This is a genomic window from Achromobacter anxifer, from assembly GCF_903652925.1.
GTDB lineage: Bacteria > Pseudomonadota > Gammaproteobacteria > Burkholderiales > Burkholderiaceae_B > Achromobacter > Achromobacter anxifer.
The window spans coordinates 226109-282329 of record NZ_CAHLAR010000008.1 but is presented as its reverse complement, the minus strand read 5'-3'; the positions used below and the strand labels follow the sequence as shown (position 1 = coordinate 282329).

Annotated in this window: 53 protein-coding genes (2 of these 53 cut by a window edge); 38 read left to right on the top strand and 15 right to left on the bottom strand. The window is 68.9% G+C overall.

Going from position 1 to position 56221, the window contains the following annotated elements:
* Both HWY37_RS24570 and HWY37_RS24565 read left to right on the top strand, forming a co-directional pair.
* A protein-coding gene (locus HWY37_RS24570) for an NAD(+) synthase (protein ID WP_176090053.1) crosses the window boundary here: on the top strand, nt 1-81 show its 3' end. The gene continues 1977 nt to the left of window position 1, outside the view; only the last 81 of its 2058 coding nucleotides appear in the window; its start codon lies off the left edge, out of view; it ends in the stop codon at nt 79-81.
* 129 nt (nt 82-210) lie between these two features.
* Nucleotides 211-549 carry a P-II family nitrogen regulator gene (locus HWY37_RS24565; RefSeq protein WP_013393295.1) on the top strand — a complete coding sequence of 113 codons (339 nt, stop codon included), beginning with the start codon at nt 211-213 and terminating at the stop codon, nt 547-549.
* Between the two features lie 222 nt (nt 550-771).
* On the opposite strand, the gene gspF is transcribed toward HWY37_RS24565, so the two are convergent.
* Nucleotides 772-1977 (bottom strand): type II secretion system inner membrane protein GspF, encoded by a 1206-nt coding sequence (gspF, locus tag HWY37_RS24560; RefSeq protein WP_175211294.1) that lies wholly within the window; start codon nt 1975-1977, stop codon nt 772-774.
* Between the two features lie 176 nt (nt 1978-2153).
* On the opposite strand from gspF, the gene gspD reads away from it, so the two are divergent.
* Nucleotides 2154-4517: a type II secretion system secretin GspD gene (gspD, locus tag HWY37_RS24555; protein WP_176090052.1), complete on the top strand. Its 2364-nt coding sequence runs from the start codon at nt 2154-2156 to the stop codon at nt 4515-4517.
* Complete coding sequence (gene gspE / locus HWY37_RS24550; RefSeq protein ID WP_175211290.1) at nt 4514-5941, top strand: type II secretion system ATPase GspE; 1428 nt, start codon at nt 4514-4516, stop codon at nt 5939-5941. Before gspD ends, gspE begins: the two co-directional genes overlap by 4 nt.
* 41 nt (nt 5942-5982) lie before the next feature.
* Here gspE and gspN read toward each other — a convergent pair whose 3' ends face one another.
* Genes gspN through gspG form a run of 8 tightly spaced genes read right to left on the bottom strand, consistent with a single transcriptional unit; the run spans nt 5983 to nt 11150 of the window.
* On the bottom strand, nt 5983-6735 hold the full coding sequence (gene gspN / locus HWY37_RS24545) for a type II secretion system protein N (protein ID WP_175211288.1): 753 nt from the start codon (nt 6733-6735) through the stop codon (nt 5983-5985).
* A gap of 1 nt (nt 6736) precedes the next feature.
* Nucleotides 6737-7324 (bottom strand): type II secretion system protein GspM, encoded by a 588-nt coding sequence (gspM, locus tag HWY37_RS24540; protein ID WP_175211287.1) that lies wholly within the window; start codon nt 7322-7324, stop codon nt 6737-6739.
* Nucleotides 7321-8331 carry a type II secretion system protein GspL gene (gene gspL, locus HWY37_RS24535; RefSeq protein WP_176090051.1) on the bottom strand — a complete coding sequence of 337 codons (1011 nt, stop codon included), beginning with the start codon at nt 8329-8331 and terminating at the stop codon, nt 7321-7323. The genes gspM and gspL overlap by 4 nt, the downstream gene beginning before the upstream one ends.
* Nucleotides 8310-9269: a type II secretion system minor pseudopilin GspK gene (gene gspK, locus HWY37_RS24530; protein ID WP_176090050.1), complete on the bottom strand. Its 960-nt coding sequence runs from the start codon at nt 9267-9269 to the stop codon at nt 8310-8312. The genes gspL and gspK overlap by 22 nt, the downstream gene beginning before the upstream one ends.
* The gene (locus tag HWY37_RS24525) at nt 9266-9871 is read right to left on the bottom strand and encodes a PulJ/GspJ family protein (protein ID WP_176090049.1); all 606 of its coding nucleotides are present in this window, start codon (nt 9869-9871) and stop codon (nt 9266-9268) included. Before HWY37_RS24525 ends, gspK begins: the two co-directional genes overlap by 4 nt.
* Before the next feature lie 2 nt (nt 9872-9873).
* Nucleotides 9874-10275, bottom strand: coding sequence for a type II secretion system minor pseudopilin GspI (gspI, locus tag HWY37_RS24520; RefSeq protein WP_175211832.1), 402 nt, complete (start codon nt 10273-10275; stop codon nt 9874-9876).
* Nucleotides 10262-10750, bottom strand: a complete 489-nt coding sequence (gspH, locus tag HWY37_RS24515; protein ID WP_175211830.1) for a type II secretion system minor pseudopilin GspH — start codon at nt 10748-10750, stop codon at nt 10262-10264. Before gspH ends, gspI begins: the two co-directional genes overlap by 14 nt.
* Nucleotides 10722-11150 carry a type II secretion system major pseudopilin GspG gene (gene gspG, locus HWY37_RS24510; protein WP_063642578.1) on the bottom strand — a complete coding sequence of 143 codons (429 nt, stop codon included), beginning with the start codon at nt 11148-11150 and terminating at the stop codon, nt 10722-10724. Before gspG ends, gspH begins: the two co-directional genes overlap by 29 nt.
* 169 nt (nt 11151-11319) lie before the next feature.
* Between gspG and HWY37_RS24505 the strand changes: the two genes are divergently transcribed.
* Nucleotides 11320-11850: a DedA family protein gene (locus HWY37_RS24505; protein ID WP_175211828.1), complete on the top strand. Its 531-nt coding sequence runs from the start codon at nt 11320-11322 to the stop codon at nt 11848-11850.
* A 13-nt stretch (nt 11851-11863) separates the two neighbouring features.
* On the opposite strand, the gene HWY37_RS24500 is transcribed toward HWY37_RS24505, so the two are convergent.
* Nucleotides 11864-12307 carry a type II secretion system protein N gene (locus HWY37_RS24500; RefSeq protein ID WP_176090048.1) on the bottom strand — a complete coding sequence of 148 codons (444 nt, stop codon included), beginning with the start codon at nt 12305-12307 and terminating at the stop codon, nt 11864-11866.
* 195 nt (nt 12308-12502) lie between these two features.
* Here HWY37_RS24500 and HWY37_RS24495 point away from each other — a divergent pair, with 195 nt between their 5' ends.
* The 4 genes from HWY37_RS24495 to HWY37_RS24480 all read left to right on the top strand — a co-directional run bounded on the left by HWY37_RS24495 (nt 12503) and on the right by HWY37_RS24480 (nt 19099).
* Nucleotides 12503-14446, top strand: a complete 1944-nt coding sequence (locus HWY37_RS24495; RefSeq protein ID WP_175211333.1) for a PhoX family protein — start codon at nt 12503-12505, stop codon at nt 14444-14446.
* Nucleotides 14447-14678: 232 nt separating this feature from the next.
* Nucleotides 14679-16691: an alkaline phosphatase family protein gene (locus HWY37_RS24490; RefSeq protein WP_175211335.1), complete on the top strand. Its 2013-nt coding sequence runs from the start codon at nt 14679-14681 to the stop codon at nt 16689-16691.
* Nucleotides 16692-16709: 18 nt separating this feature from the next.
* Nucleotides 16710-16892: a hypothetical protein gene (locus HWY37_RS24485; RefSeq protein WP_175211337.1), complete on the top strand. Its 183-nt coding sequence runs from the start codon at nt 16710-16712 to the stop codon at nt 16890-16892.
* 35 nt (nt 16893-16927) lie between these two features.
* Nucleotides 16928-19099, top strand: coding sequence for a phosphocholine-specific phospholipase C (locus HWY37_RS24480; protein ID WP_176090047.1), 2172 nt, complete (start codon nt 16928-16930; stop codon nt 19097-19099).
* Between the two features lie 3 nt (nt 19100-19102).
* Here the strand turns inward: HWY37_RS24480 and HWY37_RS24475 are convergent, their stop codons facing one another.
* The gene (locus tag HWY37_RS24475) at nt 19103-20005 is read right to left on the bottom strand and encodes a LysR family transcriptional regulator (protein WP_176090046.1); all 903 of its coding nucleotides are present in this window, start codon (nt 20003-20005) and stop codon (nt 19103-19105) included.
* 93 nt (nt 20006-20098) lie between these two features.
* Between HWY37_RS24475 and ggt the strand changes: the two genes are divergently transcribed.
* The 5 genes from ggt to HWY37_RS24450 all read left to right on the top strand — a co-directional run bounded on the left by ggt (nt 20099) and on the right by HWY37_RS24450 (nt 27095).
* Nucleotides 20099-21727, top strand: a complete 1629-nt coding sequence (gene ggt, locus HWY37_RS24470; protein WP_175211343.1) for a gamma-glutamyltransferase — start codon at nt 20099-20101, stop codon at nt 21725-21727.
* 36 nt (nt 21728-21763) lie between these two features.
* Complete coding sequence (locus tag HWY37_RS24465) at nt 21764-23275, top strand: ABC transporter substrate-binding protein (protein ID WP_176090045.1); 1512 nt, start codon at nt 21764-21766, stop codon at nt 23273-23275.
* Nucleotides 23276-23401: 126 nt separating this feature from the next.
* On the top strand, nt 23402-24346 hold the full coding sequence (locus HWY37_RS24460) for an ABC transporter permease (RefSeq protein WP_175211347.1): 945 nt from the start codon (nt 23402-23404) through the stop codon (nt 24344-24346).
* A complete protein-coding gene (locus HWY37_RS24455; RefSeq protein WP_176090044.1) occupies nt 24343-25221 on the top strand; it encodes an ABC transporter permease in 879 nt (292 codons plus the stop codon). The genes HWY37_RS24460 and HWY37_RS24455 overlap by 4 nt, the downstream gene beginning before the upstream one ends.
* Nucleotides 25222-25235: 14 nt before the next feature.
* Nucleotides 25236-27095 (top strand): dipeptide ABC transporter ATP-binding protein, encoded by a 1860-nt coding sequence (locus HWY37_RS24450; protein WP_176090071.1) that lies wholly within the window; start codon nt 25236-25238, stop codon nt 27093-27095.
* Between the two features lie 62 nt (nt 27096-27157).
* On the opposite strand, the gene HWY37_RS24445 is transcribed toward HWY37_RS24450, so the two are convergent.
* Nucleotides 27158-27802 carry a LysE family translocator gene (locus tag HWY37_RS24445; protein ID WP_176090043.1) on the bottom strand — a complete coding sequence of 215 codons (645 nt, stop codon included), beginning with the start codon at nt 27800-27802 and terminating at the stop codon, nt 27158-27160.
* Between the two features lie 150 nt (nt 27803-27952).
* Here HWY37_RS24445 and HWY37_RS24440 point away from each other — a divergent pair, with 150 nt between their 5' ends.
* Nucleotides 27953-28489: a YaeQ family protein gene (locus tag HWY37_RS24440; RefSeq protein WP_175209546.1), complete on the top strand. Its 537-nt coding sequence runs from the start codon at nt 27953-27955 to the stop codon at nt 28487-28489.
* A gap of 19 nt (nt 28490-28508) precedes the next feature.
* Here the strand turns inward: HWY37_RS24440 and HWY37_RS24435 are convergent, their stop codons facing one another.
* Both HWY37_RS24435 and HWY37_RS24430 read right to left on the bottom strand, forming a co-directional pair.
* Nucleotides 28509-29627, bottom strand: a complete 1119-nt coding sequence (locus tag HWY37_RS24435; protein WP_176090042.1) for a hypothetical protein — start codon at nt 29625-29627, stop codon at nt 28509-28511.
* On the bottom strand, nt 29620-30261 hold the full coding sequence (locus HWY37_RS24430; protein ID WP_176090041.1) for a hypothetical protein: 642 nt from the start codon (nt 30259-30261) through the stop codon (nt 29620-29622). The genes HWY37_RS24435 and HWY37_RS24430 overlap by 8 nt, the downstream gene beginning before the upstream one ends.
* Before the next feature lie 115 nt (nt 30262-30376).
* Here HWY37_RS24430 and HWY37_RS24425 point away from each other — a divergent pair, with 115 nt between their 5' ends.
* From HWY37_RS24425 to HWY37_RS24360, 14 genes are all read left to right on the top strand, one after another.
* Nucleotides 30377-32089: a GGDEF domain-containing protein gene (locus HWY37_RS24425; RefSeq protein ID WP_176090040.1), complete on the top strand. Its 1713-nt coding sequence runs from the start codon at nt 30377-30379 to the stop codon at nt 32087-32089.
* A gap of 62 nt (nt 32090-32151) precedes the next feature.
* Nucleotides 32152-32949 (top strand): GntR family transcriptional regulator, encoded by a 798-nt coding sequence (locus HWY37_RS24420; RefSeq protein ID WP_176090039.1) that lies wholly within the window; start codon nt 32152-32154, stop codon nt 32947-32949.
* Nucleotides 32950-32966: 17 nt separating this feature from the next.
* Complete coding sequence (locus HWY37_RS24415) at nt 32967-34172, top strand: ABC transporter substrate-binding protein (protein ID WP_175209551.1); 1206 nt, start codon at nt 32967-32969, stop codon at nt 34170-34172.
* A gap of 2 nt (nt 34173-34174) precedes the next feature.
* Nucleotides 34175-35047, top strand: coding sequence for a branched-chain amino acid ABC transporter permease (locus tag HWY37_RS24410; RefSeq protein ID WP_175209552.1), 873 nt, complete (start codon nt 34175-34177; stop codon nt 35045-35047).
* Between the two features lie 2 nt (nt 35048-35049).
* Entirely contained in the window at nt 35050-36021 is a 972-nt protein-coding gene (locus tag HWY37_RS24405; RefSeq protein ID WP_176090038.1) for a branched-chain amino acid ABC transporter permease, read from the top strand.
* Nucleotides 36014-36769 (top strand): ABC transporter ATP-binding protein, encoded by a 756-nt coding sequence (locus HWY37_RS24400; protein ID WP_175209554.1) that lies wholly within the window; start codon nt 36014-36016, stop codon nt 36767-36769. The genes HWY37_RS24405 and HWY37_RS24400 overlap by 8 nt, the downstream gene beginning before the upstream one ends.
* Nucleotides 36766-37476: an ABC transporter ATP-binding protein gene (locus HWY37_RS24395; RefSeq protein ID WP_175209555.1), complete on the top strand. Its 711-nt coding sequence runs from the start codon at nt 36766-36768 to the stop codon at nt 37474-37476. The genes HWY37_RS24400 and HWY37_RS24395 overlap by 4 nt, the downstream gene beginning before the upstream one ends.
* A gap of 2 nt (nt 37477-37478) precedes the next feature.
* Nucleotides 37479-38747: a 3-isopropylmalate dehydratase large subunit gene (locus HWY37_RS24390; RefSeq protein WP_176090037.1), complete on the top strand. Its 1269-nt coding sequence runs from the start codon at nt 37479-37481 to the stop codon at nt 38745-38747.
* Nucleotides 38744-39244 (top strand): LeuD/DmdB family oxidoreductase small subunit, encoded by a 501-nt coding sequence (locus HWY37_RS24385; RefSeq protein WP_176090036.1) that lies wholly within the window; start codon nt 38744-38746, stop codon nt 39242-39244. The genes HWY37_RS24390 and HWY37_RS24385 overlap by 4 nt, the downstream gene beginning before the upstream one ends.
* Before the next feature lie 10 nt (nt 39245-39254).
* On the top strand, nt 39255-40925 hold the full coding sequence (locus tag HWY37_RS24380) for a hydantoinase B/oxoprolinase family protein (protein ID WP_176090035.1): 1671 nt from the start codon (nt 39255-39257) through the stop codon (nt 40923-40925).
* Nucleotides 40922-42967 carry a hydantoinase/oxoprolinase family protein gene (locus tag HWY37_RS24375; RefSeq protein WP_176090034.1) on the top strand — a complete coding sequence of 682 codons (2046 nt, stop codon included), beginning with the start codon at nt 40922-40924 and terminating at the stop codon, nt 42965-42967. The genes HWY37_RS24380 and HWY37_RS24375 overlap by 4 nt, the downstream gene beginning before the upstream one ends.
* Nucleotides 42968-42992: 25 nt before the next feature.
* The gene (locus HWY37_RS24370; RefSeq protein WP_175209560.1) at nt 42993-43601 is read left to right on the top strand and encodes a cysteine hydrolase family protein; all 609 of its coding nucleotides are present in this window, start codon (nt 42993-42995) and stop codon (nt 43599-43601) included.
* Nucleotides 43598-44995, top strand: a complete 1398-nt coding sequence (locus HWY37_RS24365) for an FAD-dependent oxidoreductase (RefSeq protein ID WP_246302392.1) — start codon at nt 43598-43600, stop codon at nt 44993-44995. Before HWY37_RS24370 ends, HWY37_RS24365 begins: the two co-directional genes overlap by 4 nt.
* Nucleotides 44996-45008: 13 nt before the next feature.
* The gene (locus HWY37_RS24360; RefSeq protein WP_175209561.1) at nt 45009-45872 is read left to right on the top strand and encodes an isocitrate lyase/PEP mutase family protein; all 864 of its coding nucleotides are present in this window, start codon (nt 45009-45011) and stop codon (nt 45870-45872) included.
* 10 nt (nt 45873-45882) lie between these two features.
* On the opposite strand, the gene HWY37_RS24355 is transcribed toward HWY37_RS24360, so the two are convergent.
* Entirely contained in the window at nt 45883-46503 is a 621-nt protein-coding gene (locus tag HWY37_RS24355) for a chorismate--pyruvate lyase family protein (protein WP_175209562.1), read from the bottom strand.
* Between the two features lie 277 nt (nt 46504-46780).
* On the opposite strand from HWY37_RS24355, the gene HWY37_RS24350 reads away from it, so the two are divergent.
* The 9 genes from HWY37_RS24350 to HWY37_RS24310 form a co-directional block, all read left to right on the top strand.
* The gene (locus tag HWY37_RS24350; protein WP_175209563.1) at nt 46781-47665 is read left to right on the top strand and encodes a nitrilase family protein; all 885 of its coding nucleotides are present in this window, start codon (nt 46781-46783) and stop codon (nt 47663-47665) included.
* 38 nt (nt 47666-47703) lie between these two features.
* A complete protein-coding gene (locus tag HWY37_RS24345) occupies nt 47704-48870 on the top strand; it encodes a substrate-binding protein (protein WP_176090033.1) in 1167 nt (388 codons plus the stop codon).
* 71 nt (nt 48871-48941) lie between these two features.
* The gene (locus HWY37_RS24340; RefSeq protein ID WP_176090032.1) at nt 48942-49775 is read left to right on the top strand and encodes a branched-chain amino acid ABC transporter permease; all 834 of its coding nucleotides are present in this window, start codon (nt 48942-48944) and stop codon (nt 49773-49775) included.
* A complete protein-coding gene (locus HWY37_RS24335) occupies nt 49768-51594 on the top strand; it encodes a branched-chain amino acid ABC transporter ATP-binding protein/permease (protein WP_176090031.1) in 1827 nt (608 codons plus the stop codon). The genes HWY37_RS24340 and HWY37_RS24335 overlap by 8 nt, the downstream gene beginning before the upstream one ends.
* Nucleotides 51591-52307, top strand: a complete 717-nt coding sequence (locus HWY37_RS24330; RefSeq protein ID WP_176090030.1) for an ABC transporter ATP-binding protein — start codon at nt 51591-51593, stop codon at nt 52305-52307. The genes HWY37_RS24335 and HWY37_RS24330 overlap by 4 nt, the downstream gene beginning before the upstream one ends.
* Before the next feature lie 61 nt (nt 52308-52368).
* Nucleotides 52369-53532 carry a transporter substrate-binding domain-containing protein gene (locus HWY37_RS24325; protein ID WP_175209568.1) on the top strand — a complete coding sequence of 388 codons (1164 nt, stop codon included), beginning with the start codon at nt 52369-52371 and terminating at the stop codon, nt 53530-53532.
* Between the two features lie 2 nt (nt 53533-53534).
* Nucleotides 53535-54170 carry an ANTAR domain-containing response regulator gene (locus HWY37_RS24320; protein WP_175209569.1) on the top strand — a complete coding sequence of 212 codons (636 nt, stop codon included), beginning with the start codon at nt 53535-53537 and terminating at the stop codon, nt 54168-54170.
* A 34-nt stretch (nt 54171-54204) separates the two neighbouring features.
* Nucleotides 54205-55704, top strand: coding sequence for a M81 family metallopeptidase (locus HWY37_RS24315; protein WP_176090029.1), 1500 nt, complete (start codon nt 54205-54207; stop codon nt 55702-55704).
* Nucleotides 55705-55741: 37 nt separating this feature from the next.
* On the top strand, nt 55742-56221 hold the 5' portion of the coding sequence (locus HWY37_RS24310) for a pseudouridine synthase (protein WP_176090028.1). 252 nt of this gene lie beyond the right edge of the window; the window shows 480 of its 732 coding nt (coding positions 1-480); its start codon is at nt 55742-55744; the stop codon falls past the right edge of the window.

Genomic DNA, 56221 nt, shown 5'->3' with positions numbered 1-56221 from the left:
CGCGGCGACTGGCGCGCGCCCAGCGATTCCGAATCGGTGGTGTGGCTGCGCGACGCCGAGCGCATTCCGGACGAAGCCTGACCGGGATTTCCCGCCAAGGGGGAACCCGGTATTTGGGCCCTCTGGCGGGTGTTATTCTCTTACCCAACGCGCCCGGCCGCCTTGCCGCGACCGGGCGCCGCAACAGATCGAAACCCCAGGACGACCAACGTGAAACAAGTCACCGCCATCATCAAACCCTTCAAGCTCGACGAAGTCCGCGAAGCGCTGGCCGAAGTCGGCGTCAGCGGCTTGACCGTTACCGAAGTGAAGGGTTTCGGCCGCCAGAAAGGCCACACCGAGCTCTACCGCGGCGCCGAATACGTGGTCGACTTCCTGCCCAAGATCCGCGTTGAAGTCGTTCTGCCCGACAGCCAGGTCGAAGCCGCCATCGAGGCCGTCGTCAAGGCCGCCCGCACCGGCAAGATCGGCGACGGCAAGATCTTCGTGACCCCGGTCGAACAGGCCATCCGCATCCGCACGGGCGAAAGCGACGAAGAGGCGCTGTGATCGGCGCCTGTTGAATCTACTCCCGCCGCGGGGCCGCCCTGATACGGGGCAGGCCCTGCGGGCGGCAGCAAGCGCACGAAGTGCGCGCCGCGTGGGGGTCCATGCCCGCCGCCGGGCCGCCCCAAGGCGGGCAGCCCCCTCGGGGGGCAGCAAGCGCACGAAGTGCGCGCCGCGTGGGGGTCCATTTCTCCGCCGGGCCGTCCCAAGGCGGAGCAGCCCTCTCTATCGAATCAGCTGATTCATCTCCAGGATCGGGCTCATCACCGCTAGCACGATCAGCAGCACGAACCCACCCATCAGTAGTATCAGCGCCGGCTCCAGCAGCGCGGTCATGGCCATGGCGCGCCGTTCCAGGTCGCGCGACAGGTTCTGCGCGCCGCGGTCCAGCAGTTCGGGCAGGCGGCCGGTTTTTTCGCCGCTGGCGATCAGGTGCACCAGCAGCGACGGGAATACCTTTTGTGCGCCCAGCGAGGCCGACAGCGATGCGCCTTCGCGCACGCGGGCGGAGGCTTCGTCCACCGCCTGGCGCAGCACGTCGTTGCCCAGCGTGCGCCGCGCCGCTTCCAGCGCCGTCAGCAGGGCCACGCCGCTGCCTGAGAGAATCGCCAGCGTGGAAGCGAAGCGCGCCGCGTTCACGCCCAGCACGAAGCGTCCCGCCAGCGGCAGCCGCAGCACGCGCGCATGCCAGGCGCGCCTTGCGGCCGGCGCGCGCAGCGCGTAGCGCCACAGTGCGATCGCCAGCGCCAGCGCCACGCCGGTGACCAGGCCCCACTCGCGCACATAGTCCGACAAGGCCAGCATGATCCGCGTCAGCATCGGCAGTTCCTGCTTGGCCTGGCTGAATGCGGACACCACCTGCGGCACCACATAGCCCAGCAGGAAGATCACGATGATTACCGACACGCAGGCCACGACTGCGGGATAGATGAATGCCGTCAGCACCTTGCTGCGCAAGGCGTTGCGCTCCTCGATGTAGTCGGCCAGCTTCTCCATCACTTGCGCCAGGTCGCCGGACTCCTCGCCGGCGCCAATCAGCGCGCGGTAGATCTCCGGGAAATCGCGCGGCCGCGCGGCCAGCGCGGCGGACAGCTTGTGGCCGGCGCGCACGTCGTCGCGCACGCTGCCCAGCGTCGCGGCGATGTGCTTTTTCTCGGCTTGTTCCAGCGTGGCGCTCAAGGCCGCGTCCAGCGGCAGGCTGGCAGCCAGCAGGCTGGCCAGCTGACGAGTCAGCCAGGCCAGGTCTGCATCCGACAGGCGCGTGCGCAGCGCGGCGCCGAGTCCTTCGGCGCGCGCCGCCAGCGAGGTGGACAGCGGCAGCAGGCCGCGGCCGCGCAGCTGGTTGCGGGCGCCGCGTTCGCTGTCGGCGTCGATCGTGCCGCGCACGATCTTGCCCAACGCGTCGGTGGCTTCGTATCGGAAGGAAGGCATCGGCAAGGCAAGGGCCCCACGCATGTCGAAAACGCGCAAAGCCCCGAATTTAAAGGGTTTCCAGGCCGATACGATGCCTGCGGATTATGACCGTAGTGTTGCACTGTCACCCCGTATACTCCGACGCGCTTTCACGTTTTTTCACACGATTTCACGTTTCAGGCACCTATCCCGTCATGCGTCACATTGCGCAATTCAGCCTTGCGGTACTGCTCGCCGCAAGCCAGCTCGGACCCGCGGCTAGCACGGTTCACGCTCAACAGGCCGACAATCGCGTCAGCCTGAATTTCGTCGAAACCGACATCCCCGCGGTGCTGCGCGCGCTGTCGCTGTTCACGCAGCGCAACTTCCTGGTGGACCCGCGCGTCAAGGGCAAGCTCACCCTGGTGTCGGACCGCCCGGTGGATAGCGCGCAAGCCCTGTCGATGCTGACGGGCGCGCTGCGCATGCAGGGCTTTGCCATCGTCGACGTCGACGGCGTGACACGTGTGGTGCCGGAGGCCGACGCCAAGCTGCAAGGCAGCGCGGTGGCGGGCAATCCGCGTCCGCAGCAGGCGCCGGCCGGCGGCGCGGGGCGCGCGCCGGTGCCCGTGTCGGCCTTCGCCAAGGGCAGCGGCAACAGCGGCGAAATGCTGACCCGCGTGTTCCCGCTGAAGTACGAGAACGCCGCCAACCTGGTGCCGGTGCTGCGCCCCATGGTGCCGCCGAACAACCCGATCAACGCCTATCCCGGCAACAACACGCTGGTGGTCACGGACTACGCCGACAACCTGGAGCGGATCGCGCAGGTCATCGCGCGCATCGACGTCCCAAGTTCGATCGACACCGACGTGGTTCCGGTGCGCTCGGCCATCGCGAGCGACCTCGCCATCCTGGCCTCGCAGCTGCTGGACACGCAAAGCAGCGACCCCACGCAGCGCATCGCCGTGGTGGCCGATCCGCGCAGCAACAGCGTGCTGGTGCGCTCGGGCAGCCCGGCGCGCACGCGGCTGGCGCGCGACCTGATCATGAAGCTGGACGCGCAGCAGAACCGCGCCGGCAACCTGCACGTGGTCTACATGCGCAATGCGCAGGCCACTCGCATCGCCGAGGTATTGGGCGGACTGCTGACCGGCCAGGCGAATTCCGCGCCTGGAGCCACGGGCGGCGCCAGCGGCGCAGGCGGCGCTGCGGGCGCGCAGGCTGCAGCGCGCGCGCAGAGCGTCTCGACCAGCGCCGGCATGGCGGGGCAGGGCATGGCCGGCTCCGCCAAGGGCGGCATGTCGGGCGACCAGGAACGCATCACGCGCGAGGACAACAGCTCGCAGGCGGTGTCGTATTCGGCAGGCGGCGCCACCATCCAGGCGGACCCGGCCACCAACTCGCTCATCATCTCGGCGCCGGAGCCGCTGTACCGCAGCCTGCGCGAGGTCATCGACCAGCTCGACCAGCGTCGCGCGCAGGTGCTGGTGGAAAGCCTGATCGTGGAAGTCAGCGAGGCCAAGGCGGCGGAGTTCGGCATCCAGTGGATGACGGGCGCAGGCAACATCAACAGCAACGGCACCAGCTTCATCGGCGGCACCAACCTTGGCGGCAGCGGCATCACCGGCAAGGGGCCGACCACCATCGACGCGCTGGGCGGCGGCCTGAGCGTGGGCGTGGTCAAGGGCACCGTCGACGTGCTGGGCAACAAGGTGATCAACCTGGGTGTGCTGGCGCGCGCGATGGAGAACACCGGCGAAGCCAACATCCTGTCCACGCCCAATCTGCTGACCCTGGACAACCAGTCGGCCAGCATCCTGGTGGGCAAGACTGTGCCCTTCGTGACGGGGCAATACGTGACCTCGGGCAGCAACGGCAGCACCAACCCGTTCCAGACCATCGAGCGCGAAGACGTGGGCCTGAAGCTCAACATCCGTCCGCAGATTTCCGAAGGCGGCTCGGTCAAGCTGGACATCTACCAGGAAGTCAGCAGCATCGACGAAAGCCGTTCCAATGCCACCACGGGCATCGTGACCAACAAGCGCGCCATCGACACCAGCGTGCTGATCGACGATGGTCAGATCATCGTGCTGGGCGGCCTGCTGGAGGACAACGTGACGCTCACCACCAACAGCGTGCCTCTCTTGGGCTCGCTGCCCGTGATCGGTTCGCTGTTCCGCTACGATTCGCGCAAGCGCACCAAGACCAACCTGATGGTGTTCCTGCGCCCCTACGTGGTGCGCGACGCGAACCGCAGCGCCAGCGTCACCATGGACCGCTACGACTACATGCGCCGCGCCCAGGGCGTGGTGCAGCCGGGCCAGCACTGGGCGCTGCCCGACATGCAGGCGCCGATGCTGCCGGCGCCGGGCTCCGCGCCGTCGGTGTCCAACAATGCCTATGACCTGCGGCCCGAGCACCAGGACGAGACGCTGCGCCGTCCGGCGCCCGTGACGGCGCAGTCCTTCGCGGTGCGGCAGTATCCGGGCATGGCGCAGACGAGCGGCGGGTCCGACGCGATCCGCGTGTCGCAGAGGCTGATGCACAGCGTGGCCGTGGACCCCGACACACTGCTATGAGCGCGCATCCCCTGCCTTATGCCTGGGCCCGCGCGCAGCGCGCGGTGCTGTCGCTGCGCGGCGGTCAGGCGCGCCTGACCGTCAGCCCGCGCACGCCGGAATGGGCCGTTCGCGAGATCCGCCGCTGCCACGGCGACATCGAGCTGGCGCAGATCGAGGACGAGGCGCTGGAAACCTTGCTGACGGCGGCCTACAGCCATTCCGAGGACGCCGCTTCGGTCATGGGCGTGGCCGAGAACGAGATCGACCTGGACCGCCTGATGCAGGACATGCCCGAGGTGGCGGACCTGCTGGAGGCCCAGGACGACGCGCCCGTCATCCGCATGATCAACGCGCTGTTCGCCCAGGCCGCGCGCGACGGCGCCAGCGATATCCATATCGAACCCTTCGAGACCCACTCGGTGGTGCGCTACCGCGTGGACGGCACCTTGCGCGACGTGGTGTCGCCGCGCAAGGCGCTGCACGCCGCGCTGATCTCGCGCATCAAGATCATGGCGCACCTGGACATCGCCGAAAAACGCCTGCCGCAGGACGGCCGCATCGCGCTGCGGGTGGGCGGACGGCCGATAGACGTGCGTGTCTCCACCTTGCCCACCGGCCACGGCGAGCGCGCCGTGCTGCGCCTGCTGGACAAGGAGGCAGGCCGCCTGCAGCTGGAGAAGCTGGGCATGGCCCCTGGCGTGCTGGGGCAGCTGGACCGCCTGATCCGTCAGCCGCACGGCATCGTGCTGGTGACCGGCCCGACGGGCAGCGGCAAGACCACCACACTGTACGCGGCGTTGAGCCGCCTGGACGCCTCCACCAGCAACATCCTGACAGTCGAGGATCCGATCGAATACGACCTGGCCGGCATCAGCCAGACGCAGGTCAACGCCAAGATCGACATGAGCTTCGCGCTGGCCCTGCGCGCCATCCTGCGGCAGGACCCCGACGTCATCATGATCGGCGAAATCCGCGACCTGGAAACCGCGCAGATCGCGGTGCAGGCTTCGCTCACGGGCCATTTGGTGCTGGCCACGCTGCACACCAACGACTCGGTGTCGGCCGTGACGCGGCTCACCGACATGGGCGTGGAGCCTTTCCTGCTGGCTTCGTCGCTGCTGGGCGTGTTGGCGCAGCGCCTGGTGCGCAAGCTGTGCCCGGCCTGCAAGAAACCGGCCATGCAGGACGGCGCGCGGGTGTTCCATCCGGTAGGCTGCGACGCCTGCAACCACACCGGCTACAGCGGCCGGTCGGGCATCCACGAACTGTTCACGGTGGACGACGAGGCGCGCCGGCTGATCCACGAAGGGCGCGACGAACGCGAGCTGCGGCGCGCGGCGGCGGCGGCCGGCATGCGCACCATGCGCGAGGACGGACAGCGCTGGGTAGATGGCGGGCAGACCTCGCCGGAAGAAATCCTGCGGGTGACGCGCGACGCCTAGGCCGGAAGCCGCGCATCCCCTTGCGGGGGGCGTGGCGCGGGCTAGGTCCCGAACGTCACGACATCCCCCGAGCGCCTGCCCAGCGCCGAGAGCAATCCATCCAGCGCCGCGCGATCGGCTTCGCGGGCGGACTGCGCGTAGGTGGCCTGGCCCTGGAAGCTCAGGCCGCCGCGGCCGCCGGCGCTGCCTTTGCCGGTCACGTCCAGGAGGCCGCTTTCCGTGCTCAGGGCCAGCGTGGCGCCGGACTTTCCGCCTTGCACCCGCAGCAGATAGCTGCCCACCGGGGCGACCGGGGCTAGCGCGGTGCTGGCGTTGCGCCAGCGCAGTTCGGCCAGGGGGCCGGCGGGCAGGGCGCCGCCCAGGCGCAGCGGCTGCCAGTTGATCTCCAGCGTGCCCTGGGGCGCGATGGTGTTCCAGGGCGCGCCCAGGGCGGCCAGCACGGAGGCCGGCGCGCGCAGCGATTGCGCCGGCACGGCCAAGCCGTTCCAGCCGGGGCGCGCGCGCAAGGGGCCTTGCAGCCAGGGGTGGGAGATTTCCAGCGATAGCGTGTCCCAGCGCCACTGCCATTGCACGGGCTGCGGCAGCATGCGACGGGCTTCGGGCGGGCCGAGGGCGATCCAGGCGCTGCCGCGCCACAGGGTGCCGCTGGCGTCGGCCAGCGTGACCGGCGATTTCTCCGGCAGGAAGGCAAGCAGCCAGCGCGCGGGCAGGGCGGCGGCGCCCGCGGCGGCGGCGCAGAGCGTGCCGGCCAGCAGCAGCGCGAGGGAACGTTTGGAAGGGCGCAGGCCTGGCATGTCAGCTCCGTTGCGCCGCTTGCGGCGCCGCCAGGGTGATCTTGCCGTTGACCAGTCCGGGCAGCGGCCGTCCGTTGACGTTGGCGGCGCGGCTCAGGTCCACCTGTTTGACGGCCAGGCTCCAGTCGCGCGCCGCGCCGTCCAGCCATCGCAGCAGCGCCGAGGACGGCGCCTGCTTCAGCGTCAGTCGCAGCTCGGCGCCGCTCTCGGCGGCGTCCAGGGTCCACTGGTCCGCGGGCAAACCGGCGCGTTCCAGCGAGGCCGCGATGTCGGCTTGCTCGGGCATGGCGCCGGCAGGGGCGGCGGACTTGCGCCGCAGCGCAGTGGCTTGCGCGGTCAGGTCGGCGACCGTCGCGGCCTGGCCGCGCAGAGCGGGCAGCTCGGATTGCAGCTTGCGCAACGCGTTCAAGGGCGGTTCGATCAGGCTGACGTAGACCAGCGCCGTGCCCAGCAGCAGTCCGGCCGCGGCGACCAGCCGCCGTTCGCGCGGCGCCAGCGCCTGATAGCGTTGACCGGCGCGCGCCAGCGCCGGGCCCAGGGTCTTGGCCAGGGATTGCCTGGCGGCATGCAGGGATTGCGGGAGTTTCATGGTTGAGCGCGCAGGATGCGCCAGGTGTTGTCGTTGTCGCCGCGTTCGAGCTTCAGGCCCAGGGCAGCGGCTTGCTGGATCAGCGCCGGCGTTTCGGCGACGCGCTGCGACTGTTCGCCCGCGTCGGCCAGTTGCAGGGTCAGCGCCTGGTCGGCATAGCCCAGACGCGCCACCTTGTCGGCGGCGAAGGGCAGGGCCTGGGCTGCGGCGCGGGCCAACGGCAGGAAGTCGGCGGCATTGGCGGCGCCGCGGTTCGCCTGCAGCGCGTCCAGCCCTTGTTGCGCCTGTCGCGGCGGGTCCAGCACCACGGGTAGGTCGGGAAAGGCCGCCAGCACCTGCGTGCGCATGCCGTTGCGCAAGGCGTCCGCCTCGGATTGCAGCTGCGAGGCATACAGGTTCAGGCCGGCGATCCAGACCAAGGCCGCGGCCGCAGCCCAGCGCCAGACCGGGCGCCAGGCCGAGACGCGGGCCGGCGCGAGTTGGGGCATGGCCAGAGACCAGGATGGCGTGGGCGCCTGCCAGCGCGGGTCGCCGGGATCGCGCAGCGGCGCCGCGATGTCGGCGCCCAGGGTCTGCGGCGCGATCAGCGCGTGCGCCCGCAAGCCCTGAGCGTTCAGCAGGCTCCAGGCGCGGCGCACGGGTTCGCGCGCGGCCCAGGCCAGCGGCACCGAGCCGTCGGCGCCGCGCGGGCCGTGGCCGATGGCCAGGGAGTCCAGGTCGCTGAGCACCAGCGGCTCCAGCGCGCTGTGGACCGCGGCGGCGTAGCGGGCGCGCGCGACGGCCGGGATCTGCACGCTGGTCGCGATCACGTCGGACGGATGCAGCACGGCTTCGCAGGCGGCCTGGGGATAGGCATGGCCCATGGCCTGCAGCGTCAGTTCGCCCTGGCGCGCGCAGCGGCCGCGCCGGTCGAACCAGGCGTAGGGCAGGGGTGAGTCGGCGCTGAGCTCGTCCAGGGGCGGCAGCGCGATGCGCAAGGTGTTCTTCAAGGGATTTCTCTCGTCCATATCGTGTCGGGAGCGGCCGGCGGCGAGCTGCGCAGCAGCGCCTGCATCGAGATCCGCGCGCGCTCGTAGGCCACGGCGCCGCTGGCCAGGAACCAGCCGCTGGTGGTGACCACGGCGGGCGGCGGCGCCTTGACGCCGGCGCCGGCCAGGCGGTTGGCGAAGTCGCCGGAATTGTTGAACCAGTTGCCGCGGTCGCGCTCGCCGGCCATGGAGCGCGCCTGGCTCAGCGACAGGCCGGGTGCCAGCGCCGCCAGCACCTCGGCAGGGGCGGTATTGACGTTGACGCTGGTGGCCACGGGCAGCACCGTCATCGTGCGGCGCAATTCATTGCGCACCGCCGGGTCCAACGCCAGCAAGACGGCCACTTCGTCCACCCCGCGCGGCAGGGGCGCGCGCGCCTGGGGCGCGGACTGCCGCTGCGGCGCGGAGGGGGCCGAGGGCGCGTCGGCCGGCGGCGCCGGCGGCTGCGCGGCCGCCATCACCTCGGCGATGCGCGGGGCCAGCGTGTCCGGCAGCTGCAAGGCGCCCAGCAACCGGCGCAGCACCAGTTCCTGCTCCGGCTGCGGCACGCCGTTAGTGGCCAGGTTGTACAGGTTGTACTTGCCTTGCTCGTCCTGCACCCGGCCCGAGAAGACGGCGACTCGATCGTCGCCGGGCCGCTCGATGCGCGTGTCCAGTACCGGCGTGGCCCAGATCTGGTCGCCGCGCGTGGTGGGTTCGCGCCGGCCGTGGTCGCGCACGATCAGCCGGGCCCAGTCGATGCCGCCCGCCAGCATGGCGCGGGCCTGGACCCGCGCCATTTCGTTTTCCACGCGCCGCGTGCTGGCGGTCTGGCGCTGGAACAGGCCGGTGGTCAGGGCGGCGACGATGGCGACGATGATGAGCGCGCTGACGACGGCGGCGCCGCGTTCGCTCCGGGAGCGGCGGGGCGCGTTCATGGCAGCTCCAGCACGCGGGTGTAGCGCTGCGGCGCGTTGGCTGCGCCGCGTTCCAGCACGATTTCCAGGCCGGCGGGCGCGGCGGACAGGCTGGCGTCGGCGTCGACCCAGCCGGCGCCCGGCACCCAGGCGCGCAGCTTCAGGGTCCGCGTGCCGGGCAGCAGCAGGACGCCCTCGCTGGCGGCGGGCAGCGGACTGCGCGCCGCCGGCGGTCCGCTGGCGCGCCACAGGCCGTCCTTGCGCACCTGCCATTGCACGCGCTGCCACAGGCCATTGCCGTCCGGGTCGGGACGCAGGATCTCGAAGACCGGGCCGCCGCTGGCGCGGCGCAGCAGGCGCAGGCCGCTGGTATAGGCCACGGCGTCCAGGCCGGCGGGCTCGAAGGCCGGGCCGCTGTAGGACAGTTCGACATCGCGCGCCATCTGGCCCAGCGTGCGGACGATGGCGTCGATGTCCTCGGCCTGCTCCTCGATCCGTTCGCGCGCGCCGGACACGTTGGCCAGGCCGCGCCAGGCCATCAGGCTGACGAGCGCCATCAGCGCCAGGGCCACCAGCACTTCGATCAGCGTGAAGCCGGCCTGGCTTCGGAGAGGGCGGCGCATGGCTATCGCAGGCTGGACAGAAGGCCGTCCAGCTGCAGCAGCACGGCGCCCGCTTGCGGGGCGCCGGCGTCGCGCACCTTGATGGAGACCTGGCGGAAGCTGCGGTTCATTGAATTCGTAAACTCCAGTTCGCATTGCAGCGCGCGGCCGCCTTGCGGACAGGCCTCGCTGCGCGTGCCGGCGCGCGGCAGGGCCGGCTCCAGCCGCAGCTGCGCCAGCGCGTTCTGCGCGGCCAGCAGCGCCAGCGTCTTGTCCTGCAGCGCGCGGTTGTTCTCGGCCATGACGCCGGTGGCGCGCAGCGCGGCGCCCATGGCGACGGCGATGATGGCCAGGGCCACCAGCACCTCGATCAGCGTGAACCCGCGTTCGCGACCGGGCCGGCGCGGCGGTTCAGCGGATCTCATAGCGGCCCGCGGCATCGCGCAGCAGGGTGACGCGGGAATCTCCCGCGCGCAGCGTCAGCGTGACGGGCGCGGCGACCCATTCCGTGTTGAACACCAGCGGCCGGTCCGGGTCGAGCCGCAGCTCGACCGGAGCGGCCGTCCAGGATTGCGGGCGCAGCACTTCGTCGCGTTCCATCCTGTCCAGGGGCAGGGGCCGGTCTTCCTCGGCGCTCAGGCCCGGCAGCCGTCCCTGGCGCTCGAAGGACCAGCCCTGGCCGCTGGCGAGCCAGCGGATGGGGCGGCCGTCGCTGCGGGCCTCGCTCTGCGCCACGGTGAAGGCGTCGGCCAGGCGCTGGGCGTCGCCGCGCAGGCGGTTGTCGCCGCGGCCGACGGACAGGCTCACCATGCTGGCCGCGATCGCCACGATCACCAGCACCACCAGGACTTCGACCAGCGTGAAGCCGCGTTCAGAGTTCCCAGGAACCGATGTCGGCATCGCCGTTTTCTCCCCCGGGCTTGTTGTCGGCGCCGAACGAGAACACATCGATATCGCCTTTGACGCCTGGGCTCAGGTATTGGTAGGGATGGCCCCAGGGATCGTTGGGCAGCTTGTCCAGGTAGCCGCGCCAGTTGTTGACGCCTTCGGGCTTTTGCACCAGCGCGCGCAGGCCCTGGGCCGTGGTCGGGTAGCGGCCGTTGTCCAGGCGGTACAGCTTCAGCGCCTGCATGATGCCCGCGATGTCCTGGCGCGCGGCCACCTGGCGGGCCTGGTCGGGGCGGTCCAGCACGCGGGGGACGATCAGCGCCGCAAGTATCCCCATGATCACAATCACCACCATGATCTCGATGAGGGTGAAACCCTGCTGGCGGGCAAGCCCGCGCGGTAGCTGACGCACTTTACGACTCCGGTCTTACATAAGTAGAAGCGGAGGATTGTGGACATGAAATATGACAGCAATACTCACGCCGCCGGCAAACACGCGGGGCTGGGACCAAGGCGCGAGGAACCCGGGCGCGCCGCCATGCTATGGTCGCCGGCAGGCCGTTTCCTTTCCCGCCGCTCACATGCTTTCCTTCTTCGGCTCCTTCATCGACCAGTTGCTGGACTACGCCCGCGCCCACGAGGACTGGCTGCCGGCCGTCGGCTTCGTCTTCGCCTTCCTGAAGTCGCTGCCGCTGGTGGCCCTGTTCGTGCCGGGCACCGCGCTGCTGGTGTCGGTCGGGGCGTTGCTGGGGGCGGGGGTGGGCCAAGGCGTCTACGTCTGGCTGGCGATATCCATAGGCGCGGCGCTGGGCGACTGGGTCGCGTACGTGACGGGGATAAGGGCCGGCCCCGCGCTGTTGCAATGGGCGCCGCTGCGCCGCAGGCCGGCGCTGATCATACGCACGGCGGCGTTCGTCGACCGCTGGGGCGTCCTGAGCGTGGTGCTGTGCCGCTTCTTTGGGCCGCTGCGCGCGACCGTGCCCATGCTGACCGGCATGTTCGGCATGCGCGCCGTGCCGTTCCAGATCGCCAACTGGGGGTCGGCCTTTGTCTGGGCCGGGGCCTTGTTGCTACCCGGCTGGGCGGGCATTGCGCTATTCAACGGCGGCTGAACCGCCGCGAACCTCACTTTTCGCGCGAGATGCCCGCGGGCGCGGGCGGAGCGGCCGGAGCCGGCAGGCGGCTCGGGCGCCCGGCCTGTTCCACCGTCACCGAGTCCGCCGCGACCTCGCGCAGCACGATGCCCGTAGCCACCTCGCCGCCCGCGCGCCAGGCCTGCGGCGGGCCGCCGTCGACGCTCAGCACGGCGGCGCCGTCGGGGCCGGCGGCGATCACGCCCAGCACGGTGATCTGCGTGCGCATCGCTTCGTCCTTGCCGAACCACAGGGCCACCGGCGTGTTGTCGGCCGCGCGCGGCGCGGCGGCCGACACCGCCGGGGGCAGGGGGCCGGGCTTGGGCGCCAGCAGGACCGAGGCCCACACGCCCACGCCGGCGGCCAGGGCCAGCACGGCAAGGATGCGGAACACGGCGGGCGCGGCGGGCAAGTTCGGGCGCAGGGACAGAGGCATGGAACGCGGATGCGGGACGGGTTGCGACGCGGCCGACTATAGCGGGCTTTCATGACAGGCTCGCGATCAGTATGCGGGTGTCTTTCAATTGCCACACCCGCCGCTGTCATCGTGCTTACATGACCCGTGTCTAGCATGCGCTCAGGTCCGGCTTGCAAGGCCGGGCATCCATCCTACCCAACAGGGACTACCCGCATGCAAGACCAGAACCAAGCCAATCGCCGCCGACTCCTGAAAATGCTGGGAGGCGCGCCGATGCTGCCGATCGGCGGCATCAGCCTGACCGCGCTGCTAGCCGGCTGTAATTCCAGCGACGATGACGACGACAGCGCGCCGCCCGTCGCGCCGGTCACGTTCAAGTCGGCCTCGTTCACGTCCATGGCCGCGCCCTCGCTGTCGCAGCCGGCGCTGATGGCGCGCACCACCGTGGGCTCGGCGCTGGAACTGGTGTTCAGCGACGGCTCCAAGCGCAGCGTCGAGCTGGGCTACGAGCCGTTCTTCATGACGGGCGACGCCGTGCCGGACGGCAAGGGCGGCACCGTGGTCGCGGGCGGCTATTTCAACCTGGCCGGCGCGCCCATCATCGACAACTCGGTGGCCGGCAAGGCGCGCCAGTTCTTCTCCAACTGTCCGGACGGCATGTCGCTGCTGTCGCTGTCGGAGCCGACCAAGGTGGCGGGCGTGGCCGGCAATGCGCTGTATGCGGTGGTGCAGTTCGAATACCAGTCGATGGACCAGGCGGGCAACGACATGTATGGCCTGCTGCCGTCGCAGATCGCGGTGCTGACGCTGTCGCAGGATCCCAACACGGGCAAGCTCAGCCTGGTCAAGTACCACACCGTGGACACCTCTTCCGTGCACGGCCTGTGGATCACCTGTGGCGCCAGCCTGTCGCCGTGGAACACCCACCTGTCCAGCGAAGAGTACGAGCCGGACGCGACCACGGCCAAGGCGTCCAAGTCGTTCCAGACCTATAGCCAGAACGTCTACGGCGATCCGGCCCGCGCCAACCCCTACCACTACGGCCACATGCCGGAAGTGACCGTGAACCCCGACGGCACGGGCACCATCAAGAAGCACTACTGCATGGGCCGCATTTCGCACGAGCTGGTGCAGGTCATGCCCGACCAGCGCACCGCGCTGATGGGCGACGACGCCACCAACGGCGGCCTGTTCATGTTCGTGGCCGACCGCAAGGCCGACCTGTCCGCCGGCACGCTGTACGTCGCCAAGTGGGCGCAGACCTCGGGCACGGGCCCGGGCGCGGGCAACCTGACCTGGATCAAGCTGGGCCACGCCACCAGCGCCGAAGTGAAGGCGCTGGCCGATCAACTGACCGCCGCCGACATCATGGACGTGCGCACGGCCGATCCGCTGGACGCCGCCTTCACCAAGATCCGCTACTCGGGCAAGGACAACTGGGTCAAGCTGCAACCCGGCCGCAACGTGGCCGCCGCCTTCCTGGAAACCCATCGCTATGCCGCCATGGTGGGCGGCACGCTGGCCTTCTCCAAGATGGAAGGCACCACCGTCAACGCCAAGGACAAGATCGCGTACAGCGCGATGTCCCGCGTCGACAGCTCCATGACCGACGGCCTGTCGCCCGGCTTCAAGGTGGAAGGCCCGGCGGCCGGCGCGGTCTACCAGCTGCACATGAAGGAAGGCCAGGTCGACACCGACGGCAAGGCTATCGACAGCGCCTGGGTGCCGGTCGACATGGCCGCGGTGCCGGAACTGGTCGGCCAGGTGCTGGCGGCGCGCGACGCGCTGGGCAACACCCACGCCGCCGACAAGATCTCCAACCCCGACAACCTCAAGTTCTCGGAGAAGCTGCGCACGCTGTTCGTCGGCGAGGACAGCGGCGGCCACGTCAACAACTTCCTGTGGGCCTACAACGTCGACACCAAGCAGATGTCGCGCGTGCTGTCGTGCCCGGTGGCCGCGGAATCCACCGGCCTGCAGGCGGTGGACGAGATCAACGGCTGGACCTACATCACCAGCAACTTCCAGCACGCGGCCGACTGGACCAGCGTGCACTCGGTGGTGCGTCCCACGCTGGAACCCCTGGTCAAGGCCAACTACAAGGACGGCTTCGGCGCATCGGTGGGCTACCTGACCGGTGTCAAGATCGGCGCCTGAGCGCCCGCGGGCCCTGGCGGCCTGCCTGCAAGTTCCGCGTTGCGGGGCGGCTTCCTTCGGGAAGCCGTTTTTTTGCGCAAGGGCATCCCGGATGCCTGTTGTATTGCGTTTGCGCGCAAAAGAATCCTGATCCGTCGATCAGGGTTTCTCTTCTTTGCTTCACGGGGCTTTCACCTTGGATGGCCATCATGTGGTCCAGCGTAAACCCTGTTCATGAAACGAGAAGAGAAGCATGCAACAAGCATTGAATTGGAGAAGATGGTGCGCGGCCCTGGTGGCGACCAGCGCATTGGCGGGCTGCGGGGGCAGCGATGACGACGGCGACGATACCGCCGTTCCGCCCACCACGCCGCCGGTGACGACGCCGGACCCGACCCGCGCCGACAAGGTGCTGTTCATCGGCGTCGACGGCCTGACCTATGACGCGATGCGCAGCGGCGTGGCCGACAAGTCGTTGCCCAACATCGGCCAGCTGAACGCCACGCGCGCCTGGACCGGCGGCGTGACGGGCGCGCCGACGCAGCAGCCCACGCTGCTTGCGCCGGGCTGGGCCACGCTGCTGACCGGGCAATGGGCCGACCAGCACGGCGTGCGCTACAGCGTGCAGGGCGAGACGCTGCAGACGCCGACGCTGTTCCAGCGCGTCAAGACGGCGCGTCCGCAAGCGCGCACCGCGGCCGCCTTCAATTCCACCACGCTGGCCGGCGTCGTCGGCGGCGACCGCGACAAGGGCTATCTGCAATCGTTGACCGACTGTGCCGGCGTCGACGCTTGCGTGGCCTCGCAGGCGCGCGACCGCATCACCGAGGGCTATGACGTGGTGGTGGCGCAATTCGGCGCGCCGGAACTCGCCGCTTCGGAGAACGGCTTCGGCACGTCCTACGACACCGTGATCCGCCAGACGGACACGGCCATCGGCGTGCTGGCCAAGCAGATCGCGGACCGCAAGAAGGACCATCCGGGCGAGAACTGGCTGGTGGTCGTGGCCTCCAGCCATGGCCTGGGCAAGAACGGCGCCAGCGACGGCCGCCCGTTCTCCTCGAACAAGACCATCCTGCTGGCCGCCAACCAGCCCGCGCTGCTGGGCGGTAGCGCCGACGACGCGTCGTTTGACGGCCTCTGGGACAACAATTGGTACGCGCTGCCCAGCGCCGCCGACGTGACGCCCACGGTGCTGGACCACCTGAAGGCCCTGCCGGCGGCCGCCAGCTATGACATGGCGGGCACCACGCTGAGCGGCAAGCTGGCGCTGCGCTACACCGCGGCCCGCACTTCGACGGACAACAAGAGCGTCACGCTGAGCTGGGTACGCGTGGGCGAACCGGCCGGCGACATCGTGATCAGCCGCGACGGCAAGGAGATCGCGCGCGTGTCCGGCACGGCCGCCGAGTACGTCGACAAGGGTTTCACCTTCGACACCGAAGGCGTGCACACGCTGAACTACAGCGTGGCGGTCGGCAGCGCGGTCAGCGCCGCGCGCACCACCGTGGCCTACACCAAGCCGCTGCCCTTGCTGGCCTCGCTGCGCACCAGCCTGACCATGCTGTTCCCGTTCGAGGGCAACATGACCGACGTGGCCGCCGGCGGCGGAGCCATCACGCCGTTCGACGGCACCCAGGCGCCGGCCTATGCCGACGTAGGGGTGTTCGGCAAGATGTTCAAGAATGACCGCAGCGCGGCGCCCCTGGGCGGCTTCAAGCTGGATTACCCGGCGGGCATGCTGGACGCGGCCCAGGCCTTCACCATCGGCTTCTGGTACCAGTCCGACGGCACGGCCAACGACCGTTCCATCCTGGGCAACAAGGACTACAACTCCGGCGGCAACCCCGGCATCACCATCGCGCAGTGGGCGGGCCCGGTGCTGTATTTCAACCTGGCCGGCGGCGGTTCGCGCGTCGACATCAACAACGTGAAGTTCACCCCCAACAAGCCGGTCTACATCGCGATGACCGTGGACAAGAAGGCCAAGACCATGACGGCTTCGGTCTACGACAGCGAACTCGGCTTCTCGCAACGCACCATCAGCACGGGCTCGGTCGACCTGACCAAGATCGCCGGCGTCTACGGGCCGCATCTGGGCCTGAACGAAGACGGGCGCGGCACCTACGGCGTCTGCTGCGCCGGCACCAAGGGCCCGTACACGATGTATTTCGACGACCTGGCCTACTGGTCGCGCGCCCTGACCGAGGCCGAGCTGAAGTCGCTCGCCATGTCCGGCAAGTCCGTTTCCGAACTGTTTCCCTGATGTACCGAGGATAGAAAAATGAGCATGTCCATGATCTTGCGCGGTTTCCTGCGCCTGGGCGCGGTGCTGATGCTGACCGCCACGCTGGCCGCCTGCGGCGGCGACGACGGCGACAGCGGCGGCGGCAAAGACCCCGGCACGGGCCAGCCCGAAACGCCCAAGCCCGAGCCGACCAAGCCCGAATTGCGTTGCGCGCCTTGAGCCGCATTCCCCACAGATCCATAGGAATAGAATCCGTGACGTTCGATAAAGACCAGGTCCACGCCGGCAAGCGCCGCTTCCTGCGCAACGCGGCCGCCTCGACCGCCGGCCTGACCGCGCTGTCGATGTTCCCGCCGGCGATCCGCCGCGCGCTGGCCATCCCCGCCAACAACCGCACCGGCACCATCAACGACGTCGAGCACGTGGTCATCCTGATGCAGGAGAACCGCTCGTTCGACATGTATTTCGGCACGTACAAGGGCGTGCGCGGTTTCGGCGACCGCTTCACCATCCCGCTGCCCGAGAAGCGCTCGGTCTGGGAGCAGAGCAACGGCACCCGCGTGGTGATGCCGTATCACCTGGACAGCACCCAGGGCAACGCCCAGCGCGTCGCGGGCACGCCGCACAACTATATGGACGCGCAGCTGGCCTGGGACGGCGGCCGCATGGACCACTGGCCGCGCTACAAGCAGAACCAGTCCATGGGCTACTACCGCAAGAAGGAGGTGGAGTTCCAGTTCGCGCTGGCCGAAGCCTTCACCTTGTGTGATGCCTACCATTGCTCCACCCATGGCGGCACCAACACCAACCGCCTGTTCCTCTGGACCGGCACCAACGATCCGCTGTCGCTGGGCAACGGCCCCTCGACCCGCAACCAGTGGGACAGCCTGGGCGCCTCGTCCACCGGCTGGACCTGGAAGACCTATCCCGAGCGTCTGCAGGAAGCGGGCGTCACCTGGAAGGTCTACCAGAACCTGCCCGAGAACTTCGGCGACAACTCGCTGGCCGGCTTCAAGCAGTACCGCCGCGCCAACGAACTGGCCGGCAATAGCGCCAACGGCGCGCCGTACCCGGCCTGGACGCCCTCGATGGACGCCGCCAATCCCTTGTACAAGGGCACGGCCAACACCATGCCCGACGGCGGTTTCCTGAAGGCGCTGCGCGAGGACGCCCTCAACGGCACGCTGCCGCAGGTGTCGTGGATCGTGGCCCCCGCCACGTATTCCGAGCACCCCGGCCCGTCCAGCCCGATCCAGGGCGCCTGGTACATCCAGGAAGCGCTGGACGCGCTGACGGCCAATCCCGAGGTCTGGAGCAAGACCGTGCTCCTGATCAACTTCGACGAGAACGACGGCTACTTCGACCACGTGCCGTCGCCCGCCGCGCCTTCGCTGAACCCGGACGGATCCATGGCTGGCGGCTCCACCGTCAACACCGACCTGGAGCGCCACACCCATGCCTCGGCCCAGGACGCCGCCGACGACCGCGTCTACGGCCCCGGCCCGCGCGTGCCCATGTACGTGGTGTCGCCCTGGAGCCGCGGCGGCTGGGTCAACTCCCAGGCCTTCGACCACACCTCGGTGCTGCGTTTCCTGGAAGCGCGCTTCGGCGTGGCCGAGGACAACATCAGCCCCTGGCGCCGCGCCGTGCTGGGCGACCTGACCTCGGCGTTCAACTTCGCCACGCCCAACAACGAGAAGCTGCCCGACCTGAACCTGCTGACCCGCGCCGGTTCGGACAGCGAGCGCAGCGCGCAGGAAGCCCTGAACGCCGTGCCGCTGCCCGACCCCAGCACCCAGGCCAAGCCGGTGCAGGAGCAGGGCGTGCGCTATTCCCGCGCCTTGCCGTACGAGCTGCATACCAGCGGCCGCGCGCAGCCCGGCACGGGCGCCATGCGCCTGGTGTTCTCCAACACGGGCAAGCAGGCGGCGGTGTTCCACGTCTATGACCGCCTGAACCTGGACCGCCTGCCGCGCCGCTACACGGTGGAGCCGGACAAGCAGCTGGAAGGCAGCTGGGACACGGCGGCCGACGGCGGCAAGTACGACCTGTGGGTGCTGGGTCCCAACGGCTATCACCGTCATTTCGCCGGCGACTTGACGCTAGCCCGCACGTCGGAGCTGGCTCCGGAGATCCGGGTCTGCTATGACGTCGCCAACGGCGATGTCTACGTCAGCTTCATCAACGGCGGCAAGAACCCCTGCACCTTCGAAGTGGCGCCCAACGCCTACTACGCCAACCATGAGCGCTGGAAGTTCACGGTGCCCGCGGGCGGCCAGGTCGAACAGCACTGGCCGCTGCAAGGCAGCCAGGGCTGGTACGACTTCACGGCGCGCCTGGCCGAGGACCCGGCCTATCTGCGGCGTTTCGCCGGCCGCGTCGAAACCGGCCGTCCGTCGGTGACCGATCCGGCGATGGGGCTGTAAGCCTCAGGCGGCGGTCTGTGGTTCGCGCGCCCGGAAGGCCATGGCGCACGCCTCGCAGATCGCTGCCGTAATGCCCTGGCGCGCATGTTCGCGCCGTTCCAGCATGCCGATGGCGCGCGACATCGGCCCCAGGTCCTGCGGCAGGGTGAGTATCCGCAGTTCGGCGCTGTGCTGCCAGTTGGAGCCGTGGATCAGAGGCAGCAGGGTGACGCCGACCTCCTGGCGCACCAGCTCCACCAGCGTCTCGATGGCGTTGAGTTCCAGGAATTCGTCCAGCGGCACCGCCAGGCGGCGCAGCAGCCGGTCTATCTGCAGGCCGGTGCGCTGGGTGCGGTCAAAGCGCAGGAACGGGTTCTGCGCCAGCACCTCGCGGGCGTCCGCCCCGGGCGCCGAGTGCGGCGCGATCACCACCAGCGGCTCTTCATATAGCGCGGTCCAGCGGGTGCTGGCCATCTTGCGGCCGGCCTCCACCAGGAACGCCGCGTCCAGTTCGCCGTCTTCCACCTTGCCCGCCAGTTCGCTGGCCTTGCCCGACAGGATGCGCACGTCCAGCTTGGGGTGCTGCTTCTTCATGCCGGACACCACCTTGGACAGCGTGCCCATGCAGGACACGATGCTGCCCACCGCGACCGAGCCGGCCAGCTCGCCGGGCGCGGTGCGCGGCCGCCGCATGCGGTCGTAGAGATCCAGCAAGTGCTTGATTTCGGGCAGCAATTCGCGGCCGGCGGCGTTCAGGATGGCAAGCCGGCCGCTGCGGTCGAAAAGCTCGCGCCCCAGCTCCGCTTCCAGGGAGCGCATCTGGAAGCTGACCGCGGCCTGGGTCAGCGCCACCTGCTCGGCCGCTTCGGAGAAGGATCCATGGTGGGCGACCGCCAGAAAGGTGCGCAGAAAGCGGATCGTACTCATAAAAATATCTTTTATGACGGAACAAAAAATCAAATTGATTTAATTAAACCACGGGAGTAACTTCGGCCGCTTACCCGTTATGAGACTAGCGATATGAAATCCTTCGACTGGGGCAACCCGTATCCTTCCGTCCGCATCCCGCTGTTCGCCCGCAACGTGGTGTCCACGTCGCATCCGCTGGCGGCGCAGGCAGGGTTGCGCATGCTGCTCAAGGGCGGCAACGCCGTGGACGCCGCCATTGCCGCGGCCGCCACGATCGTCCTGGTCGAACCGGTGTCCTGCGGCCTGGGCGGCGACTGTTTCGCCATCGTCTGGGACGGCAAGGAATTGCACGGCCTGAATTCGTCGGGCGTGGCCCCCGCGGCCTGGAGCACCGAATACTTCAAGCGCAAGCACGGCGTGGGCCCCAATGGCCTGGCGATCCAGCCCAAGCGCGGCTGGGACGCCGTGACGGTGCCGGGCGTGGTGGCCGGCTGGGCCGCGCTGCATGAAAAGCTGGGCAAGCTGCCGTTCGAGCAGCTGTTCGAGCCCGCCATCGAAATCGCCGAGCGCGGCTACGCCGTGCCCCCGGTGGTGGCGCACAAGTGGGCCGCCGCGGCCGAGGAACTGAAGTCGCAGCCGGGCTATGCCCAGGCCTTCCTGCCCGAGGGCCGCGCGCCCAAGGTCGGCGAGCACTTCCGCTTCCCCGATGCCGCCAACACGCTGCGCCGCATCGCCGCGTCCAAGGGCCGCGACTTCTACGAAGGCGAGCTGGCCGAGCGCATTGCCGCCTTCAGCAAGGAATGCGGCGGCGCCATGACCCTGGACGACCTGCGCAACTACCGTCCGGAGTGGGTCAAGCCCATCTCCAAGTCCTACCGCGGCTACGAGCTGCACGAGATCCCGCCGAACGGGCAGGGCATCGCCGCGCTGATCGCGCTGGGCATCGTCGAGCGCTTCGACATGGCCGACATCCCGGTGGATTCGGTGCAGTCGCAGCACATCCAGATCGAAGCCATGAAGCTGGCCTTCGCCGACCTGTACAAGTATGTGGCCGACCCGCGCTCCATGGAGGTGACGCCGGAGCAAATGCTGTCCGACGCCTACCTGGACAGCCGCGCCAAGCTGATCCGCCTGGACCGCGCCACCCATTTCGAGGCCGGCCGCCCGCATGCCGGCGGCACCATCTACCTGACCGCCGCCGACGAAAACGGCATGATGATCTCGTTCATCCAGTCCAACTACATGGGCTTCGGCTCGGGCGTGGTGGTGCCGGGCACCGGCATCAGCATGCAGAACCGCGGCGTGGGCTTCTCGATGGATCCGAAGTCGGCCAACGTGGTCGAAGGCGGCAAGCGTCCCTTCCACACCATCATCCCGGGCTTCCTGACCCGCGGCGGCAAGCCGGTCATGAGTTTCGGCGTGATGGGCGGCGACATGCAGCCGCAAGGCCACATGCAGACCGTGGTGCGCATGCTGGACTACCACCAGAATCCGCAGGCCGCCTGCTGCGCCCCGCGCTGGAAGGTCAACCGCGATTTCACGCTCGACATCGAGACCAATATGAGGGCTTCCACCATTGCGGGCCTGAAGGACCTCGGACATGCTTTGAAGTCGGTCGACGATCCGTACATGGATTTCGGCGCGGGCCAGTTCATCTGGCGCATGTCGGAAAGCGACAACGAGCTTGGCTATGTCGCCGCCAGCGACAGCCGGCGCGACGGTCAGGCGGTCGGCTTCTAAACACGCAGTATTGCAGCCTCAAGGGGAAAAAACACAATGAAACGCTTGACCTTGACCTTCGGCGCCAGCCTGCTGGCGCTGGCCGCGGGCGCGGCTTGCGCCCAGAACATCCGGATCGGCCTGCAGGAGGATCCGGACGTGCTGGACCCGCACCGCGCGCGCACGTACGTGGGCCGCATCGTTTTCACCTCGCTGTGCGACAAGCTGATCGACATCGATCCCAAGCTGCACTTCGTGCCGCAGCTGGCCACCTCGTGGTCGTTCAGCCCCGACAACAAGGTGCTGACCTTCAAGCTGCGCGAGGACGCGCTGTTCCATGACGGCAGCAAGTTCGACGCCGCCGCTGCCAAGGCCAACCTGGAGCGCGCCATGTCCCTGCCGGACAGCCTGCGCAAGGGCGAGCTGGCTTCGGTGGAAAAGGTCGACGCCCCCGATGCCGCGACCCTGGTGCTGACCCTGAAGAAGCCCGACGCCACCTTGCTGGCGCAGCTGTCCGACCGCGCCGGCATGATGCTGTCGCCCAAGACCTTCACCGACGACGCCGCCGCCGTGGGCCGCAAGCCGATCTGCTCGGGCCCGTACAAGTTCGTCGAGCGCATCCAGAACGACCGCATCGTGCTGGAGAAATTCGACCAGTACTACGACGCCAAGGATTTCGCCTTCAAGCGCCTGACCTTCCTGCCGATCCCGGACACCACCGTGCGCCTGTCCAATCTGCGCGCGGGCGACCTGGACATGCTGGAACGCCTCAATCCTTCCGATGCGGCGCAGGTCAAGGGCGACGCCAACCTGACCTTCGCGCCGGTGGCCGGGCTGGGCTTCCAGCAGTTCATGTTCAACGTGGCCAACGGCAAGCGCGCCGAGGACAACCCGTTCAAGAACAAGCTGGTGCGCCAGGCCTTCCAGTACGCCATCGACCGCAACGCCATCAACGAAGTGGCCGGCGGCGGCATCTTCGAGCCGGCGCAGCAGCCGTTCCCGCCCGCCAGCCCCTACCACAGCGACAAGTTCCCGGTCACCAAGCGCGATGTGGCCAAGTCCAAGGCGCTGCTCAAGCAGGCGGGCTTTGACCGCGTCAAGGCCGAAGTCATGTTCGGCAACAACACCACGACCTCGTCCATCGCCGAGATCGTGCAGGCCATGGCGTCCGAGGCCGGCTTCGACCTGTCGCTGCGCCCGACCGAATACGCGGCGCTGCAGAAGGAATCGGCCGGCGGCAACTTCCAGGTCGTGATGCTGGGCTGGTCCGGCCGGGTCGATCCGGACGGCAACATCCACGCCTTCGTCACCTGCAAGGGCGCGCTGAACGACGGCCACTACTGCAACCCGGAAGTGGACAAGCTGCTCAACGAGGCCCGCACGGTGCCGGACGAGGCCAAGCGCAAGGCCATCTACGACCAGGCCCAGACCATCATCCAGGACGAACTGCCCGGGGTGTATAACTATTACCAACCCTGGCCCTTCGCGCTGGCCAAGAAGGTCAAGGGCTTCACTCCCTATCCGGACGGCATGATCCGCCTGAAAGGCGTGACGTTCGCGCAGAAGTGATTTCGGCGCGGCCGTTGCGCGCCGCGCCAGCCGGACGCCTAGCGCGTCCGGTTGTTGTTTGCGGCGGCGGTGCCCGAGGTATATCCTGCCGGCCCCGTCCGCCGTTCCTGTCTTACGGTTTCTCAAATGCTTAAACTCATCTTGCGCCGCGTGATCGTCGCGATACCGACACTGATACTGGTGTCGATGATCGTCTTCATGCTGCAAAAAATCCTGCCCGGCGATCCGGTGCTGACCCTGGCCGGCGAAGAACGCGATCCGGCCGTCCTGGACTACCTGCGGGACAAGTACCGCCTCAACGATCCGCTGCCCGTGCAGTACGCCGCCTGGGCCACGCAGGTCCTGCAGGGGGACCTGGGCAAATCCTTGCGCACCGACGTGCCCGTCACCACGCTGATCGGCCAGAAGCTGCCGGTCACGCTGCAGCTGGCCGCCATGGCCATGTTCTTCGCCTTGCTGATCGGGATCCCCATGGGGATCATCGCGGCCGTGAAGAAGGGCAAGCCGGTGGAAATGGGCGCCAACATCGCGGCGTTGTCAGGCATGTCCATTCCCAACTTCTGGCTGGGCATCATCCTCATCATGGTGGTGTCGGTGCAGTGGAAACTGCTGCCGGCCTCGGGCTATGTCTCGCCCGCCGAGGACTTCTGGCTGTCGATCAAGACCATGCTGATGCCGTCGCTGGTGCTGTCCACGGCCATCGCCGCGTATCTGATGCGCCATACCCGTTCGGCCATGCTCGAAGCCCTGTCGGCCGACTACGTGCGCACCGCGCGCGCCAAGGGCGTGTCGCCGCGCAGCGTGGTGCTGCGCCATGCCTTGCGCAACGCGCTGATGCCCATCGTCACGCTGGTGACGCTGCTGTTCGGCGAACTGCTGGCGGGCGCCGTGCTGACCGAGCAGGTCTTCACGATTCCCGGCTTCGGCAAGCTGGTGGTCGACGCGGTCTTCACGCGCGACTACGCGGTGGTGCAGGGCGTGGTGCTCTGCGTCGCGGTGGGCTTCATCATCATGAACCTGCTGGCCGACATTCTGTACATTCTGGTCAATCCCCGCCTGAGGCACTCATGAGCGCACTTCCTGCAACGGCCGCAGCCGTCACGCCGCCCCGCAGCCGCAATCGCGCCTGGGGCAAATTCAAGCGCAACCGCATCGCCATGCTGGGCCTGGGGATCGTGCTGTTCTTCGTGCTGGTCGCCATCCTGGCGCCGCTGATCGCCAGCCACGATCCCTTCCAGACCAGCTTCACCACCATCCGCAAGGCGCCGTCTGCGTCCTTCTGGCTGGGCACGGACGAGTTGGGCCGCGACATCTTCAGCCGCATGGTCTACGGCGCCCGCGCCTCGCTGATGGCGGGCCTGGTGTCGGTCCTGATCGCGCTGGCGGTGGGCGTGCCCTTCGGCCTGGCCGCCGGCTATTTCGGCGGCTGGACCGACAGCATCATCTCGCGCGCCACCGAAGCGCTGCTGGCGATTCCCTTCCTGATCCTGGCCATCGCGCTGGCCGCGTTCCTCGGCCCCAGCCTGACCAACGCCATGATCGCCATCGGCGTCTCGGCCGCGCCCAAGTTCATCCGGCTCACGCGCGGACAGGTGCTGGCGGTCAAGAACGAGGACTACGTGCAGAGTGCGCGCGCCCTGGGCGCGTCCGACCTGCGCATCATCGGCCGCCACGTGTTCCCCAACGTCATGCCGCCGCTGATCGTGCAGGCCACCATCACCATCGCCACGGCCATCATCGCCGAGGCCAGCCTGTCGTTCCTGGGTCTGGGCCTGCAGCCGCCGAACCCGTCCTGGGGCTCGATGCTGAACACCGCCAAGAACTTCATGACCCAGGCGCCCTGGATGTCCATCTTCCCCGGTTCGGCCATTTTCCTCGTGGTGCTGGGCTTCAATCTGCTGGGCGACGGGCTGCGCGACGCGCTCGATCCGCGTCAGGACAAGTAATCACCATGGCAACAATGGATCCCAAACGCGTCGTCCAGGTCAACGACCTGACCGTGCAATTCAAAACCCCCGAACGCACCGTGGAAGCGGTGCGCAAGGTCTCCTTCCACGTCGACCGCGGCGAAACCCTGGCCATCGTGGGCGAATCCGGCTCCGGCAAGTCCGTGACCTCGCTGGCGCTGATGCGCCTGGTCGAGTACGGCGGCGGCCGGATCGTCAACGGCGGCATGCTGCTGCGCCGGCGCAACGGCGAGGTCCTGGACCTGCTCAACGCGCCCGACGCCACGCTGCAACGCGTGCGCGGCGCGGACGTGGCCATGATCTTCCAGGAGCCCATGACCTCCCTGAACCCCAGCTTCACGGCCGGCAACCAGATTGCCGAAGCCCTGCAGCTGCACCAGGGGCTGGACGCCGCCGCGGCGCGCGCCGAAACGCTGCGCATGCTGGAGCGGGTGCGCATCCCCGAGGCCCGCGCCATCCTGGACCGTTATCCGCACCAGCTGTCGGGCGGCATGCGCCAGCGCGTCATGATCGCCATGGCGCTGTCCTGCAAGCCCCAGCTGCTGATCGCCGACGAGCCGACCACCGCCCTGGACGTCACCATCCAGGCCCAGATCCTGCAGCTGATCCGCCAGTTGCAGGAAGAAATGGACATGGGCGTGATCTTCATCACGCACGACATGGGCGTGGTGGCCGAGGTGGCCGACCGCGTGCTGGTCATGTACCGCGGCGACAAGGTGGAAGAGGGCGGTTCCGACGAGGTATTTGCGCGTCCGCAGCACGCCTACACGCGCGCGCTGCTGTCGGCGGTGCCGCGCCTGGGCGCCATGCATGGCACGGACGAGCCCGCGCCGTTCCCGCTGCTGCGCGTCGACGAAGCCGCCAAGCGCTCGCAGGCGGCCGCCGCGCCGGTCGCCGCGCCGTCCACCGTGCGCCGCGAGAACGGTCCGGTGCTCAAGGTCCGCGACCTGACCACCAGCTTCGACATCACCGGCGGCATTCTGGGCCGCGTGCAGAAGCGCGTGCATGCCGTGGAGAAGGTCAGCTTCGATCTCTATCCGGGCGAGACCCTGTCGCTGGTGGGCGAGTCCGGCTGCGGCAAGACCACCACCGGCCGTTCGCTGCTGCAACTGGTCAAGAGCCAGGCCGGCAGCATCGAATTCGACGGCAAGAACATCGGCGCGCTGCGCGGCAGCGCCATGCAGACGCTGCGCCAGCACATCCAGTTCATTTTCCAGGATCCGTTCGCCTCGCTGGACCCGCGCATGACGGTGGGCTATTCCATCATGGAGCCCCTGCTGATCCATGGCGTCGCGCGCGGCAAGGCGGCGCAGGACCGGGTGCGCTGGCTGATGGACAAGTGCGGGCTGCTGCCTGAAATGATCGACCGCTATCCGCACGAGTTCTCGGGCGGCCAGCGCCAGCGCATCTGCATCGCGCGCGCCCTGGCCCTGAATCCCAAGGTCGTGATCGCCGACGAATCGGTGTCGGCGCTGGACGTGTCGATCCAGGCGCAGATCGTCAACCTGCTGCTGGACTTGCAGCGGGAGCTGGGCGTGTCGTTCCTGTTCATCTCGCACGACATGGCGGTGGTCGAGCGCGTGAGCCACCGGGTGGCGGTGATGTACCTGGGGCAGATCGTCGAGATCGGCCCGCGCCGCGCCATCTTCGAGAACCCGCAGCATCCCTACACCAAGAAGCTGATGGCGGCGGTGCCGATCGCCGATCCGCAGCGCCGCCACCGCGAGCGTTCGCTGCTGGTGGACGAGATCCCCAGTCCGGTGCGCAAGCTGGGCGACGATCCGCTGGTCGAGCCGCTGGTCGCCGTGGGCGAGGGCCATTTCGTGGCGCGCCACCCGATCGGGGTGTATTAAGGCAGGGAGGGGCATGCCGGCGGGCGCCTTGCGGGCGCCGCGCCGGCCGGCCGGGCCTGAAGCTAGCGCTTCTCCAGCGCCAGCTTCAGGCCGAAGGCGATGAATACCGCGCCCGTCATGCGGTCCAGGCCGCGCATCACGGCCGGCCGCGACAGCCAGCGCGCTAGCGGGCGCGTCGCGGCCACCAGCACCGCAAACCACAATATGCCCAGCACCGCGTGGATGCCCGCCAGCAGCAGGCTGAAGCGCAGCACGTCCGCGCCCGCGGGGATGAACTGGGGCAGGAAGGTGATGTAGAAGATCCCGATCTTGGGATTGAGCGCATTGGTCAGGCAGCCGCGCACGAACCAGCCGCCGGCGCTGGCGGCCGCGGCCGGCGCGGGCCGGGCGGCGGCGCCATCGGCGGCCTGCTTGCCGGGCAGCGTGCCCCACAGCAGTTTCACCCCCAGGTAGAACAGGTACAGCGCCGCGCAGATGCGCAGCGCGTCATAGGCCAGGGTGGACACCAGCAGCAGCGAGCCCAGCCCCAGGGCCGCCACGGCGCCCCAGAGCAGGCAGCCGGCGGCGACGCCCAGGCCGGCCATGAGGGCGCGGCGGCCGCCTTCGACGGCGGCGGTGCGCAGCACCAGGGCGCTGTCCATGCCCGGGGTCACGGTGAGGATGGCGGCGGCCAGGGTAAAGGCGAGCAGGGCGGCGGTGGCGGTCATGGGAGAGTCCGGCAGCGGATTGGCGGAGGCGCAGCGGGCCAGTGTAGCGCTGCCGGGCCTGCCGGCGCAGCCTTGCGGCGCCTTGCCCGACCGCCGCAGGCGTTATCATGGCGGCCTTCAGCAATTCGCCACATTCAACGGATTTTCACCATGGCCCTGCGCGCCACCATCTACAAGGCCGAGCTCAACGTCGCCGACACCGACCGCCACTATTACGGCAGCCACTCGCTGACGGTCGCCCGCCATCCCTCGGAAACCGACGAGCGCATGATGGTGCGGCTGGTCGCCTACGCCCTGCATGCGCAAGAGGAACTGGCCTTCACCAAGGGCCTGAGCGACACCGACGAGCCCGACCTGTGGGTCAAGGACCTGACCGGCGCGGTCAAGCTGTGGATCGAAGTGGGCCAGCCCGAAGAGCGCCGCATCCTGCGCGCCTGCGGCCGCGCCGACGAAGTCATCGTCTACTGCTACGGCGGCTCCGCCAGCAAGATCTGGTGGGACGGCGTGAAGAACAAGCTGGAACGCACCCGCAACCTGAAGATCGTCAACCTGCCGTCCGACCAGACCAGGGCCCTGGCCCAGCTGGCCGAGCGCACCATGCGGCTGAACGCCAACATCTCCGACGGCGTGGTGTATTTCTCGGCCGACAAGGGCGAGGTCAGCGTCGAGCCGGAGAGCTGGCGCTAAGGCGGTCCGGCCGACCGCCTCAGCCGCAGGCGTCGGCGGCCTGGTTCGCGGGATCGGCGCAGGCGCGCCAGCGGGCCTCGTCCATCGCGGGCACCAGTAGCACCCGGCTCATGGGGTCCGAATACCAGAAGATCCGGCCGGGCTTGTCGTTCACGGCCTGCCACACGCGCTCCTGGACGTCCGCCGCCAGCGGCGCGCGGCCCTTCGGGTCGGTCACGCCCTGGGCCAGGATGATCTGCGTGCGCGGATCCCAGGATTGCATGTCCGAGTCGTTCACCGGTATTTCGTCGGCGATGCGCACGATGCGCCACTCGTTGCCCGGAACCTCGCCAGACAGGCTGTTCAGTTCTTCCCGTTTCAGCGCGTAGGGGCGGGAGTCCCGCTCCGCGGCCTGGACCTCGGCATAGGACCTGTCGCTTTCCCCGGGAGAGTAGCGGCGCAGATAGCGCTGCTGCGGCCGGCCTTCGGCGTCATAGGTCTGGACCTGGAAGGCGCCGCCCTGCGCGGTGGCGTCGATGGCGCGCAGCAGGCGGCCTTCCGCGTCGCGCGCATAGAACCGGCCGCCTTGCGGCTCCTGTTCGCTGCCGCAACCCTCGTTGACGAAGGCGCTCAGCGCGCCCGGGGCGTTGCGTTTCAGGCAGGTCTGGCGGCTTGCCGCGTAGGTGGCGGGCCGCCGGTATTCCGTCTGCTCGTACTCGACCACGCGCGTCAGGGCGCCCGCAGCATCGTATTCCAGCGCGTAGCCGCCGGACAGGAACGGCGCGGCGCCGCGGGCGTTGTGTGGCGGCAACTCATATTGCTCGGCGCGGCACAGCCGGCCGTCGGCATCGAAATAGAGCCGCGCGGGCGCCTGGTCGACGCTGTCCAGCCGATAGGCGGACCAATCGACCTTGTCCATCCAGGTCCGCGGCAACGGGTCGCCGGTCTCGTCCACCCAGACCGGCGTGTTGGGGGCGGCAATGCGTTCGCCATGCAGGCCCAGCAGGACGCGGTCGTCGCCCAGGCCGGCCGACACGGGCACGGCCTTGAGCGCCACGGGCGCGGTGAAATCGGCGGGGGCGGGACCGCAGGCCGCCGCCGCGCCGCCGGCATAGGCGATGGCGCTCAGGGCAAGGGCAACGGCAAGTCGTTCAAGCATATTGCAGCGCATCCATGAACTTCACCAGGTCCCAGAACTCCTTGGACACGCCGCCCAGCCGCAATTTGCCGTCGCGGTCCTCGAACAGCAGGAAGGGATAGGCGTTGCGCTCCAGCGTGCCGGCCTGGGGCAGGCGGTAGGGCTTGAAGACTTCTTGATTGTTGAAATAGGGTTCCAGCCGGCCGCCGCCGTCCACATGCATGTAACGGACGCGCAGTACATGTTTCTGGTACTTGGCCTGGCTCTCGGGGAAGTCGCCGCCGTCGCCCGCCACCACCGAGTCGGCCAGGACCGCCAGGAAGACGCGCGCGAAGCCCGCGAAATGGATCTCGCCGCTGGTGGAGTCGCCCGGCGCCTCGGCCAGCGTCTTGACCAGCTGGGTGGCGCGGGAACCCGGCACGATGGTCTGCGCGAACAGGTTGTCGATATCGGCCGCGGCCGGGTCGGGAGACTGTCGCAGGCGCAGGAGGTCGGCGCGGAAATCCGTCAGCCATTGCCGGTAGCGGGCATTTTCCGCCTGGAGGTCGAGTTGCTGGGCGCCGGCGGCGCCGCAATAGAGGCCCAGCAGCAAGGCCAGGAGCAGGAGCCGGGCCTGTTGCAGCCAGCCTGAGGGCACGCGGATAGGGTGTTCCATAGGCTGGCGATCATATCGTTCAAAATGCTGCTATTTTGGTGCAGAGCGTGACAGAATGTCAGTCATGGTCACCGGCATGACCATACCGATAATCCGTGTTGAATCAGGTCCAGAAATGCCCACACCAGGTGACGTCCCCCCTGTATCTGCGCGCGCCGGCTGCGCGGAAAATGTGCAAACCGGGCTCGACGGTCCCTTGGACCGGCTTGCGCGCCTGGCCAGGCGCCACTTTGGCGTCGACATGGCGCTGGTGGCCTGCAGCGACGCCGATGGCGTCTGGCAGGCGCAGGCAGGCGCTCTGCCGGCGTCCGGCGCCGAATCCGGATCCCTCCCTTTTTCCGTGGACTGCCCGCTGCGCGCCGCCGACGGCCGCCAGCTGGGCACGTTCAGGCTGTTGCACGGCCAAGCTCGGGACTTCGGCGACGACGAGCGCGACGCCCTGCGCGATTTCGCCGAGCTGGCCGCCGCGGCCGTGGAGAAGCGCCAGGCCCTGGCGGCGGAACGGGCGGCCGAAGATGGTTGGCGAGTCGAGGCGCGCAACCTGTCCATGGCCATCGCCGGCAGCGGCACCGGCATCTGGGACCGCAACGTCGTAACCGGCGAAATCACGTATTCGCCGGGCTGGAAGGCCTTGCTGGGCTTTTCCGAAGCCGAAGTCAGCAACCGCATCGAAGACTCCTACAAGCGCCTGCACCCCGAGGACGCCGACTATGTGCGCGCCGCCATGCAGGCGCATTTCGACGGCAAGACCGAAAGCTACGAGGTCGAACACCGCATCCTCTGCAAGGACGGCAGCTACAAGTGGATCTGCAGCCGCGGCAAGGTCGTCAGCCGCGACGCGCAGGGCCGGGCCTTGCGCATGATGGGCACCACCACCGACATCAGCGCCATGAGGGCGATGTCGGAACGCCTGCGGCGCACGGCGGACCTGCTGGTCAACCTGACCGACGCCGTGCCCGGCATGGTGTTCCAGTGCGGCCAGCGGCCCGAGGGCGGGTCGCGCTTCCTGTACGTCAGCGCCGGCATCTGGGACATGTTCGAACTGATGCCCTACGACGTCCATACCACCCCGGCGGCGATCGAGCAGCGCGTGCATCCCGAGGACGTGGCCAATTACCACGCGTCGCTGCGGGCCGCGGCGGCTGCGTGCGTGCCCTGGCATCTGGAGTTCCGCGTCTGCCTGCCGGAGCAGGGAGTGCGCTGGCGCCAGGGCGACGCCAGCCCGCGCCAGGGGCCCGACGGCACGGTGGTCTGGCACGGCTTCGTCACCGATATCACCGACCGCAAGCGCGCCGATTTTGAGCTGCGCGAGCTGGCCGCGACCGACGCCCTGACCACGCTGCCGAACCGCCGCCATTTCATGTCGCGCATCGCCGCGGAGCTGGCCCGGATCAAGCGCCAGGGCAGCGATTGCGCGGCGGTGCTGATGTGCGACCTGGACCATTTCAAGCGCATCAACGACACCTGGGGCCACGCGATCGGCGATGGCGTGCTGCAGCACTTCGCCAACACGCTGCGGGCCCAGCTGCGCGCGGTCGACCTGGTGGGACGCATCGGCGGCGAGGAGTTCGCCGTGGTGCTGCCGGACACCGACATCGAACGCGCGCATGCCTTCGCCACGCGCGTGCAGCAGCGCATCGCGGCCGCCCCGTACACGCTGGGCGATGACCGCCATATCCCGCTGACGGTCAGCATCGGCATCTCCACCATGCACACCCTGGACGCCGACGCGGAATTGGCGCTCAGCCGCAGCGACCGCGCGCTGTATTACGCCAAGCAACGCGGACGCAACCGGATCGAGTCGGCGCCCTCAGTGTTTTCCCGATAGAACAAGCCGCAATGCCATTTGTTCCATTGACGGTACATTAGGACACCCCTAGAGTTCCCGCCATGGGAACGTCACTACCGCTACCGAAGTACCACCAGATCTACCTCGTCCTGCGCGAACAGGTGCAGGAGGGGCGTTTCGATCAGGACGGCGTGCCTGGGGAACATGCGCTGGCCGACCAATTCGACGTGGCCCGCATCACCATCCGCAAGGCGATGGAAATGCTGGTGGCCGACGGCCTGGTGTCGCGCCGGCCCGGCCTGGGCACCTGGCCGCTGCGCGCGGCGGCGAATCCCGCCAGCGCGCCCAAGGCTCGCCCGCAGCAGAAGGCCCACCTGACCGGCCTGCTCGAAAACATCGTCAACATGGGCCTGCGCACGTCGGTGCAGGTGCTGGACAGCACGCTGGTGTCGGCGGCGCCCGTGGTGGCCGAAGCGCTGGACCTGGCGCCTGGCGCGCCGGTGCACAAGAGCCTGCGGGTGCGCAGCACCGAGGTCGGGCCCTTGTCCCACATCACGACCTACGTGCCGCAGGCCGTGGCCGATTTCACCCGCGAAGACCTGGAGCGCGAACCCCTGCTGATGCTGCTGGAAGCGGCCGGCGTGGAGTTCGGCGGCGCCACGCAGACCATTTCGGCGCGCCTGGCCGACGCCCAGATCGCGCGCCACCTGGACGTGGCCGTGGGCTCCGCGCTACTAGCCGTGACGCGCATCGTGCGCGACGTGAACGAGCGTCCGGTGCAGCTCCTGCAGGGCCTGTACCGGCCGGATCGCTATCAATACCAGTTGCAGCTGTCACGCGTCGGCAGCATCGACGCCAAGGTCTGGGTCAGCGAAGAGCTGTCCGCCCAATTCCATTGAACCCCCGGAGATCGCCCATGAATTCGCGCCGCACTTTCCTCTATCAATCCGCCGCCGCGGCCGCCCTGGTTTCGGCGCCGTGGGTGGTCCGCGCCCAGGGCGCCAAGCCCGTCAAGGTCGGGATCCTGCATCCGGTGACGGGGGCGCTGGCCTATTCCGGCCAGCAATGCCGCCTGGGCGCGCTGCTGGCGATCGAGGACATCAACAAGGCCGGCGGCATCAAGTCGCTGGGCGGCGCGCCGCTGGAGGCGGTGCTGGGCGACGCCCAATCGCGCCCCGAGGCGGGCTCGGCCGAAGTCGAGAAGATGAACGAGGCGGGCGTGTCGGCCATCGTCGGCGCCTACGCCTCGGCGATCTGCCTGGCCACGACCCAGACCGCGGCCAAGTACAACCTGCCGCACGTGGTGGACGTGGGCGTGGCCGACCAGATCGTCGAGCGCGGCCTGAAGAACACCTTCCGTTTCGGTCCGGGCTACCGCGCCTGTAGCGAACGCGCCATCACCGACCTGGCGGCGCTGAACGACGCCGCGGGCAAGCCGGCCAAGACCGTGATGATCGTGCACGAGGATTCGCTGTTCGGCACCGGCACCGCGGCGCTGCTGTCGAAATCGCTGCCGCAGCACGGCTTCGAGGTCAAGGACGTGGTCAAGCACCCGAACCCGACCCGCGACTTCAACAACATCGTGCTGCGCATGAAGTCCCTCAATCCGGACATCGTGATTCCGGCCAACTACTACAACGAATACGCCTTGCTGCTGCGCGCGATGAAGCAGCAGAAGGTGCAGCCCAAGGCGATCTACTCGGTGCTGGGCGGCGCGGCCTCCAGCTACAAGTTCCTGAAGGAATTCCCCGACATCGCCAACGGCATCATCGACTGCAACCACTGGTTCAATCCCAAGGATGCGCGCGTGGCGCCGCTGAAGGCGCGCGTCGAAGAAAAGGGCGCCTACTTCAGCTACGAGGTGTTCATGACCTATACCGCGGTGCTGCTGCTGGCCGACGCGCTGGAACGCGCCAAGTCCGCCGACCGCGCCGCCATCACCGAGGCGCTGGCGTCCAGCACCTTCTCGGACCACATCATGCCCTACGGCCCGACCAAGTTCGTGGACGGCCAGAACACCGGCGCGCAGCCCTTGCTGACGCAGGTGATCGGCGGCGACATCAAGGTCGTCATTCCGGCGGACTACCGCCAGGCCGACGCCATCTTCCCGTTGAAGGCCTGAGCGTGCTCGATCCCGCCATCCTCTTTTCCTCGGTGCTCAACGGCCTGACCACGGGCGCGGTGTACGCGTTGATCGCCCTGGGCCTGACCTTGATCTACGGCGTGCTGCACATCATCAACTTCGCCCACGGCGCGGCTCTGATGGTGGCGCTGTACGCCGTGTACCTGCTCAAGGACCGCCTGGGCATCGATCCCTACGCCGCCTTGCCGCTGGTGGTGGCGGGCATGTTCGCGCTGGGCTACGCGCTGCAGCGCTACGTGATCAACCGCGCCAGCCACGGCAAGGACGAGAACATTCTGCTGGTGACGCTGGGCCTGGCCATCGTGCTGGAGAACCTGGCGCTGGTGTGGTTCAAGTCGGACACGCGCACCATCGACACGGCCTACACGCTGTCCACGGTGGAGATCGGGCCGGCCATGATCGCCTTGCCCAAGATCATCGCCTTCTGCGGCGCGCTGGCGGTGGCGGCGGTGCTGTTCTGGATCATCCGCAGCACCGACCTGGGCCGCGCGATCCGCGCCGTGGCCAAGGAAAAGCAGGGCGCCAAGCTCATGGGCATCGACGTGGAAAAGGTCTACGCGCTGTCGTTCGGCATAGGCATGGCCTGCCTGGGCGCGGCGGCCTGCTTCCTGCTGCCGGCCTATTACGTGAATCCGCAGGTGGGCAGCGGCTTCGTGCTGGTGGCCTTCACCATCGTGGTGCTGGGCGGCATGGGCAGCTTCGTGGGCGCGCTGGTGGGCGGCCTGCTGATCGGGGTGGTGGAGTCCATCGGGGGCCTGTTCCTGGGCGACTCGCTGGGCCAGATGGGCATCTTCGCGATCTTCATCGCGGTGCTGCTGTTTCGCCCGCAGGGGCTGTTCGGGGCGAGGGGCTGAGCATGGGCAAGGATCTATTGACTATCGCGCTGTTCGGCGCGGCGCTGGCGGCCGCCGCCGCGCTGACGGAGTCGGGCGTCGCCCTGACCTTCGTGATGATGTCGCTGTACGCGGCCCTGCTGTCGCAGGCCTGGAACATCCTGGGCGGCTATGGCGGCCAGCTGTCGTTCGGCCATGCGCTGTTCTTCGGCGTGGGCGCCTATGCCCAGGCGCTGGGGCAGTTGAACCTGGGCATCAATCCCTGGCTGGCGCTGCCCATGGCCATCGCGCTGGGCGCGCTGGTCGGGCTGGCGGTGGGCGGGCTGACGTTCCGCTACGGCCTGAAGGGCTCCTATTTCGCGCTGGTGACGCTGGCGTTCGCCGAGGTGTTCCGCATCCTGGCGCTGTCGGTGTCGTTCACCGGAGGCGGCGTGGGCCTGATGGTGCCGCTGCAGGAGGGCGTGGCGAACATGCAGTTCGGTTCGCGCCGCGGCTACATCTACCTGTTGCTGGGCTTCGTGCTGCTGGCGCTGGTGGTCACGGCCTGGCTCCGCCATTCGCGCTTCGGCGCGTACCTGCAGGCGGTGCGCGACAACGAGGACGCGGCGCGCGCCATCGGCGTGAATCCGCTGCGGGTCAAGCTCGGCGGCATTGCGCTGTCGGCGGCCTTCATGAGCGCCGCGGGCGCCTTCTACGTGCAGGTGTTCCAGTACATCGATCCGGGCATCGCCTTCGGTTCGGCCGTGTCGGTGGAGGCCCTGGTGGGCGCCATCGTCGGCGGGCTGGGCACCTTGTGGGGACCGCTGCTGGGAGCGGTCACGCTGCATGCGCTGAGCGACCTGACGCGCAACCTGTTCGGCGAATTGCCGGGCATCAGCATGGTCATCTACGGCGTGGTGCTCATCGTGATCGTGATGTTCCTGCCTCGCGGCATCACCGGCAGCGGGCAGGCGCTGGGCCGTCTGTTCAACGCCAAGGAGCGCGCCCGTGCCTGAGATCCTGTTGCAAGCGCGCAATCTATCTATCACCTTTGGCGGCCTGAAGGCGGTCCAGGACGTGAGCCTGGACGTGCGCCAGGGTTCGCTGACGGCCCTGGTCGGTCCCAACGGCGCGGGCAAGACCACGCTGTTCGGCCTGTTGTCCGGCTTTCTCAAGCCCGGTTCTGGCTCGGTGCATTTCGGCGGCGCCGACATCACCGGCCGCCCGCCGCACGAATCGGCGCGGCTGGGCCTGACGCGCACCTTCCAGATCGTGCAGCCCTTCGGCGCCCAGACGGTGCGCCAGAACATCGCCGTGGGCGCGCACCTGCGTCTGGGCAACCGCCGCGAGGCGCTGGCCGCGGCCGAGGAAGTGGCCGCCCGCGTCAACCTGCAAGCCTTGCTGGACCGGCCGGCGGCGGACCTCACGGTGGCGGGGCGCAAGCGCCTGGAGCTGGCGCGCGCGCTGGCCACGCGGCCGCGCCTGCTGCTGCTGGACGAAGTGCTGGCAGGGCTCAACCCCAGCGAGATCGACGAGATGATTCCGGTGGTGAAGAAACTGGCCGACGACGGCGTGACCGTGCTGATGATCGAACACGTGATGCGCGCGGTGATGAGCCTGGCCGAACATGTATGGGTGCTGGCGCAAGGCCGGCTGATCGCCTCGGGCACGCCCGGCGAGGTCACCCGCGATCCGGCGGTGGTCGAGGCCTATCTGGGCCAGGGCGCGGCGGCCAGGCTGGCCGCGCAGGGAGCGCCGGCATGAGCGCGCTGCTGGAAGTCCAGGGATTGCGCGCCGGCTACGGACGCATGGAAGTGCTGCGCGGCGTCGACCTGCGGGTGGACCAGGGCGAGATCGTGGTGCTGCTGGGCAGCAACGGCGCCGGCAAGTCCACCTTGAACAACACGGTTTGCGGGCTGTGCCGGCCCTGGGGCGGCACGGTGCGCTTCGAGGGACAGGACCTGACCGGCCGCCATTACCGCGACGTGGTCAAGGCCGGGCTGATCCAGGTGCCGGAAGGCCGGCGCGTGTTTCCCAATCTGAGCGTGCGCGAAAACCTTGAACTCGGGTCGTTCACCCGGGCGCGCGAGCGCCGCGCCGCCAACCTGGAGAAGGTGCTGCACATCTTCCCGCGCCTGCGCGAACGTCTGGCGCAGTTGGCCGGCACCATGTCTGGCGGCGAACAGCAGATGCTGGCGATCGGCCGGGGCCTGATGGCCGAACCGCGCCTCCTGATCCTGGACGAACCCTCGCTGGGCCTGTCGCCGCTGATGGTCGAGGAACTGTTCGGCCTGATCGGACGCCTGCATGACGAGGGGCTGGCGATCCTGCTGGTCGAGCAGAACGTGGGGCAGTCCCTGGAGACGGGACAGCGCGCCTACGTGCTGGAAAACGGGGCGGTGCGCTATAGCGGCGCCTGTCCGGAACTGATGGCCAGCGACGACGTGCGCCGGGCCTATCTCGGGATGTAGCCATGGCTGAGCCTCAAACGCTGGCCCAGAAGCTGATCGCGGCGGCCTGCGGCCGTTCGTCCGTCGCCGAGGGCGAGATCGTCACCTGTGCGGTCGACCTGGCCATGTTCCACGACTCCAGCGGTCCGCGCCGCCTGCAGCCCATGCTGCAGGAACTGGGCGCCACGCTGTGGGATCCGTCCAAGGTGGTGCTGGTCATCGACCACTATGTGCCCGAATCCGACGACGAGTCGCGCCGCATCGTGCGCATCGCGCGCGATTGGGCGGCCGAACAGCGGCTGCCCAACGTCTACGACTCGCTCGGCATCTGCCACGTGGTGGTGCCGCAGCACGGCCATATCCGCCCCGGCATGTTCTGCGTGGGCGGGGATTCGCATTCGCCCACCGGCGGCGCGTTCGGCGCCTATATGTTCGGCATCGGCAGCACCGAGATGCTGGGCGTGGCGGTCACCGGGCAGATCTGGGTGAAGGTGCCCCAGACCCTGATGATGCGCTGGAAAGGCCGCCTGGCCGAGGGCGTGACGGCCAAGGACATGATGCTGCGCATGATAGGCCGCTACGGCATGAACGGCGGCCGCTACCAGGCGGTGGAATTCTGCGGCGAAGCGGTGCGCGCGCTGTCCATGCAGGAGCGCATGACCCTGTCCAACATGAGCGCCGAGCTGGGCTCGCAGGTGGGCCTGATCGCACCCGACGAAACCACCGCGGCCTATCTGCGCGAGGCGGGCGTGACGCAGGAACTGGATCTGGCGCGCTGGCGCAGTGACGAAGGCGCATCGGCCGAATGGCACGACTTCGACGCCGCGGCGCTGGCGCCGCAGGTGGCCGCTCCGCATAGCCCGGCCAACGCCCGCGACGTGGACCAGTATGCCGACGTGCCGGTGCAGGTCGCCTATATCGGCGCCTGCACGGGCGCCAAGCTCGAGGACCTGCGCGCCGCGGCCAGCGTGCTGCGCGGCCGGCGGCTGGCCGCCGGCATGCGGCTGATGGTGGCGCCGGCCAGCCAAAAGGACCAGCGCCAGGCCGAAGCCGAAGGCGTGATGCAGGCGCTGCGCGAGGCCGGCGCCGACGTGCTGGCCACGTCCTGCGGCGCTTGCGCCGGCTACGGCGGGTCGATCCCCGACGGAGCCAGCGTCATTTCCACCACGGCGCGCAATTTCAAGGGGCGCATGGGCTCGGAAACGGCCCAGGTCTACCTGGCCTCACCCTACACGGTGGCGGCGTCGGCGGTCGCCGGCCGCATCGCCGATCCCCGGGAGTTCATGGCATGAGCGAGCAGTCTCTGACGCACCGCGTCTGGCGCGTGGGCGCGGATATCGACACCGACGCGCTGGCGCCGGGCGCCTACATGAAATTCGGCATTGACGAGATCGCGCGCCATTGCCTGCAACGGGTACGGCCCGAGTTTGCCGCCAACGCCCGGCCCGGCGACGTGCTGGTGGCCGGGCCCAACTTCGGCATCGGCTCCTCGCGGGAGCAGGCGGCCGCGGCGCTGGTGCGCCTGGGCATCGCCGCGGTGGTCGCGCCGTCCTTCAATGGCCTGTACTTCCGCAATGCCTTCAACGTGGGCCTGCTGCTCCTGACCTGCGAGCAGGCCGAAACCCTGCAAGAGGGCGAACGCATCGCCCTGGATCCCGCCGACGGCCGCATCCGCCGTGCCGCGGGTGACGCCGCGGAACTGCATTGCGACACCGTGCCCGCCTTCCTGCTGGAAATGGTGCAGGCCGGCGGACTGCTGAATCTGCTGAAACAGCGCAAGACTCATTAGGAACCACATCATGCTAGATCCCGTCACACTCGCGGTCCTCAAGGGCCGCCTGGAACAGATTGCGGACGAGATGGACGCCACGCTGTACCGCAGCGCGTTCAATCCCATCATTGCCGAAGCCCATGACGCCTGCCACGGCATGTACGACGCGGCCACCGGCGCCACGCTGGTGCAGGGCAAGTCCGGCCTGCCGGTGTTCGTGGGCGCGATGGCCTTCGCCGTCAAGGCCGCGGCCAAGGCGGCCGCCGAACGCGGCGGCATGGTCGACGGCGACGTCTGGCTGTTCAACGATCCCTACGAAGGCGGCACGCACGCCAACGATTTCAAGCTGGTGCGACCGGTGTTCCGCGGCGGCAAGCTGTTCTGCTTCCTGGCGTCCGCCGCCCACTGGCACGACGTGGGTGGCGCCGTGCCGGGCAACTACAACCCCGCCGCCACCGAGTGCTGGCAGGAAGCCGTGCAGATTCCGCCAGTGCGCATCGTGCGCGCGGGCGTGCTGGACCTGGACGTGCTGGCCATCCTGAAGGCCAACACCCGCCTGCCGGACAGCCTGTGGGGCGACCTGAACGGGCAGCTGGCGGCGCTGGAACTGGGCGCCGGCCGGCTGGACGGCCTGCTCGACGAATACGGCGACGCTACCGTGCTGGAGTCGCTGGACACCTTGCGCGAGCGGGCGCGCCGCCTGATGCGCGACCATATCGCGCGCCTGCCCGACGGCGAGTACGCCTTCGAGGACATGCTGGACAACGACGGCGTGCGCGACCAGCCGCTGCGCATCGCGCTCAAGCTCAGGGTCGACGGCGAGCGCCTGACGCTGGATTTCACCGGCACCTCGCCGGCCTGCGCCGGCCCGGTGAACATCTCCCGCGCCACGGCGATCCCGGCCTGCTACGTGGCCTTGAAGCACCTGTTCCCGGACGTGCCGGCCAATGCCGGCGTGCTGGACGCGGTGGATGTGGTGCTGCCGGACGGTCTGGTGATCTCGGCCGACCGTCCGCGGCCGGTGGGCGGCTATACCGAGACCATCCTGCGCATGATCGACGTGATCTTCTGCGCCATGGCCCAGGCCGAGCCCCGCCGCGCGCTGGCGCAGGCCTACGGCACCATCAACGCCTTGTCGATCGCCGGCTACCGCAGCGATGAAGCGCGGCGCGGCCAGCGCTGGGTGATGTTCAGCTTCTTCGGCGGCGGCCACGGCGGCCATTCGGACGGCGACGGACTCAGCCACGGCAACGCGCCCATTTCCACGGCCACCATTCCGCCGCTGGAGATCCTGGAAGCGGCCTATCCGGTGCGGTTCACGCAATGGGCGCTGCGGCCGGATTCGGCGGGCGACGGCCAGCACCGCGGCGGGCTGGGCGCCATCTATGAAATCGAATTGCTGGAAGACAGCGCCGAGGCCTTCATCTTCGGCGAGCGGGGCCGCAGCGCGCCCAAGGGCATCACCGGCGGCCAGGAGGCGGCGCTGAACGTGTTCCGCTATCAGCAGGACGGCGGCTGGCAGACCCCGCCCATGAGCTCGAAGATGCTGGGCATCCAGCTCAAGCGCGGCGACCGGGTGCGCCTGGAAACGCCGGGCGGGGGCGGCTACGGCGAGCCTGCCGCGCGTACGCAGGCGGCGCGCGAGCACGACCGCAAGATGGGTTATGTGGGTGGAAATCTGAAGGAGCAGGCGGCATGAGCGCGGCACAAGGCTTGGTGGTAGGCGTGGACGTGGGCGGCACGTTCACGGACATATTCGTGCTGGACGAAGCCGGAGGCAGCGCCCGCGTGGTGAAGGTGCCTTCGACCCGCGGCGAGGAAGCGCGCGGCTTCATGAACGGCATCGCACGCGTGGCCGATGGCGCGGACGCCATCGCCACCATCGTGCACGGCACGACGGTGGGCACCAACGCGCTGCTGGAGCGCAAGGTGGCGCGCACCGGCATCATCACCACGGCGGGCTTTCGCGACGTGCTGGAAATGCGCCGGCGCGACCGGCCCCAGACCTGGGGCCTGCGCGGCAACTATGAACCCGTGGTCCCGCGCGACCTGCGCCTGGAAGTCGACGAGCGGGTGCTGGCCGACGGCACCGTGCATACGCCGGTGGACCTGGCCCAGGTCGAGGCCGCGGCCCGGCAGCTGCTGGAGCAGGGCTGCGACGCGGTCTGCCTGTTCTTCGTCAACGCCTATGCCAACCCCGTCAACGAGGCGCAGGCCGCGGCCTGCGTGCGTGCGCTGTGGCCCAATGGCAATGTCACCGCCGCGACCGAGGTGCTGCCCGAGATCCGCGAATTCGAGCGTTGCTCCACGGCGGTGCTCAACGCCTCGCTGCAGCCGGTGGTGGGCAGCTATCTGACCAGGCTGGAATCGGACCTGAAGGACAACGGCTTCGGCGGCGAGCTGCTGGTGGTGCAGAGCAATGGCGGCGTGATGTCGCGCCAGACCGCCTGCGACGTGCCGGTGCGCACCGCGCTGTCCGGCCCGGCCGCGGGCGTGATCGCCTGCGCCGCCATCGCGCGCGCCGCCGGTTTTCCCAACGTGGTCAGCGGCGACATGGGCGGCACCTCGTTCGACGTGTCGCTGGTGGCGGGCGGGGAAGCCTCGCTGTCGGCGCAGACCGCCATCGACTTCGGCATGGTGGTGCGCGCGCCCATGATCCAGATCGAGACCATAGGCGCGGGCGGCGGCTCGATCGCCAGCGTGGACGCGGGCGGCCTGCTGCAGGTGGGGCCCGAGTCCGCCGGCAGCATCCCGGGGCCGGCCTGCTACGGCCGCGGCAATACCCGGCCCACCGTCACCGACGCCAACGTGCTGCTGGGCCGCATCGCGGCCGAGCGCCCGCTGGGCGGCGGCCTGCTGGCGCAGATGGACGTGGAGCTGGCGCGCGCCGCCATCGAGGAGCACGTGGCCAAGCCGCTGGGACTGGACGTGCATGCCGCGGCCGAAGCGATCCTGACCGTGGCCAACGCCAAGATGGCGGGCGCCATCCGCGTGGTTTCCATCGAGCGCGGCCATGACCCGCGCAAGTTCGCCTACATGCCGTTCGGCGGCGGCGGCGCGCTGCACGTCTGCGCCATGATGAACGAGGTGGACGCCGCCCGCGGCATCGTGCCGCGCTATCCGGGCGTGACCTCGGCCCTGGGCTGCGTCATGGCGGACATGCGGCACGACGGCGTGCAGACGCTGAACGTGGCGCTGAACGCGCTGGACGCCGACGACCTGCTGGCCCGCATCGACGGCCTGGCGCTGGCCTGCCAGGAACGGCTGGATTCCGCCGGCGTGGGCTTCGAGGGCATACGCGAAAGCATCGAGCTGGACATGCTGTACGTCGGCCAGAGCCATACCGTGCGGGTGGAAATCGGCCGCGGCGAGCTGAACCGCGCCGGCATCGGCGCGGCCTTCGATCGCGCCTACCGCGCCGCCTTCGGCCGCAGCCTGGAAGGCATCGCGGTGCGCATCCTGAACCTGCGCTATGCGCGCATCGGCCAGCGGCCCAAGTTCGACCTGGCGCTGCTGGCGCCGACCAGCACCGACATGCCGGCCGCGCTGGGCACGCAGGCGGTCTTCCACGGCGGCCAATGGCACGACGCCGTGCGCTACGCGCGCCTGGACCTGCCGGTGGGCGCCGAGGTGGCGGGGCCCGCCATCCTGGAGCAGCCGGATACCACGATCTGGATCGAGCCCGGCTTTGCCGGCCAGGTCGATTCCCTGGGCAATCTGCTGATCGCCCGCCAGGCCTAGTGTGAACGAATCCCAGGAGCGGCCCATGTCTGCCTTCGATCCCCGTAGTACCGCGCTGGTCATCATCGACCTGCAGAACGACTTCCTGGCGCCCGGCGGCGCCTACGACCGCGGCGGCGCGGTCAGCCCTCAGGCGCGCGCCTTGCCCGCCCGCGTGGCGCCCGTGGCCCGCGCGCTCAAGAAGCAGGGCGGCTTCGTGGCGTCCAGCCAGTTCACCTTGTGGCCGGACGCGCACGGCGAACCCATGATCTCGCCTCACCTGAGGCAGTTGCGTCCGTTCCTGCGCAAGGGCGATTTCGTCGCCGGCTCGCAGGGGCAAGCCAATGTCGCCGAGCTGGACGGGCTGGTGGACGTGTCCGTCTGGAAGGTGGCGTATTCCGCCTTCTTCAACACCCAACTGGACTGGGTGCTGCGCCGCGCCGGCATTTCCAGCGTGGTGATCGCCGGCATCGTCACCAATGGCGGCGTCGCCAGCACGGCGCGCGACGCCCATATGCGCGACTACCACGTGGCGGTGCTGGCCGACGGCTGTGCCGCGCCCACCCCGGCCATGCACGATGCCGCGCTGGCGGACCTGCACACCGTGGCCGAAGTGTGGTCCTGCCAGGACTTCCTGGGCAGGCTGGCCTCGTGAGGGGGCCGCAGGTCCTGCGTGGCGCCGCGCCCGGCGCGGACGCGATGCATGTGCCGGTGGCCATCATCGGCGCGGGCGCCTGCGGCCTGACCGCCGCGTTGCGCCTGGCCGATGCCGGCATCGAGACCGTGCTGATCGAGCGCGATGCCGCGCCCAGCGGCTCCACCGCCTTGTCGTCCGGCTTCATCCCCGCGGCGGGATCGGCGGCGCAGCGTGCCGCCGGCATCGAAGACGACGCGCGACGCTTTGCCGCCGATATCCAGGCCAAGGCCGGCGGAAAAGCGGCGGCGCACCTGGTCGCCGCCTATGCGGACGCGTCCGCGGCCGCGGTGGACAATCTGGCGCGCCACGGCCTGGCCTTCGAGGTGCTGGACGGCTTCCTGTATCCGGGCCACACCGCCCGCCGCATGCACACCTTGCCCGAGCGCACCGGCGCGGCCCTGGTCGCCGCGCTGGAGCGCGCCGCCACGCAGGCCGGCGCCTATCTGCTGACCCGCGCCCTGGCGCGGCAGATTTGGGCGGACGAGGACGGACGCGTCACCGCGGTGGGCTGCGAGCGGCCGGACGGCTCCATCGACGTGATCGGCTGCGACGTGCTGCTGCTGGCCTGCAATGGCTTTGGCGGCAATGCGGCGATGGTCGCCGAGCATCTGCCTGCCATGCGCGAGGCCGTCTACGGTGGTCACGTCGGCAACGACGGCAGCGCCATCGAATGGGGCGCGCAACTGGGCGCGCGTCTGGCGGACCTGGGCGGATACCAGGGCCACGGCTCCTGGGCCACGCCCCAGGGCGCGCTGATTTCCTGGGCCGTGATGATGGATGGCGGCGTGCAGATCAACCGCGAAGGGCGCCGTTTCCACGACGAAACCCATGGCTATTCCGAGGCCGCTGTCCATGTGCTGGCGCAGCCGGGCGGAGTGGCCTGGAACGTATTCGACGACCGCACGCTGGCGCTGGCGCGCGGCTTTCCGGACTTTGTCGATGCCGAGGCGGGCCAGGCGCTCAAGACGTGCGCGGACAGCGCGGCGCTGGCGGCGCTGATCGGCTGCGATGCCGGCGTGTTGCGCCAAACCCTGGCGGACGCGGCGCCGGGCATGTCCGACGCGCACGGCCGGCGCTTCGAGCGCGCCTTGCAGGCGCCGTACCACGCCGTCAAGGTGACCGGCGCGCTATTCCATACGCAGGGCGGGCTGGACATCGACGCGCATTGCCGCGTGCTGGACCAGGCGGGCAGGGCGCTGCCTAACCTGCTGGCCGCGGGCGGCGCCGCGCGCGGCGTATCGGGCAATGAGGTGTCCGGCTACCTGTCCGGCAACGGCCTGCTCAGCGCGGTGGCCGGCGGCCACATTGCCGCAGCGACCGCCGCGTCCTTGCTGGGCCGCGAGCTTTCCTAGGATTCAACTGACTATGCAAAAACAGAATCTGCAATCACAGCTGGCCGGCGGCGCCGTGCTGGCCCCCGGCGTCTACGACGCCCTGTCCGCGCTGATCGCCGAGCAGGCGGGCTTTGGCGCGCTGTACCTGTCGGGCGCTTCGATCGCGTACACGCGGCTGGGCCGCTCGGACATCGGGCTGACCACCTATAGTGAAGTCGAGGACACGCTGGCCCGCATCACCGAACGGGTGGCCACGCCTGTCATCGTGGATGCGGATACGGGCTTCGGCAACGCCTTGAACACGCAGCGCACGGTGCGCGGCCTGGAGCGCGCGGGCGCCGCCATGATCCAGCTGGAGGACCAGACCTTTCCCAAGCGCTGCGGCCACCTGGACGGCAAGACCGTGATCCCCGCCGGCGAAATGCGCGGCAAGCTGCAAGCCGCGGCGGATGCGCGCGTCCATGCCTCGACCCTGATCCTGGCGCGCACCGACGCGCTGGCAGTGGAAGGCCTGGAAGCCGCGCTGGACCGCGCCGAGTCGTATCTGGAAGCGGGCGCGGACGCGCTGTTCATCGAAGCGCTGCGCACGCCGGAGCAGATGCAGGCGGCGTGCAGCCGCTTTGCGCATCGCGTTCCCTTGTTGGCCAATATGGTCGAAGGCGGCAAGACCCCGGTGCAAAGCGCCGACGCCCTGACCGCGCTGGGATTCCGCATCGTGATCTTCCCGGGCGGCACGGCGCGCGCGGTGGCGCACACCTTGCAGGGCTACTACGCCAGCCTGCGCCAACACGGCACCACCGCGCCATGGCGCGAAGGCATGCTGGATTTCGACGGCTTGAACGCCGTGATCGGCACGCCCGAGCTGCTGGAGCGCGGACGGCGCTACGAGGGCTGAGGCAAGCGCCTCAGCGCGGCGTGCGCTGGTGCGGCACCAAGGGCGGCACGGGCTGACCGGCGATCAGCTCCCAGAACGCGGGCAGGAAGCACTCGGCCACCAGCAGCGGCTGGCCCTGGCGCCAGAAGACGGAGCGGCGGGCCCAGATGCGGCCGCCATCGAGATCGCGCTGGCTGGCGGGTAAAGCGCCCAGCGCGGTGGCATGGAAGGGCACCGGCGAGGCCAGGCGGCGGCAGGCGAAGGGCGAACGCGCGACCGTGCTGTCGTGGTAGAGCATGTCAGCCAGCGGACGGGTCAGCAGGCGGCGCATGCCTTGCCACGAGCCATGGGACGCGCGCAGCGGCGTCAGGCTGCGGGCGGGCACGCTGTCCACGCCGTTCACCGACATCAGCACTTCGCGGATCCAGACGGGCGCGCCGGGCGCGATGCCCATCGCGCGGGCTTCGTCCGGCGGCGCGCCATCGGCATACTCGGCCAGCACCCGCAGCCGCACCTGGCCGACCTGGCGCAGGCCGGCCGTCAGCGCGCCGGGGCGGAACAGCCAATGGCGCGGGGCACGGGGCAGGATGGGCGGCGCGCTGGCCAGCCAGCCTGCGGCAAGAGGAGGATGATGTGCTGCGGGTTTGCTCATGGCTGCGTATTATGCCAAGCCCGGCCAACGGTCCCCATGCGTCGCAGTGACGCAGCGCCAGGCCGGCGCCGGAATATCGTCCGGGAAAGCACTTATTGTCCCAGGAACCCGCGCCTCCCTATCATTTGCACACGGTCAACATTGACCAGAACGGCTTGCAGTACCCCGCAGCAATAATTGCTGCCTGAACATTCAGTCTGGCTATAAGAGCCCCCGACTTGCACGCACAGCGTGGTCGGGGGCTTTTTCGTTTTCAATTTCTGAGTATGGAGTTCGCATGCAAGCGTCGGATCCGCTTCGTTCCCCCGCCTCCGTGACCTGGGTGGCCAGCGTGCAGATGGAGCCCGCCATCGGCGAAGTCACCGCCAATATCGCGCGTTCGATTGAACTGGTGGAGCAGGCCGCGGCCCAGGGCGCGCGGCTGGTGGTGCTGCCCGAATTGGCGAACACGGGCTACATGTTCGAAAGCCGCGAGGAAGCTCATGCCCTGGCCGAGGTGGTGCCGGAAGGGCCCAGCTCGCAGGCCTGGATCGCGCTGGCGCAGCGGCTGGGCATCTACCTGGTGGCGGGCATCGCCGAACGCTGCGGTGGCCGTCTGTACAACTCCGCCCTGATCGCCGGTCCGCAGGGCTACATGGGGACCTACCGCAAGCTGCATCTGTGGGGCGACGAGAACCTGTATTTCGAAGCCGGCGACCTGGGCTTGCCGGTGTTCGACACCGAGCTGGGCCGCATCGGCGTGGCGATCTGCTACGACGGCTGGTTTCCCGAGGTCTACCGGCTGCTGGCGGTGCGCGGCGCGGACATCGTGGCGGTGCCGACCAACTGGGTGCCGATGCCGGGACAGACGCGCGACGGGCCGGTCATGGCCCACGCGCTGACCATGGGCGGCGCCCATAGCAACGGCCTGACGGTGGTGTGCGCGGACCGCGTGGGCACCGAGCGCGGCCAGCCCTTCGTGGGCCGCAGCCTGATCGTGGGCTCCCAGGGCTGGATCGCGGCCGGCCCGGCCAGCATCGACCAGGAGGAAGTGTTGCTGGCGCCGATAGACCTGCGGGCGTCGCGCCGGGCGCGCCAATTGAATGATTTCAACCACGTGCTGCGCGACAGGCGCCGCGACATCTATGACGAGCAGTTGGGCGCCGGCGCAGGCCCGCGCTAAGCCACGGCCCAGGCCGTTCCCCCCCAAGGAGAAAACCCATGAAGAGCCTATTCAATAGCTGCCGGATCCGCCTGTCGTTTGTCGCATTGCTGGCCGCCGCGGGCGGCGCGCATGCCGCCGAGCCGCTGCGCATCGGCGTCCCGGTCGGCCTGTCGGGCGCCAACAGCGTGGTGGCGCCCGGCGTGGTGCAGGCCTCGCAGCTGGCCGCCGACGAGATCAATGCGGCCGGCGGCATCCTGGGCCGCCAGATCGTGCTGGAAATCGCCGACGACGCCTCGGGCGCGGTCGGCGCGCAGAAGGCCTACGACACCCTGGTGTTCCAGAAGAAGGTCGACGCCATCATCGCCATGGAAACCAGCGCGGCGCGCAATGCGGCGCTGCCCATCGTGTCGCGCGGCAAGGTGCCGTACATCTACACCTCGTTCTACGAGGGCCGTTCCTGCAACCGCTGGCTGCACGTGAACGGCTGGGTGCCGGAGCAGCAGGTGGCGCCGGTGGTCGACCATTTCATGAAGGAGCGCAAGGCCAAGACCTTCTTCCTGGTGGGCAGCGACTACGCCTTCGGCCGCGGCATGCTGAAGTTCACGCGCGACTACATCGAGAAGCAGGGCGGGCGCGTGGTGGGCGAGGAATACCTGCCCATCGATGGCTCCGATTGGACGCCGGTAGTCTCCAAGATACGCTCGACCAATCCGGACGCGCTGATCAGCTCGACCGCGGGCGGCGGACCCAACGTCAGCCTGGCCAAGCAGGTCCAGGCGGCGGGCCTGTCCATGCCCTACGGCAACCTGGCGATCGACGAAGGCACGGCCAAGACCATGGGCGATACGGCGGTGGGCATGTACATGTCGGCCTCGTACCTGACCAGCATCGATACGCCGCAGAATCACAAGTTCCTGGATGGCCTGAAGGCCAAGTTCGGCAGCGACGCCAAGACCGCCAACGAGTTCTCCGCGCCCCAGTACGAAGCCTTCTATCTCTACAAGGCGGCGGTCGAGAAGGCGGGCGGCACCGATTCGGCCAAGGTGGTGCAGGCCCTGAGCGAGGTGTCGTTCGACGGTCCGCGCGGTCCCGTGAAGATGGACCGGCAGCGCCACGCGGCATTGACCATGCGCCTGGGCCAGGTGCAGCAGGATGGCTCCATCAAGATCCTGCAGACCTTCGACAAGGTCGATCCGGGCGCGCAATGCCCGGACCTCAAGTGACGATCGGGGCGTGTGACGATCGGGTCAAGTGACACGCGCCGCCGGCCGGGCCGGCGGCGCCGGAGAGCGATATGGGTTTGTTGCTGGACATCCTGAGCACGGCCGCGATGCTTTTCATCGTGACCGCCGGGCTGATGATCATCTTCGGCGTGATGAAGATCGTCAATTTCGCGCACGGCGCGATTCTGACGCTGGGCAGCTACGCCAGCCTGGTCGTGACGCAGCTGGGTCTGAACCCCTGGCTGGCGCTGCCGTTCGCGCTGGCGGTCGGCGTGCTGGTGGGCATGGGCGTGGAGCGCCTGATCGTGCAGCCGCTGTACAAGCGGCCGCTGGACGCCATTCTGGCCACCTGGGGGCTGGGCATCGTCATCGGCCAGCTGATCACCATGGCCTTCGGACGGGAAGTGAAATTCGCCGATTCGCCCATTCATGGCGCCGTGTCCTTCCTGGGCACGGAGTATTCGGCGTACCGGCTGTTCCTGGTGCCCGCGGCCTTGCTGATGTATGCCGCCATGGCTCTGCTGCTCAGCGGCACGCGCTTTGGCGTGCGGACGCGGGCGGTGATCATGAACGAGGACCTGGCGCGCGGCCTGGGCATCAACGCCGAGCGCATCCGCTTCACCACCTTCGGCCTGGGCGCGGGGCTGGGCGCGCTGGCCGGCGCGCTGATCACGCCCTTGTCCAGCGTCGATCCCAACATGGGCCTGCCCTGGCTGGTCAGCGCCTTCATGCTGGTCATGGTGTCGGGCCATTCAATCACCGCGCTGCTGCTGACCTGCCTGGTCTATGGCGCCTGCCAGGTGCTGGTGAGCGTCTTCGTCAGCCCGATCCTGGGCGGCGTCACTATCGCCGTGCTGGCCGCGCTGACGCTGCGCCTGCGCCCTCAAGGATTCGCCCATGACTGATCGCACATTGACTTCGCAAACGCTGGCCGGCAGCGCCACCGACGATTCCTTGCGGCGGGCTGCGCGCAGCCGCAGCCTGCTGGGTCTGGCCGGCCTGTGCCTGGCCCTGACCGCGGCAGGCCCCTGGCTGTTTGACACCTACCTGCTGAACGTGCTGATCAAGGCGCTGTTCTTCGCGGTGGCGGCGGTCACCGTCGACGTGCTGTGGGGCTACACCGGCTATCTGACCTTCGGCCAGTCCGCCTTCTTCGGGGTAGGCGCCTACGCCGCGGGCCTGGCCTTCACGCACTACGGCTTCTCGCCGGGGATTGCCGCGCTGGCGGCCCTGGCGGCCGTGGGGGCCGCGGCGCTGCTGGCCCTGGTGACCGGCTGGCTGTCGTTCTACCGCGGGGCATCGCCGTTCTTCGCCACCGTGATCTCGCTGGTGCTGCCCATCGTGCTGATGCAACTGGTGCTGTCGGGCGGCACTTATACGGGCTCGTCTTCCGGCCTGACGGGTTACGAGACCTTCGACCTGTCGCTGGAAGCCTGGTACGTGATCGCGGCGGGCGGGCTGTCGGCCGTGGCCCTGCTGGCCTGGGTGATGGTGCGCAGCGACGGCGGCCGCATCCTGGTCGCCCTGCGCGACAACGAGGCGCGCTGCAGCTATCTGGGCATGAACACCGCCCATTGGCGCATTGCGCTGCTGGTGGTCTGCGGCGCGGTGGCGGGGCTGGCGGGGTTTGGCTATGGCGCCTTCAGCGGGGTGGTGGCGCCGGAGCTCACCGGCTTCGTCTTCGGCACGGAACTGATCATCTGGGTCGCGCTGGGCGGCCGCGGCACCATCTGGGGGCCGGTGCTCGGCGCGATCCTCATCAACGTCGCCGGTTCCTATCTCAGCGGCAACATGCCCTTCGTCTGGCAGCTGCTCTTGGGCGTGACCTTCGTCCTGGTGATCCTGCTGCTGCCGCGCGGGCTGTTGCCGCTGCTGACGGCGCCATGGCGGGGAAGGGCGGCCAAGGCCGCCTCGCCAGCGCTGGGCGAGCGCGCCGCGCCGCTGCGGCAGGCGGGACGGGCGGGACAAGCCCTGAGCCTGGCCGGCGTGTCCAAGCATTTCGGCAGCCTGAAGGTGCTGGAGGGCATAGACCTGCAAGCCAGTGGCGGTGAACTGGTGGGCCTGATCGGTCCCAACGGTGCCGGCAAGACCACGCTGATGCGCTGCATCGCCGACGGCGCGGAGCGGTCCCAGGGCAGGCTGGAGCTCTATGGCCATGAAGTGCTGCGCGACGGCCCGGAGCAGTGCGTGCGCCTGGGGCTGGGCCGCAAGTTCCAGAATGCCAACGTGTTCGACACGCTGACCGTGGCCGAAAGCCTGCGCATCGCCACCACCTTGCGCGAGCGGCCCTCCTGGTGGCGCCGCGCGCCCACGCTGGATCTGCCACCGTACGCGCTGGAGACGCTGCGCGTGACCGGCCTGGACCAGCGCCTGGATAGCGTGGCGCGCGATTTGTCGCATGGCCAGCAGCAGGCATTGGAACTGGCCATGGTGCTGGCGCTGGAGCCGGGCATCGTGCTGCTGGACGAGCCCACGGCCGGGCTGAGCAAGGCCGAGCGCCTGCAGATCGGCCACGTGCTGTCATCCCTGGCGCACCGCTATGGCTTGTGCTGCCTGCTGGTGGAGCATGACCTGGACTTTGTCAAGGAAATCGCGACGCGCATCGTGGTGCTGCACCAGGGCCGCATCGTCATGGACGGCGGATTCCGCGAGGTCGTGGAATCCGAACTGGTGCGCACCATCTATGCCGGCAGCGCGCCGGCCGCGCAAGGAGCAGGGCAATGACGAGCATCGCGGCGCCGGCGTTGCGCCTTGAAGGGGTTTCCAGCGGCTACAAGCGTGCCATGGTGCTGCACGACGTGTCGCTTGCGGTCGAGCGCGGCGCCTGCGTGGCGCTGCTGGGCAAGAACGGCATGGGCAAGAGCACCTTGCTCAAGACCGTGATGGGCTACCTGCCCAAACAAAAAGGCCGCGTCAGCGTGGGCGGGGTGGACGCGACCCGGCTGCGGCCGCACGAGGTGGCGCGCTGCGGAGTGGCCTATGCGGCCCAGGAGCAGCCACTGTTCCCCGACCTGAGCATCCGCGACAACCTGCGCCTGGGCCTGCCGCGCGAACAACTCTTCGACGAGCGCTTCGCCGAGATCGCCGAGCTGTTTCCCGTGTTTGCGACCCGGCTGCGGCAGCATGCCGGCACCTTGTCGGGCGGCGAACAGAAAATGCTGCTGGTGGCGCGCGGGCTGATGCAACGGCCCGCGCTTTTGCTGCTGGACGAGATCACCGAAGGCTTGCAGCCCTCGGTGATCGAGCGCCTGGGCCGCGCGCTGAACTGGGAGCGCGAGCGGCATGGCACGACGATGTTCATCGTGGAGCAGAACGTGGCCTTCGCGCTGGACGTGGCCGACCGCTACCTGGTGTTGAAGCAGGGCAGCATCGTCGATGAAGGCGACGCTGGCGCGTCCGAGGCGGCGGGCAATATCATTGCTCATCTGAAGGTATGAACGCCAACCGGCCCGGATTCGCCATGATGCACACGCGCAAACCCCGTTCAAGGATTCCATCATGACCTCGCCCCAGGACAAGGACGCCGAGCGGCCGGGCTGGCGCATCGGCGTGCTCTATTCGCGCAGCGGCGTCACCGGCACCACGGAATCGCAGCATTTCTTCGGCACGGTGCTGGCGGTGGAGGAAATCAACGAGCTGGGGGGCGTCCTGGGCCGGCCGCTGGCGCCGGTCGCGTACGACCCGCGCAGCGACGCCGAGGAATACCGCCGCCTGGCGGCCCGCCTGCTGCTGGACGACGAGGTCAGCGTCATCTTCGGCGGCTGCACCTCGCATTGCCGCAAGGCCATGCTGCCGGTGGTGGAACGCAGCAATTCCCTGCTGTGGTACGGCTCGGTCTATGAAGGCTTCGAGTACTCGCCCAACGTCATCTACACCGGCGCGGCGCCCAACCAGGGCAGCATGCAGCTGGCGGCCTACCTGATCCAGAATTGCGGCTCGCGCATCTTCCTGGTGGGAGCGGACTACATCTATCCGCGCGAGACCAACCGCATCATGCGCGAGACCGTCGAGGAGCATGGCGGCGAGATCCTGGACGAAACCTATCTGCCGCTGGGCTGCGACGACAGCGAGATCAACGACGTCGTGGCCGACATCCGGCGCATCCAGCCCGACGTGGTGTTTTCCACCCTGATCGGAGCCGATGCGCAGCGTTTCTACCAGCGCTACCACCAGGTCTGCCAGGCGGAGGGTCCGGCAACGGCGCACATTCCCATCGCCAGCCTGACGATGGCGGAATCGGAGGTGGCCGAGATCGGACCGCAACGCTGCGTCGGCCACATTACCGCGGCCACCTACTTCAACACGGTGGACACGCCCGCCAACGCGCATTTCCTGCAACGCTGGCGCGCGCGCTTCGGCGACCATCCCGCCAGCGTCTACGCGGAAACCTGCTACAGCCAGATGCACCTGTTCGCGCGCGCGCTGCAGCGCGTGGGCAGCATGGATACCCGCAAGCTGGTGCAGGCGGTGCACCAGGTGCAATTCGACGCGCCGGACGGGCTGATGTCCGTGCTGGCGGAAAACAACCATAGCGTGCTGACGCCGCGCATCGGCGTGTGCCGCGAGGACGGGCGCTTCGACATCGTCTGGGAGAGCGATGAACCGGTGAAGCCCGACCCGTACCTGACGGCGTTCGGCCTGGACGAGTTCTGGTTGAAATAGCCATGGACCATAGCCTACGCCGCCTCTACGAGGACCTGCGCAGCGTGGCCGTCGCGGTGGTGTATCCGCCGGGCGAGGACCGCGACGTGCTGGTCGAACAGCTCAAGCGCATCGGTTGCCGCATCCACCTGCACTGGCCATTCCCGGAGACGCCGCCCGCCGCGGTGGACGTGATCTTCTTCCAGGTCTCCCAATGCGGCAAGAACAGCGCCGCCTGGTCGGCCAGCGAGGTCGAGGCCACCTTGATCGCCTTGTCCGAGTACGAAACGCCGACCACGCTGAAGCAGCTGCTCAAGACCAATGCGCACGGCGTGCTGACGCGGCCGTTCCGTTCGGCCGGCGTGCTCAGCACGCTGGTGCTGGCGCGTTCGGCCAAGCAGTTCCAGGGCCGGCAACAGTCCAAGATCGACAAGCTGGAAAGCACCATCAAGGCGCGGCGCGTCATCGAAAAGGCCATACGGGTGCTGATGGATCATCAGCGCCTGGACGAGCGCGCCGCCTACGAACACATGCGGACCCGCGCCACGGGCCTGCGCGTGAGCGTGGCCGAAGTGGCCGCGATGATCATCGAGGCCAGCGAGGCCATGGAAAAACTCGGCCTGGGCAGCTTGCGCCCGGGGCCGTCCCAGAACAACTGAACGCATTGAATGCGTCTATGAGAGGAGCCGGACAATGAAGGTCATGATCGCCCGCCTGAACCACGAGACCAACACGTTCTCGCCGGTGCCCACGCCCTTGTCCGCGTTCGGCAATGACGGGCCCGCCTTCGGCGCCCAGGCCTACGCGGAGAACAAGGGCAAGCGCACGGCCATGTCCGCCTTCATCGACATCGCCGAGGCCAACGGCGCGACCGTGGTCACGCCGGTGTCGGCCACGGCCTATCCCAGCGGGCGGGTGTCGTCGCAGGCTTACAGCGAACTGTGCGACGCGATCGTGGCGGGCGCCCAGGGCTGCGGCGCCATCCTGCTCGATCTGCACGGCGCGATGGTGGCCGAGACCACCGACGACGGCGAAGGCGACCTGCTGGAGCGCCTGCGGCGGCGCACGCCGGACGTGCCCATCGCGGTGGCGCTCGACCTGCACGGCAACGTCACGCCGAAGATGATGGCCAACGCCGACGTGATCGTCAGCTTCAAGACCTATCCGCACGTGGACATGTACGAGACCGGCGAGCATGCCGGCCGCATCCTCTACGACTGGCTCAATGGCGGCCCGCGTCCGGTTATGGCCTGGCGCCGCCTGCCGCTGATGACGCACACCTTGCGCAGCGCCACGGCAGAGGGCGCGATGCGCAACGCCGTGCAGGCCGCCAGGCGGGCGGAGGCGGCGGGCGTGGCGGCCGTGTCCGTGCTGGCGGGCTTCGCGCTGGCCGATATTCCCCATCCCTGCCTGAGCGTGGTCGTGGTGGGGCAAGGGGACCAGCAGCAGGCGGAGCGCGTTGCGGCCGAAATGGCCGGGGCCATCTGGGCCGAGCGCGATGGCTACTTCTACGACAGCGAGCCCCTGGCCGATTCCCTGGCCCGCGCGGCCGAACTGGCCCAGGGCGCCGACAAGCCCGTGCTGCTGCTTGACCACGGCGATAACTGCATGTCCGGCGGCACCTGCGACACCATGGAGGTGCTGATGGCGGCCGTGGATGCGGGCCTGACCGGCATCGTCGCGGGACTGTATTGCGATCCCGACGCCGTCGCGGCGCTGGCGGCGGCGGGCGAGGGCGGCCAGGTGGAACTGCTGGTGGGCAACAAGCGGCCGATTCCCGCCATCGGCCGTCCGGCGGCGCCCGTGACGCTGCGCGGGGTGGTCCGGGCCGTGACCAATGGCGAGTACGTGATCACCGGGCCGACCTATACCGGACAGACCGCCTGCATGGGCCGCAGCGCGGTGCTGGACATCGGCGCGGCGCAACTGGTGATCACCGAGAGAACGCATGAGCCCTGGGACCTCGGGGTGTTCGAAAGCATGGGGCTGGATCCGCGGCGGGCCCGCTACGTGCTGGTGAAGTCCCGCATGTACTGCCGGCCGGTATTCGGGCCCATCTCCCAGGCGCTGGTGGAATGCGCCAGCGCGGGCGTGACCAGCTCGGATTTCGCGCTGTTTACCTACGAGCGCCGCAGCAGGCCGTTGTATCCGCTGGACCCGATGGCGCCTTCGGACTACGACCCTGCGGCGTGACGAGAGCGCCGCGTGGCGTCCGCATACAATACCGGCCATGGAAAAAGTACGTATCTCCAAGCTCATGTCCGAGCGTGGCCTGTGTTCGCGCCGCGAGGCCGACTCCTATATCGAACGCGGCTGGGTCCGGGTTGACGGCGTGGTGGTGTCCGAACTGGGCGCCCGGGCCTATCCTGACCAGGTCATCACGCTGGAACGCGCCGCGCAGGCGCGCCAGACTTCGCGCGTCACCATCCTGATCAACAAGCCGGTGGGCTATGTGTCGGGGCAGGCCGAGAAGGGCTACACGCCTGCGGTCGCCCTGATCGACTCCCGCTCCCGATTTGCCGGCGACTGTGCGCCGCAGCGTTTCGAGCGGGCGCACCTGGACGGGCTGGCGGTGGCCGGCCGCCTGGACATCGATTCGCAGGGCCTGCTGGTGCTGACGCAGGACGGCCGCATCGCCAAGCACCTGATCGGCGAAGACTCCAGCGTGGACAAGGAATACCTGGTGCGGGTGCAGGGGAACCTGTCCGAC

What these genes read in the sequence shown, in the direction of transcription:
- gspF (WP_175211294.1), bottom strand. Translation starts at nt 1,977, where the DNA reads ATGCCTTCCTTCCGATACGAAGCCACCGACGCGTTGGGCAAGATCGTG.
- gspD (WP_176090052.1), top strand. Translation starts at nt 2,154, where the DNA reads ATGCGTCACATTGCGCAATTCAGCCTTGCGGTACTGCTCGCCGCAAGC.
- gspE (WP_175211290.1), top strand. Translation starts at nt 4,514, where the DNA reads ATGAGCGCGCATCCCCTGCCTTATGCCTGGGCCCGCGCGCAGCGCGCG.
- gspN (WP_175211288.1), bottom strand. Translation starts at nt 6,735, where the DNA reads ATGCCAGGCCTGCGCCCTTCCAAACGTTCCCTCGCGCTGCTGCTGGCC.
- gspM (WP_175211287.1), bottom strand. Translation starts at nt 7,324, where the DNA reads ATGAAACTCCCGCAATCCCTGCATGCCGCCAGGCAATCCCTGGCCAAG.
- gspL (WP_176090051.1), bottom strand. Translation starts at nt 8,331, where the DNA reads ATGGACGAGAGAAATCCCTTGAAGAACACCTTGCGCATCGCGCTGCCG.
- gspK (WP_176090050.1), bottom strand. Translation starts at nt 9,269, where the DNA reads ATGAACGCGCCCCGCCGCTCCCGGAGCGAACGCGGCGCCGCCGTCGTC.
- HWY37_RS24525 (WP_176090049.1), bottom strand. Translation starts at nt 9,871, where the DNA reads ATGCGCCGCCCTCTCCGAAGCCAGGCCGGCTTCACGCTGATCGAAGTG.
- gspI (WP_175211832.1), bottom strand. Translation starts at nt 10,275, where the DNA reads ATGAGATCCGCTGAACCGCCGCGCCGGCCCGGTCGCGAACGCGGGTTC.
- gspH (WP_175211830.1), bottom strand. Translation starts at nt 10,750, where the DNA reads ATGCCGACATCGGTTCCTGGGAACTCTGAACGCGGCTTCACGCTGGTC.
- HWY37_RS24505 (WP_175211828.1), top strand. Translation starts at nt 11,320, where the DNA reads ATGCTTTCCTTCTTCGGCTCCTTCATCGACCAGTTGCTGGACTACGCC.
- HWY37_RS24500 (WP_176090048.1), bottom strand. Translation starts at nt 12,307, where the DNA reads ATGCCTCTGTCCCTGCGCCCGAACTTGCCCGCCGCGCCCGCCGTGTTC.
- HWY37_RS24495 (WP_175211333.1), top strand. Translation starts at nt 12,503, where the DNA reads ATGCAAGACCAGAACCAAGCCAATCGCCGCCGACTCCTGAAAATGCTG.
- HWY37_RS24490 (WP_175211335.1), top strand. Translation starts at nt 14,679, where the DNA reads ATGCAACAAGCATTGAATTGGAGAAGATGGTGCGCGGCCCTGGTGGCG.
- HWY37_RS24485 (WP_175211337.1), top strand. Translation starts at nt 16,710, where the DNA reads ATGAGCATGTCCATGATCTTGCGCGGTTTCCTGCGCCTGGGCGCGGTG.
- HWY37_RS24475 (WP_176090046.1), bottom strand. Translation starts at nt 20,005, where the DNA reads ATGAGTACGATCCGCTTTCTGCGCACCTTTCTGGCGGTCGCCCACCAT.
- ggt (WP_175211343.1), top strand. Translation starts at nt 20,099, where the DNA reads ATGAAATCCTTCGACTGGGGCAACCCGTATCCTTCCGTCCGCATCCCG.
- HWY37_RS24465 (WP_176090045.1), top strand. Translation starts at nt 21,764, where the DNA reads ATGAAACGCTTGACCTTGACCTTCGGCGCCAGCCTGCTGGCGCTGGCC.
- HWY37_RS24460 (WP_175211347.1), top strand. Translation starts at nt 23,402, where the DNA reads ATGCTTAAACTCATCTTGCGCCGCGTGATCGTCGCGATACCGACACTG.
- HWY37_RS24455 (WP_176090044.1), top strand. Translation starts at nt 24,343, where the DNA reads ATGAGCGCACTTCCTGCAACGGCCGCAGCCGTCACGCCGCCCCGCAGC.
- HWY37_RS24450 (WP_176090071.1), top strand. Translation starts at nt 25,236, where the DNA reads ATGGATCCCAAACGCGTCGTCCAGGTCAACGACCTGACCGTGCAATTC.
- HWY37_RS24445 (WP_176090043.1), bottom strand. Translation starts at nt 27,802, where the DNA reads ATGACCGCCACCGCCGCCCTGCTCGCCTTTACCCTGGCCGCCGCCATC.
- HWY37_RS24440 (WP_175209546.1), top strand. Translation starts at nt 27,953, where the DNA reads ATGGCCCTGCGCGCCACCATCTACAAGGCCGAGCTCAACGTCGCCGAC.
- HWY37_RS24435 (WP_176090042.1), bottom strand. Translation starts at nt 29,627, where the DNA reads ATGCTTGAACGACTTGCCGTTGCCCTTGCCCTGAGCGCCATCGCCTAT.
- HWY37_RS24430 (WP_176090041.1), bottom strand. Translation starts at nt 30,261, where the DNA reads ATGGAACACCCTATCCGCGTGCCCTCAGGCTGGCTGCAACAGGCCCGG.
- HWY37_RS24425 (WP_176090040.1), top strand. Translation starts at nt 30,377, where the DNA reads ATGCCCACACCAGGTGACGTCCCCCCTGTATCTGCGCGCGCCGGCTGC.
- HWY37_RS24420 (WP_176090039.1), top strand. Translation starts at nt 32,152, where the DNA reads ATGGGAACGTCACTACCGCTACCGAAGTACCACCAGATCTACCTCGTC.
- HWY37_RS24415 (WP_175209551.1), top strand. Translation starts at nt 32,967, where the DNA reads ATGAATTCGCGCCGCACTTTCCTCTATCAATCCGCCGCCGCGGCCGCC.
- HWY37_RS24405 (WP_176090038.1), top strand. Translation starts at nt 35,050, where the DNA reads ATGGGCAAGGATCTATTGACTATCGCGCTGTTCGGCGCGGCGCTGGCG.
- HWY37_RS24395 (WP_175209555.1), top strand. Translation starts at nt 36,766, where the DNA reads ATGAGCGCGCTGCTGGAAGTCCAGGGATTGCGCGCCGGCTACGGACGC.
- HWY37_RS24390 (WP_176090037.1), top strand. Translation starts at nt 37,479, where the DNA reads ATGGCTGAGCCTCAAACGCTGGCCCAGAAGCTGATCGCGGCGGCCTGC.
- HWY37_RS24385 (WP_176090036.1), top strand. Translation starts at nt 38,744, where the DNA reads ATGAGCGAGCAGTCTCTGACGCACCGCGTCTGGCGCGTGGGCGCGGAT.
- HWY37_RS24380 (WP_176090035.1), top strand. Translation starts at nt 39,255, where the DNA reads ATGCTAGATCCCGTCACACTCGCGGTCCTCAAGGGCCGCCTGGAACAG.
- HWY37_RS24375 (WP_176090034.1), top strand. Translation starts at nt 40,922, where the DNA reads ATGAGCGCGGCACAAGGCTTGGTGGTAGGCGTGGACGTGGGCGGCACG.
- HWY37_RS24370 (WP_175209560.1), top strand. Translation starts at nt 42,993, where the DNA reads ATGTCTGCCTTCGATCCCCGTAGTACCGCGCTGGTCATCATCGACCTG.
- HWY37_RS24360 (WP_175209561.1), top strand. Translation starts at nt 45,009, where the DNA reads ATGCAAAAACAGAATCTGCAATCACAGCTGGCCGGCGGCGCCGTGCTG.
- HWY37_RS24355 (WP_175209562.1), bottom strand. Translation starts at nt 46,503, where the DNA reads ATGAGCAAACCCGCAGCACATCATCCTCCTCTTGCCGCAGGCTGGCTG.
- HWY37_RS24350 (WP_175209563.1), top strand. Translation starts at nt 46,781, where the DNA reads ATGCAAGCGTCGGATCCGCTTCGTTCCCCCGCCTCCGTGACCTGGGTG.
- HWY37_RS24345 (WP_176090033.1), top strand. Translation starts at nt 47,704, where the DNA reads ATGAAGAGCCTATTCAATAGCTGCCGGATCCGCCTGTCGTTTGTCGCA.
- HWY37_RS24340 (WP_176090032.1), top strand. Translation starts at nt 48,942, where the DNA reads ATGGGTTTGTTGCTGGACATCCTGAGCACGGCCGCGATGCTTTTCATC.
- HWY37_RS24335 (WP_176090031.1), top strand. Translation starts at nt 49,768, where the DNA reads ATGACTGATCGCACATTGACTTCGCAAACGCTGGCCGGCAGCGCCACC.
- HWY37_RS24330 (WP_176090030.1), top strand. Translation starts at nt 51,591, where the DNA reads ATGACGAGCATCGCGGCGCCGGCGTTGCGCCTTGAAGGGGTTTCCAGC.
- HWY37_RS24325 (WP_175209568.1), top strand. Translation starts at nt 52,369, where the DNA reads ATGACCTCGCCCCAGGACAAGGACGCCGAGCGGCCGGGCTGGCGCATC.
- HWY37_RS24320 (WP_175209569.1), top strand. Translation starts at nt 53,535, where the DNA reads ATGGACCATAGCCTACGCCGCCTCTACGAGGACCTGCGCAGCGTGGCC.
- HWY37_RS24315 (WP_176090029.1), top strand. Translation starts at nt 54,205, where the DNA reads ATGAAGGTCATGATCGCCCGCCTGAACCACGAGACCAACACGTTCTCG.